Below are 55180 nucleotides of genomic sequence, written 5' to 3'. Positions count from 1 at the left end.
GCGGGCCGAAAGGCCGGGGAGCGAAGACGAGAAACAAGAGAACAAGCACTCGTAGCTTAACGGATAGAGCATCTGACTACGGATCAGAAGGTTGCAGGTTCGAATCCTGCCGAGTGCACACAGGTGAGAGGCCCCCGGAAAGATCCGGGGGCCTCTTGCGTTAGGTCCGTACAGCAGCGAAGTACAGCAACCGGGTCAGCCGTCACCGCCCATGGCGTCGGACAGCTTGCCGATCGCGGCGCGCACCTGTTCCTCGCTCGCCTCGGCGTACACCTCCATCGTCATCGTGATCTGAGAGTGCCGAAGGCCACATCAGGCCCAGGACCTCACCCCCGCGGAGCCCGAGGCACAGCACAAGCATCCAGGCCGCGAAGAGGTGATCGTCCCGGGCGACCCCGTCCGCGAGGAACCGACTCGCCGTCGGGGAGGCCTCGGACTATCGGCGGCCGTTCGCCGACCGGTGACAGTCGACATCCACAGCTGACGTCAACGACGGTGGATGAGGCCCCTGTGAACGTCGAGGTTGGAAGGGCGCCGGTGTAGCACAACATGACGTTGCCGATGGCCAGTTGAGGGCGCGGGCGGCCGAAAACCATCTTCCTCAATTCTTGCTCAGAAGAACACTCTTTTTCCCTTTTCCTCCGTGAACACGGTTACGGTCCTTCTGCGCGGCCACCTCACTGACCTGACAGGTGGCCTCACGACCAGCTTTAACGTGGGGGAACTATGCGTTTTACAGCACGAGGGACTGTCGTCCCGGTGTTCGCTCTGGCTCTGCTGAGCAGCTTGGCATCTCCGGCTAACGCCGCAATCGAGGCGCTGGAGCCCATATCCACTCCGGTGGAGGTAGTGGAGGAGGCTGCTCCCGAGGACGACTCGTTGGCGCAGTTGCCGGAGACAGCCACCAATGGGGAGGCCGGCTCGCAGGCGTGCGACAACCCTCGCCGCACCTGGATCGAAATCCCCTCAAAGACCAGCATTCACATGCCCGCCAATTGGGCAGGCGCGTCCTTCAAGGACGGGCCGGGAGGCACCATGGTGGTCAAGGTGGAGAAGTCGGGAAAGATCAATCGGGAGGTCAGTGTGGGCGGGGAGGTGGAAGTCAGTGGCATCGTCGCCAAGGCCAAGGTCTCGATTTCGGCCAAGGTCGGCACTGAGGTGGGCGTCTCTGTGGGGCACGAATACCGTAGGAACGTGACCAGCGGAAAGTACGGTCATCTCCAGTACGGGTCCTGGGGGTACTCCGTGAAGTGGGCCAAGTACGAGACCAGCGCGGATCGATGCGGCAAGAAGCTCATCAAGAGCGGAACCGCGAAGCTGCCCTCCTCGGAGGTCGGGTGGCGCTACTGGGAGACGAGCTCGTGACGGCGCTGCGTAAGCCACTGGCCGCGGGAACGACCCTCGTTCTCGTAACCCTCCTGGCGGCTGGCTGCACCGACAGTGCGACACCCTCGGGTACCCCGTCGGCATCGGCGAAGCCCACTGTGACGCGGTCACCCCACGGGGAGAGCGAGGAAGACCAGGGCAAGCGCGCCAAGGCTGCACTGGATACCGTCTCGCCGGATGACCCGGAATTCGTGGAATCCGGGCTGGAGCGGGTTCGGGAAGGCGTGCATAGTCTCTCCCCGCTCAAGAAGGGCAGGGCCTACAAGCTCTCCGTGGCTTGCGTCGGCACAGGGAGCGTGAAGGTCGTCATCGCAGACAAGCCGCCCCAGTCCGTGCCGTGTGACGGAGTACCGGCAGGCCAGCGTGTCGAGAATGCCCCGGCACAGTTGCCGATCGACATCAACGCGGCGGCTGGAGCCACAGGAATGGTCGCTTGGCGGATCATTTCCATTCCTTCCTGAAAGCGATAATTCGATGGGTCCTGTCCACCCGCAGAAGCGGTGGACGGGACCCATCCGCCGTCAATTCACGGCTCAGTGCCGCCTTCAAGTTTCCCTTGCGATGTCGAGGCCCATGACTGAATTCCTGTTCTCCAGCAGCTCTGGATTTGCTGCTTCAAGAAGGCGGACGGGTGGGCGAAGGCACGGCCGGACGTTCGCTTCGCGGGCTACAGAGTGACCGCACGCCGTGCCACAGGCGCGCTGGAAGGTGCGGCTACTCGCGGTCGATGTGGCCGGGGGCTCCTGGGTCAGGCCGGGACCCGGGTGGCGGTGTTCTGGTGGGGCTGGGGGTTCTGGATGTGGCGGCGGCGGGTGGGGAGGCCCAGGGTGGGGTTGGTGATGGTCCAGGCCGCGCTCTTGCAGACCAGTTCCTTGTAGGTGGCGGCGAGTCGGCCCGTCAGGGCCCTTTCCACGGCGCGGTCGTCGGCCGTGACGTACTGGATCAGGCCGTTCCTGCGGCCGAGCGAGACGCACTGGTTGAAGTAGCGGAGCGGGATGTTCGGGATCTTTCCGCCGGTCAGCCGTGCCGCGATGGCGTCGGCGGCCTGCCACGCCATGGGGCCGCCCGTGGCGCAGGCCATCCGCAGCGGCTTCCCGCCGGGGCCAAGCGCCATGGCGGCGTCGCCGATGGCGTACACGTCGGGGTGCGAGACCGAGCGCATGGTCGCGTCGACGACGATCTGGCCCGCGTCCGTGACCTGCAGGCCGGTGGCCCTGGCGAGGGGATGGGCCGCGAACCCGGTGGTCCAGACGGTGACCGCGGCCGGGAGGGAGGTGCCGTCGGCGGTCGTGACGTGGTCGGCCGCCACCGCGGTGACCGCGGTCCGTTCGTGCACGGTGACGCCGAGCTCGTCGACGACCTTCCGCAGGTGTCGGCGGCCCTTCGGGGAGAGCCAGTCGCCGAGGTCGCCGCGGACGGCGAGGGCGACGTCGAGGTCCGGGCGGGACTCGGCGATCTCGGTCACGGCCTCCACACCGGTGAGGCCGCCGCCGACCACGACCACGGGCTGTCCGGCGTCCAGCCGGGCCAGGCGCTCGCGCAGCCGGAGCGCCCCGGGGCGACCTGCGATGTCGTGGGCGTGCTCGGCGGTGCCGGGGACTCCCTGGCTGTTCCAGGCGCTGCCGAGGGCGTACACGAGGGTGTCGTAGGGGAGTTCCTCCGCGCCGTCGGCCTGCCCGGTTCGCCCGGCGCCGTCCGCATTCACGGCGGTGACGTGGCCGTTCGGGTCCACGGCGGTGACGGTGACGGTCTTGCGGTCGACGTCGACGCCGGTGACCTTCGCGAGCCTCAGTTCGACGCCGGTGCCCGCGAACACCTCGCTGAGGGGCCGGGGCCTGAGGTCCTGGCCGGCCGCAAGCTGGTGCATCCGGACGCGCTCGACGAAGTCGGGCTCGGCGTTCACGAGGGTGAGGGCGATGTCGTCGCGGTGCAGCCGCCTGGCGATGCGCCCGGCGGCGATGGCTCCGGCGTAGCCGGCTCCCAGAACGATGATGCGGTGCTGCATGTCCGTGCTCCTGTCTTCCGCGGGTTCGCCTCCTGAACCGGGCAGCCCGACGATTCCTGACAGGAGCCCGGTGTGAAGCAGCTCACACCGGGTTCAGAAGGCCGTGTACAGGGGTTCCCCGTGGTCGGCGGCGGCCCACCGGCCGGTCGCGCGGTGGAGCTTGTCGGGGTTGACCTGGCTACGGAAGGCGACGATGCCCTCGGCGGTGATCTCCAGGCACATCACGCCGACCACCCGCCCGTCGACGACCGCCACCACGGCGGGAGCGCCGTTCGCGGTGGTGACGTGGACGTCGGCGGAACCGCCGACGAGGGAGCGCTTCGCCGGGCTGGGCTTGAACAGGCCCCGCATGAACTTCGCGACCGCGAGGGCGCCCTCGAAAGCCTTGGCGCGGGCCGGGACCTTCCCGCCGCCGTCGCCGATCGCGACGGCGTCCTTCGTGAGCATCCGTACGAGCAGGTCGGTCTGTCCGCTGGTGGCGGCCGCGAGGAACTCCTCGACGATCCGTCGGGCGGCGGCCTCGTCGACCTCGGTGCGGGACCTGCCGTCCGCGACGTGCTTCTTGGCGCGGTGGAAGATCTGCTGGCTGGCGGACTCGGTGAGGTCGAGGATCTCGGCGATCTCCCGGTGCGCGTACGCGAAGGCCTCCCGCAGCACGTACACCGCCCGCTCGTTGGGCGTGAGGCGCTCAAGCAGGGTGAGGACCGCGTACGAGACCGATTCACGCTGTTCGGCCGTGCCGGCGGGACCGAGCATCGGGTCCCCGGCGAGCAGCGGCTCCGGGAGCCATTCGCCCACGTAGGTCTCGCGTCGCGCGCGGGCCGAGGTGAGCTGGTTGAGGCACAGGTTGGTGAGGACCTTCGTCAGCCAGGCCTCGGGGACCTCGATGCGGTCCACGTCGGCGGTCTGCCAGCGCAGGAACGTGTCCTGCACGGCGTCCTCGGCCTCGCTCGCGGAGCCGAGGAGGCGATAGGCGATGGCCTCGAGGCGAGGCCTGGAGGCGGTGAACCGGTCGACGTCGTTCACGGTCAGGGCCATGACGAGGATCGTAGCCCCGCTCCCGCTCGACGGGGCGCGCCGGTCGGGCGCCTTGCCTTGGAGGGTGGCCGGGCCGGATGATCGTTCTTTCACTTCACTCATGGGGGTTGGGGCATGGCGCTCTTCGGGAACGCGCACGCGATCGATCCGGCGCAGGCGCAGCAGGACTACGCGCGGCTGCTCGGGCAGGGGGAGCAGGTGCACGCCGCGTACCTGCTGATCCGCGACACGATCTTCTTCACCGACCGGCGGCTCGTGCTGGTCGACAAGCAGGGCATCACCGGCAAGAAGGTCGAGTACCACTCGATCCCGTACCGGAGCATCACGCACTTCGCCGTCGAGACCGCCGGCACCTTCGATCTGGACGCCGAGCTGAAGATCTGGATCTCGGGCAGCCCTGTGCCCGTGCAGAAGACCTTCACCAAGGGTGTCGACATCTACGAGGTGCAGGCGATCCTGACGCAGTTCGTCGCGAAGTAGGCGCACGCACACTGCCAGGTGGAAGGCCCCCGGAATCCCCGGGGGCCTTCCCCTTTTGGGTGAACCTGTCTGATTTGCATGTCAGTTGAATATGCCTTCGGCCTAGCTTGCGTGGCGGAGGTGATGATCGATGGAAGCGATCGACATCGATGACTTGGTGTACGCCGCCACCGGCGCGCCCTTACGGCGGCTGACCGCGCCCGACGGAGGGCACTGGTTCCCGGTGGTGGATGTGGCGAGACGCCTGGGGTACGGGGGGACCAGGGAGGCGCTGCGGACGGTGGCGCTGCCCGAGGCGTGCCTGGCGTCCGCGCGGGAGCTTGCCGGAAGTGAGGAGGCCCCCGGCCGGAACGGGATCAGGGCGTCGACGCGGATGGTGAGCCTCCAGGGGCTCGTCCAGCTCGTCGGGGCGTGCCGCAGGCCGGAGGCCGGGCCGTTCCTGGCGTGGGCGGCCGAGGTCGTGGCGGCGGTCCAGCGGTACGGCGGCTACGGGCTCGAACCCTCCCCGGTGCACGCCGGGTTCGTCCTGCCCCCGGAGCTGGTCGACGTCCTCGTACGGCTGGAGGGGCGGTTCGACGAGCGGTCCCCCGCGTACGACGAGCACACCGAGTACGCGGAGCTGCTCCGCGAGACCCGGCGGAGCCTCTCAAGGGTCGCCGACTCCCTTGAGCGGCTCTCCCTGCCCCGTCAGCGCACCCGCGATGCGGTCGCCCGCACCCCGCAGGAGCTCGTCGAGTCCTGGGCCGTCGCCGGGGACGTGCGGACGGTCGCCACCTGCCTCGCCCCCGCCCTGGTCCGGGGCGGCGTCCGTTACCGGACCCAGGACGTCACCCGGCGCACCGGTCTCTCCCGCGAGCGCGTCCGGGACTGCGTACGCCTCCTCATCGAACTCGGCTGCATACGGGAGGTCGGCGGGCCCGACGCGGGCGGGGCGCGGATCTACGTCCTGCCCTGAGACGCCGGCGGGGCCGGGGGTCCCACCGCCACCACCTGGTACGCGTCCTCGTACACGATCCTGCCCGGCCGGGCCGACTCCAGGCGTACGCAGGGCACGCCCTGGTCGCGCAGGATGCGCAGGTACGGGGCCACCCTGGCCAGTGCCTCGGTCGCCGTCGCGCGGAACCAGGCGGCGGCTCCCGGGTTCAGATGCGGGTCGTAGACCGTGGGGTCGACCGCGGAGGGGTTCGGGAAGTGGGCGTCGTACCAGTCGTTCGACGCCCGCCAGGTGGCGTACTCGGCGGGGGAGAGCCTGCCCTCCCGCGCCAGTGCGTTGGCCAGGCCGAAGACGCCGGGGTGATGGCCCCGGGGGCTCCTGGTCGGGGACTGGAAGCGGATGTGGCGGAGACTGGACGGCGGGGGCGGGGGCAGGGGAACTCGCACGGAGGCAGTTTGCACCGGGGCGGCCTGGGCCGGATCAGCTTGGGCTGCGGCAGCTTGCACCCAGGCAGCTTGCACCCAGGCAGCTTGCACCCAGGCAGCTTGCACCGGGGCAGCTTGCACCGGGGGTGTTCGAGGAGCCCTTCGGGGGTTCGAGGGCGGGATGCGGGTGAAGGAGGAGCGGCATGGAGTGGCGGTGTCGGGGGATCACCTGGAGCGGCGGGGTGCCCGGGCTGCGGTGGAGGGGCGGGAAGGTCAGCGCCCTCTCGTACGGTCAGCAGCTCGCCTTCCGCGCCGTGGGGGAGCGCCGGTGCCCCGGCGCCCGGGGGAACCCCTGTCCCCTGGACGCCGTCGTGTCCGGCCGGGCGACCGGTGGGCGGTGCCCGGAGTGCGCGCGGCTCGACCGGGCCCACTCGGTGGCCGCCGACACCTTCCTGGACGATCCGCAGCCGTACCGGGTGTACCTGGCCTGGTTCGGGCCCGGCATGACCAAGGTGGGGATCACCGCCGAGGCCCGGGGTGAGGCCCGGCTCCTCGAACAGGGCGCCGTCACGTTCAGCTGGCTGGGGCGGGGGCCGCTCATGGCCGCACGGCGGACCGAGGAGGTCCTGCGGCAGGCGCTGGGTGTCCCCGACCGGGTGGCGTACGAGCGGAAGCGCGCCGCCCGGCACGCCCTGCCGTCCGCGCCGGACCGGGCCGGGGAGGTCGAGGCGCTGCACCGGCGCGCGGGCGAGGTCGGCGGCTGGACGGAGACCCTGGAGCCGCTGGAGTTCGTCCCGCGCGACCACGTCGAAGCCTTCCATCTCGACGGGCTGCCGCCGCTCGCCGGGACCGTCTCCGAACTGGTCGACGGGGGTGTCGTCAGCGGGCGTCTCCTCGCCGCCGCAGGGCCCGATCTGCACCTGCTCGATCCCGGGGGGCGCTGTCTCGCCCTCGACACCCGGCTGATGGGCGGGTGGGTGCTCCAGAGTGCGGAGCAAGGGCACCCCTTCTCCGTGCCGGTCGCCGCCGCGGTATCCGTGCCCACCGTCGACCCGAGCACCCAGGGGGAGCTCTTCTGACAGGAGAGCCTCCAAGGGCGGTGGCGGGCGCTTCGTAAAGTCTTGGATCCCTTTGCCCTGGGGCCGTGGACAGGTCCGCCCGGCCCCCGCGAGGGTGATCGCATGACCCAGAAGCTGGTGGCGGGCCTGGAACCGCCCTACTACACCGCCCTGTTCACCTCGATCCGGCCCGAGGCCCCTGAGGGCTACGCCGAGACCGCCTCCCGCATGCAGCAGATCGTCAAGGAGATCCCCGGGTTCCTCGGCTACGAGTCCGCCCGCACCCCCGGCGGCATCGGCATCACCGTCGCCTACTTCCGCGACCTGGAGTCCCTCGACGCCTGGCGCCTCGACACCGAGCACCAGGCCGCCAAGGCGTACGGCCGGGAGCACTGGTACGAGAGCTACAGCGTCCACATCGGCAGGGTCGAGCGGAGCTATGGCTATGAGCGGGAGTGACACCCCGGCGGCGAGCGCCGGAGACATGGCAGGCACGGCGAGCACGACAGGCAGGGCGAACACGGCGAGTGCGGCGGGCAGGGTGAGCACGGCGAGTGCGGCGGGCAGGGTGAGCACGGCGAGTGCGGCGGGCAAGGTGAGCACGGCGAGTGCGGCAGGCAGGGTGAGCACCGCAGGCATGCCGGGGGTGGTGGACATCCCCGCGCTGCTCGCGCGCCTCGGGATTCCCGGGCTCGTCGACGTGCACACGCACTTCATGCCGAAGAACGTCCTCGACAAGGTCTGGGCCTACTTCGACGCCGTCGGCCCCCTGACCGGTATCGAGTGGCCCATCACCTACCGCGAGGAGGAGGACCGCCGGCTCGACCTCCTGCGCGGATTCGGGGCGATCGCCTTCACCGCGATGCTCTACCCGCACAAGCCCGGCATGGGCGCCTGGCTGAACTCCTGGGCCGCAGACTTCGCCGCCCGTACGCCCGACTGTCTGCACACCGCGACCTTCTTCCCCGAGCCGGGCGTCGACCGGTACGTCCGCCAGGCGCTCGACGCCGGTGCCCGTGTCTTCAAGGTGCACCTCCAGGTCGGCGGCTTCGACCCGAACGACGTCGAGTTGGACGCCGTGTGGGGGACCCTCGCAGACAGCCGCACACCCGTCGTCGTCCACTGCGGCTCCGGACCCGCGCCGGGGAACTTCACCGGTCCCGAGCCCATGGCGAGGCTGCTCGCCCGCCACCCCCGACTACGGGTGATCGTCGCCCACATGGGGATGCCCGAGTACGGCGACTTCCTCGACCTCGCCCAGCGGTACGAGGGTGTCCACCTCGACACCACCATGGCCTTCACGGACTTCAGCGATCGGCTTGCGCCCTTTCCCGAGGCGGAGTTGAAGCGGCTCGTCGACCTGGGCGACCGGATCCTCCTCGGATCCGACTTTCCGAACATCCCGTATCCGTACGCGCACCAACTCCATGCCCTCGAACGCCTCGGGCTCGGGGACGACTGGCTGCGGGGCGTCCTCTACGAGAACGGGGCCGCACTGTTTCACGTGAAACCGCCGCACTGTTTCACGTGAAACCGACCTTGGGTCGCTGAGGTTCTTTCTCAGGGAATTCACAGGAAAGGGAAAGAGGTCTCTCAGCGGCGGGGACGAGCGTGGGGCCCATGACCGTCACCACGCGCCGCCCCGGCACCCGCGCCGACATGCTCCGTGCCGACGGCACCGCCGTCCGCGTCCTCGTCGTCGACGACGAGGCCTCGCTCGCCGAACTCCTCTCCATGGCCCTCCGCTACGAGGGCTGGCAGGTACGGAGCGCCGGGGACGGCGCCGCCGCCCTGCGCGCCGTGCGTGAGTTCCGGCCCGACGCCGTACTCCTCGACGTGATGCTCCCCGACGCCGACGGGCTGAGCCTGCTGGGCTCGATCCGGCGCGAGCTGCCGGACGTCCCGGTGCTGTTCCTGACGGCGAAGGACGCCGTCGAGGACCGGATCGCCGGACTCACGGCCGGCGGCGACGACTACGTCACCAAACCCTTCAGCCTGGAGGAGGTCGTCGCCCGGCTGCGCGGCCTCATCCGACGTTCCGGTGCGGCGCAGGCGCGCAGTGAATCGCTGCTCACGGTCGGAGACCTCACCCTCGACGAGGACAGCCACGAGGTCACCCGGGGTGGGGAGTCGATCCGTCTCACGGCCACCGAGTTCGAGCTGCTGCGCTATCTGATGCGCAATCCGCGCCGGGTGCTGAGCAAGGCGCAGATCCTCGACCGGGTCTGGTCGTACGACTTCGGCGGCCAGGCCAACGTCGTCGAGCTCTACATCTCCTATCTGCGCCGGAAGATCGACCTCGGCCGTGCCCCGATGATCCACACCCGCCGCGGAGCCGGTTACCTCATCAAGCCGGGGGAGTAGCGTCCCGTGCGTGTACGGCGCGGGCGGCCGTGGTCGCTGCGTACCCGGCTCGTCGTGGCGGCGGTCGCGCTGATCGCGGTCGTCGCGGCCGTCATCGGCACGGTCACGACGATCGCGTTCCGTTCGTACCTGTACGACCAGGCCGACGAGCAGCTCCACAACGTCTCGGTACGGGCCTCGGGTCCACCGGCCGCCATGGTTCCGGGACCGGGGCTGCCCGACCCGGGCCGGGTGAAGGACCCGCTCTCGTTCCTCCTGGGCCCCGGAGCCCCGATCGGCACCCTGGGCGCGGTCCTGGTCGACGGCGAACCGGCCTCGGCCGGGTACTCGGCCGAGGTCGACGCCGGGACCGGAACCGGGACCGGGGACGGGACCGCGACCGGGGACGGGGACGGGGAGGGTGGCAGGTACGGGCGGAACGTCCGGACCACGGCGCTCGACGCGGCCCAGCGGGCCGCGCTGGCCGCCGTTCCCCGTGACGGCGAGCCGCACACCGTCGAGCTGCCCGGTGGCCTCGGCTCGTACCGGGTCGAGTACGCCGTCGGGGTCCATGGCGCGTTCCTCACCGGCATCCCGCTCGCCGGGGTCGAGAAGGCCCTGTCCACCCTCGTCCTCGTCGAGCTGAGCGTCACCGGCGCCGGACTCGTCGCGGCCTCGCTCGCCGGGACCGTGCTCGTCGGGGTGGCCCTGCGGCCGCTGCGACGGGTCGTCGCCACCGCCGGTCAGGTCGCCCAGCTACCGCTGCACAGCGGCGAGGTGGCGCTCCACCAGCGGGTCCCGGAGACGGAGGCCGATCCCCGGACCGAGGTCGGTCAGGTCGGCGCGGCGCTCAACCGGATGCTCGACCACGTCCACTCGGCCCTCGACGCCCGCCAGCAGAGTGAGACCCGGGTCCGGCAGTTCGTCGCGGACGCCAGCCATGAACTGCGCACCCCGCTGGCCTCGATCCGGGGGTACGCGGAGCTGACCCGGCGCGGCCGGGAGGGGTGCGGGCCCGACACCCGGCACGCGCTGGGCCGGATCGAGTCCGAGGCGACCCGGATGACGGGGCTCGTCGAAGACCTCCTGCTGCTCGCGCGGCTCGACGCCGGACGGCCCCTCGCGTACGAGAGCACCGACCTGGTGCCCCTCGTGGTGGACGCCGTGAGCGACGCCAGGGCCGCCGGGGCGGGGCACCACTGGCGCCTCGAACTGCCGGAGGGCGGCGGGTCGCCCGTACGGGCCGACGGAGCTCGGATCCAGCAGGTGCTCGTCAATCTCCTCGCCAACGCCCGTACCCACACCCCGTCCGGCACCGAGGTCACCGCCCGCGTCCGCGCGGAGGCCACGGCTGCGGTCGTCGAGATCGAGGACGACGGGCCCGGTATCCCGCCCGAGCTCCTGCCCTCTGTCTTCGAACGGTTCGCGCGCGGCGACGCCTCCCGTTCCAGGAACGCCGGATCCACCGGGCTCGGGCTCGCCATCGTGCGCGCGGTCGTCCTCGCGCACGGGGGTGACGTGGCCGTCGAGAGCACGCCCGGCCGGACCGTCTTCACCGTCCGACTGCCCGTCGACGAGACCCCCCGCACGCACTCACAGGCAGGGCACAGGCTCATCACACAGCCGTGACAGCGGCCCCGGCGAGGGTCTTCGGCATGCGAACCCCAACGATCGCGGGCCCCGCGTCCGGTACTCCCGGCGCCCTCCCCGCCCGGGAACACCTGCCGGTGAACATCGCGGGACGGCCCGTCCTGGACGTGGTCATCCCCGTCTACAACGAGGAGAAGGACCTGGAGCCGTGCGTCCGCCGGCTCCATGAGCACCTCCTGCGGACCTTCCCGTACGGCTTCCGCATCACCGTCGCCGACAACGCCTCCACCGACAGCACCCCCGCCGTCGCCGCCGGCCTCGCCGCCGAGGTGCCCGAAGTGCGCTCCGTACGGCTTGAACAGAAGGGGCGCGGCCGGGCGTTGCGGACGGTGTGGTCCGGTTCGGACGCGCCCGTCCTCGCCTATATGGACGTCGACCTCTCCACCGATCTGAACGCCCTGCTGCCGCTGGTCGCGCCCCTCATCTCGGGCCACTCCGACCTGGCGATCGGGTCGCGGCTCGCCCGCTCCTCGCGGGTGGTGCGCGGGCCGAAGCGGGAGTTCATCTCGCGGGCCTACAACCTGATCCTGCGCGGTTCGCTGGCCGCCCGGTTCTCCGACGCGCAGTGCGGGTTCAAGGCGATACGGCGGGAGGTCGCCGAGCGGCTGCTGCCGATGGTCGAGGACACCGGCTGGTTCTTCGACACCGAACTCCTCGTCCTCGCCGAGCGGGCCGGGCTGCGCATCCACGAGGTCCCGGTCGACTGGGTCGACGACCCCGAATCGACCGTGCACATCGTCAGGACGGCGACCGACGACCTGAAGGGCGTCTGGCGGGTCGGGCGGGCCCTCGCGACCGGTTCGCTGCCTCTCGACCGGCTGGCCAGGCCTTTCGGGGACGATCCCCGGGACCGCGAGATCAGCGGGGTGCCCGGTGGTCTCGCCCGGCAACTGGTGGGTTTCTGTGTGGTCGGGGTCCTGTCCACGCTCTTCTACCTCGCCCTGTACTCGGCCTTCCGCCTCGGTGTCGGCCCGCAGCTCGCCAACGCCGCCGCCCTCCTCCTCTCCGCCGTCGCCAACACGGCGGCCAACCGGCGGCTCACCTTCGGGGTACGGGGCCGGGACCGGGCCGTCCGCCACCAGGCGCAGGGGCTCGTGGTCTTCGCCATCGGTCTGGCCCTGACCAGCGGTTCGCTCGCCGCCCTCGGCGCGGCGACCGGCGACCCGGCGCACTCCACCGAGCTCGCCGTCCTGGTCGTCGCCAACCTCGCCGCGACCGTCCTGCGCTTCCTCCTCTTCCGGCTCTGGGTCTTCCCCGACCGGACCATCTCCCAGACCTCCGCACGCACCTCCTCGCAGACCTCCCCGAAGACCTCCCTGAGGAACCAACGATGACTCCCCCGACGACCGAGGCCCCTGCCGTCCCCCGCGACAGCCGTCCCGCCCGGCTCCTGCGCGGGCGCGCCGAGGACGCCCCCTGGGTCCGGCCCGCCTTCCTCGGCCTGCTCGCCGTGACCACCGTGCTCTACCTCTGGAACCTGAGCGCCTCCGGCTACGCCAACTCCTTCTACTCCGCTGCCGTCCAGGCGGGCGCCGAGAGCTGGAAGGCCTTCTTCTTCGGTTCGCTCGACGCGGCCAACGCCATCACCGTCGACAAGCCGCCGGCCGCCCTCTGGCCGATGGCGCTCTCCGTCCGTCTCTTCGGTCTCGGGTCCTGGCAGATCCTCGTGCCCGAGGTGCTCATGGGCGTGGCCACCGTCGCCGTGCTCCACGCGGCCGTGCGGCGCCGGTTCGGCGCGGGTGCGGGCCTGATCGCGGGCGGGGTGCTCGCGCTGACGCCCGTCGCCGCCCTGATGTTCCGCTTCAACAACCCGGACGCGCTGCTCGCGCTGCTCATGACGGTGGCCGTGTACTGCGTGCTGCGGGCCCTCGAGCAGGACGCGGGCGCGGCGAAGTGGCTGGTGTGGGCCGGGGTGGCCTTCGGGTTCGCGTTCCTCGCGAAGACCCTCCAGGCCTTCCTGATCCTGCCACCGCTCGCCCTCGTCTACGGGGCGTGCGCACCGGGTGCGATCGGGCGCCGGATCGGCCGCCTCGCCCTGGCCGGGCTCGCGATGGTCGTGTCGGCGGGCTGGTGGGTGGCCCTGGTCGAGCTGTGGCCGGCGTCCTCCCGCCCGTACGTCGGAGGCTCGCAGAACGACAGCTTCCTGGAGCTGACCTTCGGCTACAACGGACTCGGCCGTCTCAACGGCAACGAGACCGGCAGTGTCGGCGGCGGGGGCCGCGGCGGCGGCCAGGGTGGCGGCTGGGGCGAGACCGGGATCGGCCGGATGTTCAACGACTCGGTCGGCGGCCAGATCTCCTGGCTGCTGCCGGCCGCGCTGGTCCTCCTCGTCGCTGGTCTTGTCGTCACCTGGCGGGCGCCCCGGACGGACACGGCGCGGTCCGCGTTCCTGGTGTGGGGTGGTTCACTGCTGATCACCCTTGCCGTGTTCAGCTTCATGGCCGGCATCTTCCACGAGTACTACACGGTGGCCCTTGCGCCCTACGTCGCCGCGCTGGTCGGCATGGGCGCGACCGTGCTGTGGGAGGAACGCACCCGTCTTGTCGCCTCGGCGGCCCTCGCGGTGACGACGGCGGTGACGGCCGTCTGGGCCTGGAGCCTGCTCGGCCGTACGCCGGACTGGTTGCCGTGGCTGCGCTGGGCGCTCCTGGTGGCGGGTGCGGTGGCGGCTCTCGGCCTGCTGTGCGCGGGCCGGGTGGACCGGCGGCTCGGGCGAGGACTCGCGGGTCTCGGGCTGGCGGCGGGGCTCGCGGGGCCGTGCGCGTACACCCTGGCGACGGTGGACTCCGGGCACCAGGGCTCGATCGTGACGGCGGGCCCGGCGGGCGCCGGCTTCGGTGGGATGCGCGGCGGCCCCGGCGGCGGCCGGGACGGCGGCACGCGGATGGCGTACGGCTTCCCGGGCGGCGGGCAGACGGCCGGCCAGACCCCCGGAGGCCAGGGCCAGCAGGGCCAGGGCGGGGGCCGGCAGGGCCAAGGCCGGATGCAGCCCCCCGGACAAGGCGCCCAGACGCCGGGCGGAACCCCGCCCCAAGGCCAAGGCCAAGTCCCGGGCCAAGGCCAACTGCCCGACAACCCCGCCGGCGCCGAGCGCGGCAGCCCCGGCGGCGGCATGGGCGGGCTCCTCAACGGCGCGACCGTGGGTGCGGCGGCGAAGGCGGCCCTGCTCAAGGGCGCGGACGCCTACACCTGGGTCGCGGCGGCGGTCGGCGCCCAGAACGCGGCGGGCTACCAGCTCGCCACCGAGAAGCCGGTCATGGCGATCGGCGGGTTCAACGGCAGCGACCCGTCCCCGACGCTCGACGAGTTCAAGCGGTACGTCGCCGAGGGGAAGATCCACTACTTCATCGCGTCCGGTGGGGGCGGAGGCGGCGGCATGGGCGGGAACGGCACGAGCGCCCGGATCACCGCGTGGGTCCAGGACACCTTCGAGCAGACCACCGTCGGCACGTCCACCTTCTACGACCTCACGGCACCGAAGTAGCACCGGGAAATTACTCCCTATACAGCGTACGAGAGAGCCTTGTACGGTGTACGAGAACGAGTCCCGTACACCGTACAAGGAGTCCTGCCCATGACGGCGACAACCGCCGCGAACGAAACGACCGCCATCCCCGGTCATCCGCAGCGCTGGCTGATCCTCGGCGTCATCTGCCTGGCCCAGCTCACCGTGTTGCTCGACAACACCGTCCTCAGCGTCGCCATCCCCTCGCTGACCACGGAGCTCCACGCCTCCACCAGCGACATCCAGTGGATGATCAACGCCTACTCGCTCGTCCAGTCCGGCCTGCTCCTGACCGCGGGCAACGCCGCCGACCGCTACGGCCGCAAGAAGCTGCTGGCCGCCGGCCTCGCGCTCTTCGGCCTCGGCTCGCTCGCCGCCGGGCTCGCCGACTCCACGGGCCAGCTCATCGCCGCCCGCGCGGGCATGGGCGTCGGCGGTGCGCTCCTCATGACCACGACCCTCGCAGTCGTCATGCAGATCTTCGACGACTCCGAGCGGATCAAGGCCATCGCGCTGTGGGCGACCGTCAGCTCGCTCGGCTTCGCCGCCGGGCCGCTCGTCGGCGGTGTCGTCATCGAGCACTTCTGGTGGGGAATGATCTTCCTCATCAACATCCCGGTGGCGCTGATCGGCCTGATCGCGGTCATCAAGCTCGTGCCGGAGTCGAAAAACCCCCAGGGCGACCGCCCCGACCTGGTCGGCGCGTTGCTTTCCACCATCGGCATGACCGCCGCCGTGTACGCGATCATCACGGGACCCGAGCACGGCTGGACCTCCGCGGACGTGCTCGTCCCGGCCGCGATCGGGGCCGCCGTCCTCGCCGCGTTCGCGCTGTGGGAGCTGCGCGTCCCGTACCCGATGCTCGACATGCACTTCTTCCGCAACCAGAAGTTCGTGGGCGCCGTCGCCGGCGCGATCCTGGTCATGTTCGGCATGGGCGGCTCGCTCTTCCTCCTCACCCAGCACCTGCAGTTCGTCCTCGGCTACGAGCCGCTCGAAGCCGGTCTGCGGATGGCACCGCTCGCGCTGACGGTCGTCGTGCTCAACCTCAGCGGCGTCGGCCCGCGGATCGTGACGAAGCTCGGCACCCCGCCGACCGTGGCCGTCGGCATGACCCTGGTCGCGGCCGGGCTCGGCTCGATCGCCCTGATCGGCGGCGGCACGGACGGCACCTACTGGGGCATGCTCCTCGGCCTGGTCCTGATGGGCGTCGGCCTCGCCGTCTCCAACCCGGCCATGGCCAACGCGATCATGAGCGCGATCCCGCCGGAGAAGGCCGGGGTGGGCGCCGGTGTCAACGGCACCCTCGCCGAGTTCGGCAACGGCCTCGGCGTCGCCGTCCTCGGCGCCGTGCTCAACGCACGCTTCGCCGCGCTCGTCACCGTCACCGCGACCTCCCTGCCCGCCGCACTCGCGGCGGCCGGGAGCGAGGCCGAACGGGCGGAGATCTCCGACGCCTTCGCCTCCGGTCTCCAGACCAGCCAGCTGGTCGGCGCCATCGCCGTCTTCGCCGGCGGTCTCCTGGCCGCGGCTCTGCTGAAGCGGGCCGAACGGACGGAGAAGGCGCGGGCGGCCGCCGAGCGGCCGGTCGCTGCCTAGCATGGTCACACGACGGACAGACGGAGGAACGCGATGGTCAAGGCAGCCGATCGGGCCAGGAACCCGGCGCGTTCCAGCGTCTGGCTGGAGAACCGGGCCGCCCGCGGCGGCGGCGGCCCGGCCGGGCTCGACCGGGACCGGATCGTCGCCGCCGCGATCCGGATGCTCGACGAGGAGGGCCTGGCCGGACTGTCGATGCGCAAGCTCGCGACCGAGCTGGGCGTCACCGCGATGTCCCTGTACTGGTACGTGGACACCAAGGACGACATCATCGAGTACGCGATCGACAGCGCGTACGGCGAGATCGACCTCGCGGCGGTCGACGCGGCCGGCGGCTGGCGGGAGCGGACCCGGGTGCTCGCCCTGGACTACCGCCGCATGCTGGTGGCCCACCCGTGGATGTCGCCGTGCGCCGGTCAGTACCTGAACATCGGCCCGCACGCGATCGCCGTCGGCGGCAAGATCCAGGAGGCGATCAAGGACACCGGGCTGCCGACGGACCGTCAGCCCAGTGCGATGTCGGCGGTCTTCCAGTTCGTGTACGGCTACGGGACGATCCAGTCCCAGTTCCAGCGCCGTGCGGCGGAGGCCGGCATGACCCAGGACGACTTCTACGTGGAGTCGGTCAAGGCCTTCCGCGACGACCCGGCGTTCCGGGAGTCCCTCGAACCCATGGCCGAGGTCCTCGACGAACGGGCCTCGCACGGCAGCGTCAGCCAGATCTGGGACCGCGACTTCGACTACGCGCTTGACGTCCTGATCGCCGGCATCGACGCGATGGTCGCACGCGACTCGACGAGCGGCGGCGGCTCCGGAACATGACGGAGCGGCGGGCCGTCCCCTGCCCGCCGCTCCGTACTCGACCCGGCCGCGCCTCCGCTCGAAGCGCGCCCGGGAGCTTGTCTCAGCTCTCCTTCGACGAACCGCTCTCCTTCGACGAACCGCTCTCCTTCGACGAGCTGCTCTTCAGGGCGACCTCCTTGATGAACAGCGTCACCACGAAGGCCAGCAGCGCGAAGGGCGCCGAGTAGAGGAAGACGTCCGCGACACCGTGTCCGTACGCGTCCTCCATGACCGTACGGATCGGGGCCGGCAGCTTGTCCATGTCGGGGATGCCGCCGCCCGAGCCGCCCTGGCCCATGGCGCCCGCGGCCTTCGGACCGAGCTCGGCCAGGCCGTCCTTGACGTAGCCGGTGACCCGGTGGGCCATGACCGCGCCGAGCGCCGAGACACCGATCGCACCGCCCAGGGAGCGGAAGAAGGTGACCACGGAGGAGGCGGCACCGAGGTCGGCCGGGGCCACCTGGTTCTGGGTGCAGAGCACCAGGTTCTGCATCATCATGCCGAGGCCGAGGCCGAGGACCGCCATGAAGAGGGCGATGTGCCAGTACGCCGTGTCGTAACGCATCGTGCCGAGCAGGCCGAGCCCGGCGGCGGCGAGGGCGCCGCCGCTGACCAGCCACGCCTTCCACTTCCCGGACTTGGTGATGACCAGGCCGGAGACGGTGGAGGAGACGAACAGGCCCGCGATCATCGGGATGGTGAGGACGCCGGACATCGTCGGCGACTCGTTCCGCGCCAGCTGGAAGTACTGGCTGAAGAAGACCGTGCCGGCGAACATCGCGACACCCACGAACAGCGAGGCCAGCGAGGCCAGGGTGATCGTGCGGTTCCGGAAGAGGCGGAGCGGGATGATCGGCTCGTTCGCCTTCGACTCGACGAGGACGAAGATCCCGCCGAGGGCGATCGCGCCGAGCACCATGGCGGCCGTCTGCCAGGACATCCAGTCGTACTTGTCGCCGGCGAAGGTGACCCAGACGAGGAGCAGGGAGACGGCGGCGCTGATGAAGAAGGCACCGGCCCAGTCGACCTTCACCTGACGCTTCACGACCGGCAGCTTGAGGGTCTTCTGCAGGACGACGAGCGCGATGAAGGCGAACGGCACGCCCACGTAGAAGCACCAGCGCCAGCCGAGCCAGTCGGTGTCGGTGATGACACCGCCGAGCAGCGGGCCGCCGACGGTGGCGACGGCGAAGGTCGCGCCGAGGTAGCCGCTGTACCGGCCGCGCTCACGCGGGGCGATCATTGCCGCCAGGATGATCTGGGAGAGGGCGGTCAGACCGCCGACGCCGATGCCCTGCACGACACGGCAGGCGATGAGCATGCCGGTGCTCTGCGAGAGACCGGCGACGACCGAGCCCGCGACGTAGACGATCAGGGCTATCTGGACGAGCAGCTTCTTGGAGAAGAGGTCCGCGAGCTTGCCCCACAGCGGGGTCGTCGCGGTCATGGAGAGCAGCGCGGCGGTGACCACCCAGGTGTAGGCGGACTGGCCGCCGCCCAGGTCGGTGATGATCTGGGGGAGGGCGTTGGAGACGATCGTCGACGACAGGATGGCGACGAACATGCCGAGCAGCAGCCCGGACAGCGCCTCCATGATCTGTTTGTGCGTCATCGGGGCGCCGCCGGAGGCGAGGTCCCCCTCCGTGGCGCTCCCGCCGCGCACACCGGTCTCTGGTGTGGTCGTCGTAGCCATCAACTTCCTTCGTTCTCAAGCGTGGTGCGCCCGGCAGTTCCCGAAGGAATCGCGGAGCCGGGCGAGCAGGGTGGTGAGCAGGGCGACGTCGTCGTCGGACCACTCCACGAGGGTGCGGGCGAGCATGTCGGTCAGCCGTCGGTCGAGGACGGTGAGCATGTCTTCGCCCGCCCGGGTCAGGTGCAGGATGCGGGAGCGCCTGTCGGCCGGGTCGGGCAGTCGCTCGACCCATCCGCGGTCCACGGTGTGGGCCACGTGACGGCTGCTGACGGACATGTCGACGGCCATCAGCTCGGCCACGCGGCTCATGCGCATGTCGCCGTGGTGGTTGAGCAGGGCGAGGACGATCGCGGATCCGCTGGGGCACTCGGCCGGCAGGGTCCGCGCGAGTCCGCGCTTCACCGCTCCGATGGCGCTCACCTGGCGGGCGAGGTTCTCGTACCGATTGCCACGGTCCATCGGACCCTCCCAGCATGTTGTTGCTTAGGGCAACCATAGAGATGGATGGTTGCTCCAGGCAAACTAAATCGGTCAAACGGCGCTAAAGAATCGGCAAAGGCGGGCGGGGAGGGCGGTGGGACGGGATCTGGGGCCGGAAGCGGACCGCGGGCTTGGGCCCCCCACCCCGACTTCGCTAGGGTCCTGGCCCATGGCACACAACCCCCAAGCACCGTACGGCCAGGGCCAGGGCCCCCAGGGGCAGAGCCCCGAGGGTTACGACCCCGCCGGCAACACGCAGATGTTCCGCGCCTTCGTCGACGAGGGCGCTCCGCAGCAGCGGCAGCCGCAGGCCGCGGCGACCTCGGGCGGCCCGCGGGTCGGTCTGATCGTCGGCGTGGTCGCGGTGATCGTCGTCCTGGCGGCGGTCGCCTGGCTGGCGCTTGGCTGACCGCTCCACACGCTCCGGGTGGGCCGGGTCCGCGCCACGCGGACCCGGCCCACCCTTCTTCGACGGGGGGGGGCGCCGGACCCGGCCCACCCTTCTTCGACGGGGGGGCGCCGGACCCGGCCCACCCTTCTCCTGCGAATCTCAGAGGACCGTCACCGCCGGCTGAAGGGTGATCTGCCGGGCGTCGATCCGTATGCCGAGCGGCTTCCGCCAGGAGTCCACGCGGGCGGTGTACGTCCGGGACCGCGCCGCTCCGGCCGCGACCGGCGCGGGCAGCGGAAGGCGCCGACCGCCGCGTACCCCTCGCCGTGCCCTCCGCCGCCACAGGCGGTCGGCGCCCCGCCGAGGCAGAGCGCCGCCGTCACGAGTCCCGGCTTCCTTCGCCTCATTCCACCGGTGTGACTGGCGGCACGCAGAAGCGGGGTCGTCCGACGGAGGCCGTCGGCGGGGTCACTCCCCGATGAGCCCCTCGCGCAGCTGGGCGAGCGTGCGGGTGAGCAGCCGCGAGACATGCATCTGGGAGATGCCGACCTCTTCGCCGATCTGCGACTGGGTCATGTTGGCGAAGAAGCGCAGCATGATGATCTGCCGCTCCCTGGGCGGCAGTTTGGCGAGCAGCGGCTTGAGCGACTCGCGGTACTCGACGCCTTCCAGGGCCGTGTCCTCGTAGCCGAGGCGGTCCGCGAGCGAGCCCTCGCCGCCGTCGTCCTCGGGCGAGGGGGAGTCGAGCGAGGAGGCCGTGTAGGCGTTGCCGACGGCGAGGCCGTCGACGACGTCCTCCTCCGACACGCCGAGCACGGCGGCGAGTTCGGGCACGGTGGGCGAGCGGTCGAGCTTCTGCGCGAGGTCGTCGCTGGCCTTGGTGAGGGCGAGACGCAGCTCCTGGAGGCGGCGCGGGACCCGCACCGACCAGGAGGTGTCGCGGAAGAAGCGCTTGATCTCACCGACGACCGTCGGCATCGCGAACGTCGGGAACTCCACGCCCCGTTCGCAGTCGAAGCGGTCGATCGCCTTGATCAGGCCGATGGTGCCGACCTGGACGATGTCCTCCATCGGCTCGTTCCGCGAGCGGAAGCGGGCCGCCGCGTACCGCACGAGGGGGAGGTTGAGCTCGATGAGGGTGTCGCGGACGTAGGTCCGCTCCGGGCTGTCGGTGGCGGCGCCTTCGGTGTCGAGGGCGCGCAGCCGCAGGAAGAGGGAGCGGGAGAGGGTGCGGGTGTCGAGGGCTCCCGACGTGACGACCATCGGCGGCGGCGCGGTCTCCGCGCTGTCGGCCGCGGTCGACGCCGTCGTCTGCGTGGGCACGGGAACGGGCGTGAGCGTGAGCACCTTCGAGCTGCCCAGTTCTGTGGACATGCCACCCCCTTGAGGTCGCGGACGGTCGCGGTGGCCGCGACCATCTGAGGAACGCAGCTTCCACCTGAATACCGGCGGCGGGGCTGCGGCAAACTCGGTTCCTGCAGAATGTCACATGTCGGCAACACGCTGTAGTGACTTGTCGACAAGTCGAAGGTGCATTTCCGCAGGAAAGAAGGGGTGTACGGCATTTGGGACGCGTGGGAACTGCTCCGAACCGGTCTACCCGTTCCAGCTACGCCTCGATCCTGTTTGCGGATCTCAAACGTGCGAAGCTGCGGGCGAGGAGCCTTGACACATGCATCTGGGAGACGCCGAGTTCCTGGCTGATCTGGGACTGCGTCAGATTGCTGTAGTAGCGCAGCATCAGGATCCGCTGCTCCCGTTCGGGCAGTTGTACGAGGAGATGCCGGACGAGATCGCGGTGCTCGACCCCGGCGAGGGCGGGATCCTCGTAACCGAGCCGGTCGAGCAGTCCGGGCAGCCCGTCGCCCTCCTGTGCGGCCTCGAGGGAGGTGGCGTGGTACGAGCGTCCCGCCTCGATGCAGGCGAGCACCTCGTCCTCGCCGATCCGCAGCCGTTCGGCGATCTCGGCGGTGGTGGGGGAGCGGCCGTGGGCGGTCGTCAGGTCCTCGGTGGCGCCGTTCACCTGGACCCAGAGTTCGTGCAGCCGGCGCGGGACGTGCACGGTGCGGACGTTGTCGCGGAAGTACCGCTTGATCTCCCCGACGACCGTCGGCATGGCGAAGGTGGGGAACTGCACGCCCCGGTCGGGGTCGAAACGGTCGATGGCGTTGATCAGACCGATCGTGCCGACCTGGACGACGTCCTCCATCGGCTCGTTCCGGGAGCGGAACCGGGCCGCCGCGTACCGCACGAGCGGCAGGTTGGCCTCGATGAGGGCGCCGCGCACCCGGTGGTGCTCCGGAGTGCCCGGTTCCAGGTTCTTGAGCTGCCCGAAGAGCACCTGGGTGAGGGCGCGGGTGTCGGCGCCACGGGTGCTCTGGGGGCGGGTGCGCGGGGTCTCCGCGCCGCCTGCCTCGTGCTGGGGCGGGACTTGAGGTGCTGTACTGGCCGGCACGTTCACGCCACCCCTTTGGCTGGTCTTGCTGGTCGACTGGGTCAACTACGGTCAACTCATCCGTCAAAAGCGGTCATAGCATCACAAGACATGTCCACTGTGTGCAAGCACCGCATAATGACGTGTTGAGGGCATGAGGGTGGAAAAAGGGGAGGTCACGCACCGGAAAGGGCACCGAAAAAGCCCCCCGCCTCGACGACAGGGGGCTCCGGACGAAGCCGACTAGAAGGCGTAGTCCGCGATCACCCAGGTCGCGAACTCGCGCCACTGGGCGACACCCGCCTGGTGCGCCGGGTGCTCCAGGTACCGCTGGAGCGCGTCCGTGTCCTCGACGGCCGAGTTGATCGCGAAGTCGTACGCGATCGGACGGTCCGTGATGTTCCAGTCGCACTCCCAGAACGCCAGCTCCGGGATCTGCCCGCCGAGCGCGCGGAACGCCTCGACACCCGCGACGACACGCGGCTCGTCACGGGTCACGCCCTCGTTGAGCTTGAAGAGGACCAGGTGGCGGATCACGCGGGACTCCTAATTGATGAGTTCGGTCATGAACTGGCCGACTCCCTGGGCGGCCCCGGCAATGCCCTCGAACCCTACCTGCACGAGATCGGCGGCCCTCTCCGGAGACGTGACGATCGTGTACAGCACAAACACGGAGACCGCGTACAGCACGACCTTCTTCGCTTGCACCACTGCCCAGCCCTCCCCAGTTCCCCCGCCGTACGACCGCGCCACTCTAACCGAGCCCTTATGGACCAAGGGCCCGGAGATCGAGGCCTTTTGCCGCCCCCCGGAAGGGTGGGGGGCGAGCAGTATGGATGTCGAGCCCGGGAGGATCTGGCAGGAATCCGAAGGGCTCGAGGAACCGGCCCGCACTGCGGGGTCCGCGCCGCGAGCTTCCCCCCGAACGCGGCGCAGGACTGGAGGACCGGTTCTCATCGGGGGGAGCGGCTTGTCCCCCCGGTGCCGCTCCCCCCGTCCTACGGAGAAGGCCCCGTCCGCGCCACGCGCGCGTAACGGGGCCTTTGGCGTACGGGACATCCCTTGCGGGTCCGGGATACGCCGAAGGGCCCGGTGCTGACGCACCGGGCCTTCGATCGAAGCGGTAGCGGAGGGATTTGAACCCTCGGTGACTTGCGCCACACTCGCTTTCGAGGCGAGCTCCTTCGGCCGCTCGGACACGCTACCGAGAGAGAGCTTAGCCGAAACTGCGGCTGCGATGAAATCCGTATCCAGGCGCAGGTCGGAGCCGGGGTCAGCGGCCGCGGAAGAAGGCCGTCAACTGCTCCGCACACTCCTCGCCGAGCACGCCGTGGATCACCTCGGGGCGGTGGTTGAGCCTGCGGTCCCGTACGAGGTCCCAGAGCGAGCCGGCGGCGCCCGCCTTCTCGTCCAGGGCGCCGAACACCACCCGCTCGACCCGCGACTGGACGAGCGCGCCCGCGCACATCACACACGGCTCCAGGGTCACGACCAGCGTGCACCCCGTCAGGCGCCACGCGCCGGTCGCCCCTGCGGCCCTGCGCAGGGCGAGCACCTCGGCGTGCGCGGTGGGGTCACCGGTCGCCTCCCGCTCGTTGTGCGCGCGGGAGAGCACCGAGCCGTCGGGGGCGAGCACGACCGCGCCGACCGGTACGTCACCGGCCGGCGTGGCCGCGTCGGCCTCGGCGAGGGCGATCCGCATGGCGTCTCGCCACGGGTCCCGCACGGGATGGGGAACAGGTACCGCGGATGTCACTAGCGGACGGCCTCCAGGACCTCGGCCGCGCCCAGGGCGTCCGCGATCTCCGCGAGGGCGTCGCTCTCCAGCGCCATCAGGTCGGCCGGCGGCATGCCGAGGTCGGCCAGGATCAGCCGGTCGCCCACCGGGGCGGCCGGCACGACCTCCGCGGCGACTCCGGTGTCCTCGATGTCGTCCGGGATGTCGTCGAGCGGCTCCCCGTCCTCCGTACCGTCCAGGTCCAGCGACTCGAGCTCGTCGACGATGTCGTCCAGGTCGTCGTCACCGAGGATCTCCCGGGTGAGGATCTCCCCGTACGAGGAACGGGCGGCGGCGGCGCCGTCGGAGACGTAGATACGAGGGTCTTCCTCACCCTCGATCCGTACGATCCCGAACCACGCGTCCTCCTGCTCGATGAAGACGATCACCGTGTCGTCGTCCGAGGCCTCGCGGGCCAGCTCGGTCAGATCCGACAGGGTCTCCACGTCGTCGAGCTCCGTGTCGCTCGCTTCCCACCCGTTTTCGGTGCGCGCGAGCAGTGCGGCGAAGTACACCTGACTCTCTCCCACTGATCAGAGGTGTGACGATCCGGCGGCGCCCTGCTGCTGCCCCGCCCAATCGGCATCGTGACAGAAACGACGCCCACAGGAGAGGTCTTCGGCTCTTGCGTCGTGCATCAGTCTGAACGACCCCGCGATCGGGCGGGCGTACGACCCCGGCGCGCGTGGGGGGCGCACAGCGGAACACGCCGGGGGTGTCGTCCGTGCCGGGGCCGGATGCTCGCCGGGCTTCGGGGGCCTCACCAGCGGAAGGTGCGCATCCGCATGGCCTGGCGCATCCGGGCGGCCCGCGCCCGTCTCGGCTGGACGCGCTCGCGCAGCGCCTTGGCCTCGTTCAGCTCGCGAAGGAACTGGGCGCGGCGCCTGCGGCGCTCCGCGTCCGTCTCGTGCGCCGGCTTCCTGGGCGCCCTCTCGGCGGCCCGCTCGGCCGGTCCTTCCAGGTCGGGCATCGGCACTCCACCCCGTCGCTGGGACCCCGTGTCTCCCCCCGTGTCACCACCTTCCCCCGGTGACGTGGGTCGATGCCAGTGCGGGGCGGGCTACTGTTGAGTCATGCGTCTCCACGTCGTCGATCACCCGCTGGTCGCCCACAAACTCACCACGCTGCGCGACAGGCGCACGGACTCCGCGACCTTCCGTCGGCTCGCCGACGAGCTGGTCACCCTGCTCGCCTACGAGGCCACCAGGGACGTCCGGACCGAGCGGGTCGACATCGAGACCCCCGTCACGCCCACGACCGGCGTCAAGCTGTCGTACCCGCGTCCGCTGGTGGTGCCGATCCTGCGCGCCGGGCTCGGCATGCTCGACGGCATGGTCCGGCTGCTCCCGACGGCCGAGGTCGGCTTCCTCGGCATGATCCGCAACGAGGAGACGCTGGAGGCGTCGACCTACGCCACGCGGATGCCGGAGGACCTCTCGGGCCGCCAGGTGTACGTCCTGGACCCGATGCTGGCGACCGGCGGCACGCTGGTCGCGGCGATCCAGGAACTCATCAAGCGTGGCGCGGACGACGTGACCGCGGTCGTGCTCCTCGCCGCCCCGGAGGGCGTCGAGGTCATGGAGCGGGAGCTCGCGGGCACGCCGGTCACCGTCGTGACGGCCTCGGTCGACGAGCGCCTCAACGAGCACGGCTACATCGTCCCGGGCCTGGGTGACGCGGGCGACCGCATGTACGGCTCGGCCGAGTAGTTCCTCAGCACTTCCCGACCGGTACGGGCGCGGGCTTGGTCAGGGCGACCAGGGCCGCGTCCGCCGTCGCTTTCGGGGACAGCGTCTTGAACGCGGTCCCGATGATCAGGTCCACGTCCGCCGTGGCCCGGGTGTCCGTCCTGGTCGTGGCGCCCTTGAGCTGGGTGCCGAGGACGGGGAAGGCGCCCTTGGCGGCGGTCGTGGCGCCGAGCAGCAGGCCGGCTCCGGGGACCTTCTTGTCGTAGGCGGTGGGCGCGTTCCCCACCTTGCCGATCTTGAAGCCGCGCTTCTTGAGCTCGTCCGCGGTCGTCTTGGCGAGACCGCTGCGCGGGGTCGCGTTGTAGACGTTGACCGTGATCTGGGCGGGCTTGGGAAGGGCGACGGCGGGTGGGGCGGTCGCCCTGACGACGGGTTTGCAGTCGGTCTGCTTTCCGGCGGTCGTCTTCTTGGTGCCGTCGCCGGAGAAGACGTCGACGAGCTGGAGCGTGCCCCAGCCGGCCGCGCCCAGCACGACCACGGCGGCGGCGGACGCGAGGACGATCCTGCGTCGGCGGTGGGGGCGGCGCATGCGCGGGTAGACATCCCCCGTGATGCGGTACTTTCCGCCCATTCCTGGGGGAGTGAGCATGCTCATGAACGCAGCGTAATGCCGCCCGTCGGCGATGCCTACTTGATGATCATGTGATCGCGTCCGGATGGGGGTGAACTGACTCCGAAAGGGTCAGTGGGAGGGGGGCCGGTCGGCCGCCGGGTCAGTCCATTTCCAGGACGCGGGCGTGCAGCACCTGGCGCTGCTGGAGCGCCGCGCGGACGGCGCGGTGCAGTCCGTCCTCGAGGTAGAGATCGCCCTGCCACTTCACGACGTGCGCGAAGAGGTCGCCGTAGAACGTGGAGTCCTCGGCGAGCAGCGTCTCCAGGTCCAGCTGGCCCTTGGTGGTGACCAGCTGATCGAGGCGGACCGGGCGCGGGGCGACGTCCGCCCACTGCCGGGTGCTTTCCCGGCCGTGGTCGGGATACGGCTTTCCGTTTCCGATGCGCTTGAAGATCACACGGAAAGCCTACCGGGCGAGCGGCTCCCGGCGCAGCCAGGCGAGGACGGTGGGATGCTGGTGCGAACCGTGACATAAGCGAAATCGGGGTGCCGTCATGAGCGTGAGCGAGCAGAACGAGCCGCCATCCCGGAGCACCCCGACCGCCTCCGCGGCCCCGGCCACTCCGCCCGGCCTCGCCGCCCCGACCGCCCCCGCGGCCCCGACCACCCCGGCAGCCCCGCCCGCCCTCACCGGGCCGGCCGCCGAGATCGCCGCCGGGTACGCCTTCGAGGGAGCCGCACTCGATCTGGGGGCCCTGCTCTGGGACGGCGTCTGTCACCCGGACGCGCCGATCCGCATCCCGCTGCCCGTCCTCAACCGCCACGGCCTGGTGGCCGGCGCGACGGGCACCGGCAAGACGAAGACGCTCCAGTTGATCGCCGAGCAACTGTCCTCGCACGGGGTGCCGGTCTTCCTCGCCGACATCAAGGGCGACGTCTCCGGCATCTCGGCACCCGGCGACGCACTCGGCGACGCACCCGGCGGGGCCACCGGCTCCGGCGCGAAGGTGAGGGAGCGGGCCGCCCAGGTCGGGCAGAGCTGGGTGGCCAAGGGCTTCCCCTGCGAGTTCTACGGGCTCGGAGGCGCCGGCCCCGGCATCCCGGTCCGCGCGACCGTGACCAGCTTCGGCCCCGTGCTGCTGTCCAAGGTGCTCCAGCTCAACCGGACGCAGGAGCAGTCGCTCGGCCTGATCTTCCACTACGCCGACGCCAAGGGTCTGGAGCTGGTCGACCTCAAGGACCTGCGGGCGGTGGTGGCCTTCCTCGTCTCGGACACCGGGAAGGCCGAGCTCAAGGGGATCGGCGGGCTCTCGACGGTGACGGCCGGGGTGATCCTGCGGGCGCTGACGGCCTTCGAGCAGCAGGGCGCGGCCGGGTTCTTCGGGGAGCCGGAGTTCGACACGGCCGAGTTGCTTCGGACGGCGGCGGACGGGCGCGGGATCGTCTCGGTCCTGGAGCTGCCGTCGGTGCAGGACAAACCGCAGCTCTTCTCGACGTTCCTGATGTGGCTGCTGGCGGACCTCTTCCACGACCTGCCGGAGGTCGGCGACCTGGAGAAGCCGAAGCTGGTCTTCTTCTTCGACGAGGCGCATCTGCTCTTCGACGGGGCGTCGAAGGCGTTCCTGGAGTCGATCACCCGGACCGTGCGGCTGATCCGCTCGAAGGGGGTGGGGGTCTTCTTCGTGACGCAGACGCCGAAGGACGTCCCCTCGGACGTGCTCGCCCAGCTCGGCAACCGGGTGCAGCACGCGCTGCGCGCCTTCACCCCGGACGACGCGAAGGCCCTGAAGGCGACCGTACGGACCTTTCCGAACTCGCCGTACGACCTGGAGGAGGTCCTCACGGGCCTCGGTACGGGCGAGGCGGTGGTGACCGTACTGAGCGAGAGGGGCGCCCCGACGCCGGTGGCGGCGACGCGGCTGCGGGCGCCGGAGTCGCTGATGGGCCCCGTCGACGCGGCGGTCCTGGACGCGGCCGCGCAGGCCTCGCCGCTCCACGGCCGATACGCGGAGGCGGTGGACCGGGAGTCGGCGTACGAGAGGCTGACGGCCGAGCAGCGGGCGGCGGAGGCGGCGGCGCTGGAGGCCGCGGCGGCGAAGGAGGCTGCCGGGTCCGGGCAGGCGGCGAGGGCTCCTCGAAGGAAGGAGGAGCCCTCGCCGGTCGAACAGGTGGCGGGCAGCGGGATCTTCACGTCCCTGGCCCGGTCGATCGGCACCCAGCTGGGCCGGGAGATCAGCCGCTCGATCTTCGGGACCGCCCGCCGGCGGAGGTGACTACTCGGTCACCTCGTGGTGGTCGTCGTGCAGGCCGCCGCCGCTGCCCGCGTCGCCCTCGGTCGGGACGGAGACGACCGGCTTGCGCAGCGAGGAGATGTCGTGGGCGTAGGTGCCCACGGCGTTGGCGATGACGTCGGTGTTGACGTCGAAGGCCGTCATGTTGATGTTGTTGATGTCGTCGCCCTTGGCGTGGTAGTTCACGTCGTACGCGACGCCCGCCGTGCCGCCGAACTTGGCGGCCTGGCCGGCTGTCTTGATGCCCTCGGCGCCGGTGAAGGTGCCGCCGGAGGGGATGCCGACCTCGATGAACGGGCCGTAGTCGGAGCGGCCGGTGAAGTCGGTGCCCTCGTGCGGGACTCCGCGCCTGTCCATGAAGTCGGTGATGTCCCGCTCCAGCTGGGCGGAGCCCTCGGGGCCCGCGCCCTCGCCGACGTTGTCCGAGTTGTCGCCGTCGTAGACGAACAGGCCGTAGTTCGGCGAGGCGATCATGTCGAAGTTGAGGTAGAGCTTGATCTCGCTCTTGTCGAGCGCGGTGAGGTTCTTGACGTAGTGCTCGGAGCCGAGGAGGCCGTTCTCCTCGGCCGACCACCAGGCGAAGCGGACCTTGTTGCGGACCTTGTCCTTCGTCTTGGCGAGCTCCAGGGCGGTCTGGAGGAGACCGGCGGAGCCGGAGCCGTTGTCGTTGATGCCGGGGCCGGCGGTGACGGAGTCGAGGTGCGAGCCGAGCATCACGGTGTTGGCGGCGTTGCCGCCCTTGGTCTCCGCGATGACGTTGTTGGTGGAGCGGATCTGCTGGAGCTGGCGGATCTCCACGGAGAGCGTGACCGGGCCCTTGGCGAGGTCGGCGGCGAGCTTCTCGCCCTCGGCCAGGGTGATGCCGCCGGTCGGTATCCTGCCGGCGGTGGCGTCGCCGAGGGTGCCGGAGAGGACGCCGGCGGCGTTGTTGTAGATGACGGCGGCGGCGGCGCCGGCCGTGGCGGCGTTCTGCTGCTTGACCGCGAAGGCGCAGCCGCCGCGCTTGATCAGCGCGATCTTGCCGGTGAAGGTGCCGGAGGCGAAGTCGCCCGGCTCGCAGCCGGTGGTGCCGTCGGCGTCCACGGGCACGGCCACGAGGCCCGCGGTGAGGCCGCCGACCGGGGTGGACTTGGTGTACGTCATCGCCTTGATGTCGAAGGCCCGGGGCGCGGGCGAGACGACGGAAGCCTTCTCGGCGAGGGTCTCCGTGTACTCGAAGTCGAACCGCTGGTACGAGACGTTGTAGCCGGCCTTCTTGAGCTGCGTGTACACGTACGCGGCCGAGGCGTCGTGGCCGAGCGAACCGGCGGCGCGGTGGCCGCCGGCCGAGTCGGCTATCGCCTGGAACTTCTGCAGGTGCTTGTAGGCGTCCTGCGCGGAGGTTTCGCGGACCAGCTTCTTCGCCAGCTTGGCGGCATCGCGGGCGGGTGCGGCCGTGGGGTCCTGCCCCGCGGTGGCGGGGGAGGCGAGGACCATCGGGGTGGCGAGGGCGGCGGCGGCCAGAATGGCCGCGGCTCGGCGCTGGGTAGCGTTCACAGAAGTCCTTCCCGTTACGGACGAGGTTGAGGGGAAGTTAGCGATCTGCGGTGCCTTCTGTGAACACCTTCTCCACAATTCCTGTCACATTAAGCAGGATTGCAATCTGGAGTTGCTAATTCTCGGTGCTTTTGGGCTCCTTGGCGGCTTTCGCGGCCTTCGCCGCCGCCTTCATCTCCTGCTTGTGGGCCCGCACCTTCGCGAGGGACTCCGGCCCCGTGATGTCGGCGGCCGAGCGGTACGCGCCCTGCTCGCCGTACGGCCCCGCCGCCTCCCGCCAGCCCGTGGGCCGCACCCCGTACCGCTTCCCGAGCAGCGCCAGGAAGATCTGCGCCTTCTGCTTGCCGAAGCCGGGCAGCGCCTGGAGCCGCGCCAGCAGCTCCCGCCCGGTCGCCGCGTCCGCCCAGACGGCCTCGGCGTCGCCCCCGTACTCCTCGACGAGGAACCGGCACAGCTGCTGCACCCGCTGCGCCATCGACCCCGGGTAGCGGTGCACGGCGGGCTTCTCGGAGAGCAGCGCGGCGAACTCCTCCGGGTCCCGGGCGGCGATGGCGTGCGCGTCGAGGTCGTCCGCGCCGAGCCGGGTGGCGATGGTGTACGGGCCGGAGAAGGCCCACTCCATCGGGACCTGCTGGTCGAGGAGCATGCCGACGAGCGCGGCGAGCGGGGACCGGCCGAGCAGCGCGTCGGCCTCCGGGTGCTGGGCGAGATGGATCTCGGGGCTCATCCCCCGATCATCCCGCCGCCGCGAGCCGCCCGCCCGGTGGGTTCACCCCTTCGCGAAGCGGTCGACGGCGTCCAGGAGGTGCTCGCGGGTCCCGATCCCCGGGGTGCCCCGCGCGCCCTACCGGCCCTTGATCCGTACCGCGGGGTCCTCGCACCACTCCAGGAGCGACGCCCACTCCCCGTACCCCCAGTCGGGATTGAGGTGCCCGCCCCCGGGCACGTGGTCCACGTCGAGGCCGAGCGGGACGCCGTAGTGCAGGTCGGCGCCCTCGGGGCAGTACGGGTCGTCGTCCGCGTACACGAGCCGGGCCCCGAGGCCCGTCTCCGTCAGGTCGAGCCCGTCGGCGAAGGCGGCGATCCCGGGGATCGAAGCCGTCACCGGCGGCGACGGCGGCGCGACGAGCAGCACCCGGTCGGCGGCCGGCCTGCGCGCACCGGCCCGCAGCCACAGCAGCACGGACAGGCTGTGCGCGAGGACGACGAACTCCCCCTCGGCCGGACGGTCCGCGTGCTCCCCGAGGGCCGCGAGCCACTCCTCCAGGACGGGCGCGTCGGGCGCGGGCAGCTGCGGATACCGCACCTCGTGCCCCCGCGCCCGCAGCTCCCCGGCGAGCCAGTGCTGCCAGTGACCGGGCGGGCGGTGGTTCTGGTAGCCGTGCAGGATCAGATACGTGGTCATGGCACGATCCTGCGGGCGGTCACCGGCTCCGTCCACCGGCGTCCGAAGGGCGGTCAGCCGCCCACGTACTCCCGCAGATGACGTGCCGTCAGCGTGTCACTCTTCTCGACCAGTTCGGCCGGGGTGCCCTCGAAGACGATGTGCCCGCCGTCGTGGCCGGCGCCGGGGCCGAGGTCGATCAGCCAGTCGGCGTGGGCCATGACGGCCTGGTGGTGCTCGATGACGACGACCGTGTTGCCCGCCTCGACGAGACGGTCGAGGAGGGCGAGGAGCTTGTCGACGTCGGCGAGGTGGAGGCCGGTGGTCGGCTCGTCGAGGACGTAGACGGCGCCCTTCTCCGCCATGTGGATGGCGAGCTTGAGGCGTTGGCGCTCGCCGCCGGAGAGGGTGTTGAGGGGCTGGCCGAGACGGAGGTAGCCGAGGCCGACGTCCTGGAGGCGGCCGAGGATCGTGCGGGCCTGGCTCTTCGTCGTGAAGAAGTCGTACGCCTCCTCGATCGACAGGGACAGGACCTCGTGGATGTTCTTGCCGTTCAGCCGGTAGGTGAGGACCTCGGGGGTGAACCGCTTGCCCTCGCACTCCTCGCAGACCGAGGCCACCCCGGCCGCGATGGCCAGGTCGGTGTAGACGAGCCCGAGACCGCTGCAGCGCGGGCAGGCGCCTTCCGAGTTGGCGCTGAAGAGGGCCGGCTTGACGCCGTTGGCCTTGGCGAAGGCCGTACGGATCGGTCCGAGGAGCCCGGTGTACGTCGCCGGGTTCGAGCGGCGCGAACCGCGGATGGGGGACTGGTCGGCGACGACGACCCCGTCGCGGCCCGGCAGGTTGCCGTGGATGAGGGAGGACTTGCCGGAGCCGGCCACGCCCGTGACCACGGTGAGGACGCCGGTCGGGATGTCGACGCTCACGTCCTTGAGGTTGTGCTGGGTGGCGCCGGTGATCGCGAGGGCGCCGGTGGGGGTCCGTACCTCCGTCCGGAGTTTCGCCCGGTGCGCGAGGTGGTCGCCGGTGAGGGTGCCGGAGGTGCGGAGCCCCGGCACGTTCCCGCTGTAGCAGATCTCGCCGCCGGCGGCCCCGGCCCTGGGCCCGAGGTCCACGACGTGGTCGGCGATCTCGATGACCTCGGGCTTGTGCTCGACGACGAGGACGGTGTTGCCCTTGTCGCGCAGCCGCAGGAGGAGGTCGTTCATTCGCCGGACGTCGTGCGGGTGCAGTCCGGTGGTCGGCTCGTCGAAGACGTACGTGACGTCGGTGAGCGGAGAGCCGAGATGGCGGACCATCTTCACGCGCTGGGCCTCGCCGCCGGAGAGCGTGCCGGAGGACCGGTCGAGGGAGAGGTAGCCGAGGCCGATCTCGACGAGCGAGTCGAGCAGCTCGCGCAGACCGGCGAGGAGCGGGGCGACGGAGGGGTCGTCGATCCGGCGGACGAACGCGGCGAGGTCGCTGATCTGCATCGCGGAGCACTCGGCGATGTTCACCCCGTCGATACGGGAGGACAGCGCGGCCCGGGTGAGCCGGGCGCCCTCGCACTCGGGGCAGGTGCGGAAGCCGACCGCCCGGTCGACGAAGGCCTTGATGTGGGCCTGGAGCGACTCCCGGTCCTTGGCGAGGAAGAGCCGCTGGACCTTCGGAACCAGGCCTTCGTAGGTGAAGGTGTTGCTGCCGACCTTCACCTTGCAGGACGGCTTGTGGAGGAAGTCCTCCCACTCCTGCTCGGTGAAGTCCGCGAGCTTCTTGTCGGCGTCGTAGAAGCCGGACTCGGCCATGATCCGCCAGTACCAGGAGTCCACGGCGAAGTTGGGGACGGTGATCGCGCCCTCGTTGAGGGACTTCGACCGGTCGACGAGCTCGTCGATGTCGATGTCCGAGATCTCGCCCGCGCCCTCGCAGCGCGGGCACATGCCCTCGGGCAGGTTGAAGCTGAAGGCGCCGGAGGTGCCGACGTGCGGGGTGCCGAGGCGGCTGAAGACGATCCGCAGCATCGTGTACGCGTCGGTGGCGGTGCCGACGGTGGAGCGGGAGTTGGCGCCCATCCGCTCCTGGTCGACGACGATCGCCGCGCTCAGGTTGTGCAGTCCGTCCACGTCGGGGCGGGCGAGGGAGGGCATGAAGGACTGGAGGAAGGCGCTGTAGGTCTCGTTGATGAGGCGCTGCGACTCGGCGGCGATGGTGCCGAAGACGAGGGAGGACTTCCCGGAGCCGGAGACTCCGGTGAAGACGGTGAGGCGGCGCTTGGGGAGGTCGACGTCGACGTTCCTGAGGTTGTTCTCACGGGCCCCGCGGACCTGGATGACGTGGTGGCTGTCCGCTGCGACGGGGTGGTTCATGCGTGCGCCCTCCGATGGTCTGCCTGCTTGCCCGGGAAGGGTACTCTATACAACGTATAAAATAAGTGGGATCGGCTCTGACCTGCGGCGATCAGGGAATTCAAACGGAACGGAACAGAACGACATGGCGGCGGCGAAGGGGAAGAACAGCAGCGGCGCGGGCGATCCGGCGCGCACCCTGGAACTCCTGTGGCGCGACGGCTCGGCCGCCCCCGCGGGGCGCCGGGGCCCCCGGCAGGGCCTCACCGTCGACGCGGTCGTCGACGCCGCCCTCGCCCTCGCGGACGACGGCGGACTCGACGCGCTGACCATGCGGGCGGTGGCGCAGCACCTGGGTGTGACCCCGATGACGCTCTACACCTACGTCCCCGGCAAGGCCGAGCTCCTCGACCTCATGCTCGACGCCGTCTTCCTGCGCATGGACCGGCCGCCGTTCCGCCCCGGAGAACCCTGGCGCACCCGGCTCACGGCGGTCGCCGACGCGAACCGGGCACTGCACCTGCGCCACCCCTGGCTGGTCGAACTCCGCATCGTACGGGCTCCGTTGGGGCCCGGAGTGATGACCAAGTACGAATACGAACTCGGCGCCTTCGAGGGGCTCGGGCTCGACGACGTGTCCCGGGACTCGGCCCTGACGTACGTCCTCGGCTTCGTGCAGTCCGGGGCGCGGGCGGAACTGGACGCGCGGGCCGTGGCGCGCGAGAGCGCGATGTCCGACGGGGAGTGGTGGGACGCCCACGAGCCCCTGCTCACCCGGGTCCTCGACGGGACCCGGTTCCCGCTGGCGGCGCGGGTGGGGGAGGCGGCGGCGGTCGCGTACGACGGCCTGTACGACGCGGAACACGCGTACCGCTTCGGGCTTGAGAGGGTGCTGGACGGGCTGGAGGCGCTGGGGGAGCGGTAGCCCGTCCCGTAGGGAGCGGTAGCCCGTCCCGCCGGGGCGGTAGCCCGTCCCGTATCCCCCTGTCTTCGGGTCTGGCTCAGGCGCGCAGCCGGACTGTCTTCGGGTCCGGCTTCAGGCGCGCAGCCGGAGCAGCTCCCGTACGCCCGCCTTCAGGCGATCCGCCGACAGCTCCTGGTCGACCGACAGGTGGTGCATGAGGTCCGGGGAGAACGGCGCGAGCGCCAGATGGGCGAGGAGCGCGCTGTCGGACCCGGGCAGGAGCCGTCCGATGAGCAGGGCCACATGCGTGTGCATCACCCGGTACGCGCCGCTGAGGTAACGCCCGCGCGGCGCGGCGGAGTGCGCGGCGAGCAGGATCTCGCGCTGCTCGCCGACCCGGTCGACGAGGGCGTCGAGGAAGGCGTCGAGCCGCTCGGCGGCCGGCGCGCCGGGGCCCAGGGGCGGCGGCCCGCTCATGTACGCCTCCTGGAACCGGCGCTCGCGGTCGTCGAGGAGCGCCCACAGGAGCTGGGACACATCGCCGAAGCGGCGGTAGACGGTGCCGACGCCGATGCCGCTTGCGTGGGCGACCTGGTTCATGGTGACGGCGTCGGGGCCGTCCTCGGCGACGATCCGGGCGGCGGCGTCGAGGATCTTGCGCCGGTTGCGGGCCGCGTCGGCGCGCTCGGGGACGGGGGCGCCGACGGTGGGCAGCAGGCCGAAGGGCGGCGCCGTCGCGTCGGCGGCCTGCGGGTTCTCCGTGCTCATCTGTCGGCTCCTCTGCCGTTCGTACGGGTCGGCCCGTATCCCCCGCTCCGGTCGCCACCGGTCATTCCCGGTCATTCCCGGTCATTCCCGGTCGTTCGTCGTACTGAGCATACCGGCTCCTCTCGTTAAACGGATATCGATCCGTTTAAGCTCGTGGCATCGAAACGGAGAGCCATCCCGACCTCGGCCCGGCTGCGTTCAGGGCGCGGGGGCGTAGCGGCGGAGGAACATCTCCACCCCGTCGACGACCAGCCGCTCGCTCAGCTCCTCGGTGAGCTCCGTCCCGTACTGCTCGAAGACCATGTGCGGGAAGACCAGCAGCGAGTAGAGCTGGAGGACGGCGATTTCCAGGTCTGGGATGTCGAGGCGGCCCCGGTCGGCGAGGGCGCGCAGGGCGTCCGCGACGTCGGGGTGGTGGCCGACGGGGCCGTGCGCCCGCCAGGCGTGGCCCAGCTCGGGGAAGCGGGGGAGTTCGGTGGCGACGAGGGTGCGCAGCGCGCGGCCTTCGGCGTCGGCGCGTACGGCCCCGCCCCAGGCGCGGCCGGCGTCCATCAGGGCGGCCTTGAGTCCGTCGGGCCCCTCGGCCTCGACGAGCCGCGCGAGGTCGGGCCCGCCCCCCGCCCCACCGCGCGCCCCGCCGTCCGTCCCGCCGCCGGTCAGGGGCTCGTCGATCGCGCCCGCGACCACGGCGGTGAAAAGGGCTTCCTTGCTGCCGAAGTGGTTGTAGACGGTCACCTTGGAGACGCCGGCCTCGGCGGCGATGGCGTCCATGCCCACGCCGAATCCCTCGCGGAGGAAGAGGTCGCGGGCGGCCCGCATGACGGCCTGCCGTTTGCGGGCGGCGCGGGCACCGGTGGGGGCGGGCTTGGCGGGCTGGTCGTCCATACCCGCAGCCTACCCATGGAACTGTACTCTTGAGTTCAACTGAACTGGACCGTACAGTTCAGATATGCCCACTCCCGAGCCCACCACAGAACCCACCACCGCACCCCGTCCCGACGTCCCGCCACCCCGCGACCCGCGCCGCTGGACCGCCCTCGCCCTGATCTGCGCGGCCCAGTTCATGCTGGTCCTGGACGTGACCGTCGTGAACGTCGCCCTGCCCGCCCTCGCGAACGACCTCGACCTCGACCGCACTGCCCTGACCTGGGTCGTCACCGCGTACACCCTCTGCTTCGGCGGGCTCATGCTGCTCGGCGGCCGGCTCGCCGACGCCCTCGGCGCACGCCGCGTCCTCCTCACCGGCCTCGCCCTGTTCACCGCCGCGTCTTTGGCCTGCGGCCTGGCGCCGAACGCCACCGTCCTTCTCGGCGGCCGCGTCGCGCAGGGCGTCGGCGCCGCACTCCTCTCCCCGGCGGCGCTCGCCCTGGTCACCACCCTGTTCCACGGGAGCGAGCGGCCCAAGGCCCTGGGCGCCTGGGCGGCCATCGGCGGCACGGGCTCTGCGGTCGGGGTCCTCCTCGGCGGCGCCCTCACGGCGGGACCGGGCTGGCCGTGGATCTTCTACGTGAACGTCCCCGTGGGTGTCGCGCTGCTGCTCGCACTGCCGGAGGCCGTAGCCCCGGCACCCGCGTCACCCCCGGCACACCTGGCACCCGCGTCACCCCTGGCGTCGGCGTCACCCCCGGCACCCGCGACAAGGGCGAAGCGGGGCACGGGCGGACTCGACGTCCCGGGGGCCCTCCTCGTCACGGCCGCGACCGGCGCACTTGTCTACGGCCTCGTCCGGGCGGGCGGCTCCGGCTGGACGTCCGCCGCGTCCCTCACGCCCCTGTTCGGCGCGTTCGCCCTCTACGGAGTCTTCGCGGCGGTCGAGCGGAGGAGCCGTACCCCGCTGATGGACCTACGGATGCTCACCCGGCGACCGGTCGTCGCGGGCTCGTTCCTCATGCTGGTGGCGACGGCGCTCCTGATCTCGTTCTTCTTCCTGGGCTCGATGCGGCTCCAGCACGTCCACGGCTTCGACGCCCTCCGCACGGGTCTCCTGTTCCTCCCGGTGGCGCTCACCACGGCCGTCGGCGCCCACCTGGGCTCGCGCCTGGTGGCGACGGCCGGTCCACGCGCCTGCGCGACGGGAGGCATGGCGGTCGCGGCCCTCGGCTGTCTGCCGGTCGCGCTCCTGAGCCCGGACTCCGGCCCCTGGACCACACTCCTGCCGGCCCTCGCGACGGCGGCGCTCGGCCTCGGCGCGGTCTTCGTCACGGCGACGACGACGGCCCTCGGCCTGATCACGCCGCACGAGGCGGGTCGCGCGTCCGGCATCGTGAACACGTTCCACGAGCTGGGCGGCTCCGTCGGTGTGGCCGTCGTCTCCAGCGTCGCCCTGGGCGCCACGGCCCCCGCCCCGGACGGCCTCACGACCGCGTTCGCCCTCTGCACCGGGGCGGCGGCCGTCGCCGCCCTCGCGTCCCCGTTCCTCATCCCCCGGGGCCGCCCCCACCCGACGGGCGGCCCGCACGGGATGCACTGACGGACCGCTCCGCACCCGTCAGGGCGACCCGCTCCCACCTGTCGGGGACGCCCTGGCCCGACCCGTCAGGGGCGACCCGGTCCGACCCGTCAGTCCTGCCTCGGTCCCGTCTCGTCGATCGGGCGGATGACCACCGGGTACTCCGGTGCCCCGGCCGGCTGCGGGCAGCGGGCGACCCGGGCGGCGATCTCCGTCACGCGCTCGAGCGAGGCGCAGTCCAGGACCCAGTAGCCCGCGATGACCTCCTTGGTCTCCGCGTACGGGCCGTCCGTGACCAGCGGTTCGCCGTTCCCGTCGAGCGTCACGAACCGGGTCGTGGACGGGGCGGCGAGGCCCTGGCCGTCGATCATCTCGCCGGACGCCGACAGCTCCTCGTTGAGCGCGTTCATGTGGTCGAACATCGCCGTGAGGTCCGCCTTGCTCCAGGCCGGACTGCTCGGGGCGGGGCGGCCCACCATGGCCTCGTAGTCGGCCTCCGCGCCCTGCACCATCACCAGATACTTCATGACGTCCTCCTCTTGTGCGTCACTGCCTCTCGCAGGACAGTCGGAGCCGGGGGCCCGTTCTCGACACCGCGCGGGCGGCGACCGCAAAAACGGGAGAAATCACCCGACCGCACCATGATTCAGGAGTGAACGCCTTCACTCGCCATGACCGCCGCCGTACTCATCGAGGCGGCGGCCCGCGACTCCTTCAGCCGGCGCTTCACGGTCGTCGGCGCGTACGTGTCCGTCATCGCCCTCGACGTGTTCTGCGTGCTGCTCCTCACCCGGGTCCTGCGCCGCACCCACCACGCCACGATCGAGCTCCTCGGCCGCCTGCTGCTCGCGGCGGTCGGCGTCGACCTGGTCCTCGACGGCCTCTCGGACCTGGGCGTCCCGGGCCTGTACACCCGCCACTGAGGCGCCGGGGAGCGTCTACGGGCACGGCACACGGGGAACCGTGGAAGCGGCCCCGCCGGGAGGCAACGGAGGCGGCCCCTCCGGTGCGGAACCGCGCGCCTCACCCCGTCGCCCGCTCCTCCAGCGGCCGTCACCGCACCGCGAGGTCGGTGAGGGCCGGCGGGTGCCAGGCCCCGTCCGGCTGCTAGAGGTTCGTCCCCGGCGGCACGATCGCGTCGATCGATAGCGCACGGGCGCACTCCAAGAACTGGAGTGCGCTCCAGGGCAAGAGGAGAGGGGGGGAGTTCGCGGCCCCCTACGGGTTGAGCAGCTGGTCGGCGACGTGGGTACGGGCGTAGAGGACGGAACGCCCGCTGCGGTGGGCGGTCACCAGGCCGGCGTTCCGCAGGGCGATGAGGTGCTGGGAGACCCCGGCCGGGGACAGACCGCACTGCGCGGCGAGTCGGGTGGTGGAGGCGGGGGTGTCGAGTTCGGTGAGCAGCAGGGTCCGGGAGCGCCCGAGGACGGCGGCGACGGCCTCGGTCGCACCGGTGGTACGGGGTTCCCACACGGAGCCGAACCCGCGCGCCGGGTAGGCGAGTTGGGGAGGGTCCGGATGGACGGACCGGGTGAGGACCCGGGGCCACGCGAAGACGGACGGAACGAGCAGCAGCCCGGAGCCGGCCTGGTCGCGGCTGAGCGAACAGTGACGGCGTACGAGCCGCAGGGTGCCGTCGTCCCACCGTACGGTCTCGTGGAGTTCGCTCAGGACCCGTGCGGAACCGTGTTCGGCGACCTGACGGGCCCGGTGGAAGACATCCGCCTCCAGGACCTGCTGGATCCGGGCCCAGTAAGGGGCGAGGGCGAGTTCCCAGTAGGTCTCGATCTCGTCGGCGACCTTCGGGAGCGCGGCGGCGGGATCCTCGTGCAGCAGACGCGCCCTGGCCCCGGCCTCCGCTTCCCTCCCCAGCATGTCGAGGTCGTCCCGTACCTGACCGGCGGGGGTGCGGCGGATGGCGTCGAGTTCGGCTCCGAGGGCGGGGAAGGGGCCCGCGGGGGTGGGGTTGAGGAAGTCGGCGAGGTAGCCGTCGGCGGGCACGAGCACGGCGAGCCAGCCCCGGTCGAGCCCGGCCCGCGCGATCCGTGGCCGGACCTGGTCGGCCCAGCGCCGATGGGGCGCGGAGTCGGGGCGGCGGACGAGGAGCCGGTAGCTGGTCACGACCTCCCACATGGGGGAGACGGCGAAGCGGGTCTGGGCGAGATCGGCGGCGGAGAAGCTGAGCCCGGATTCCACAGGTTCCACGTCCTAGGTGCGGGGGCGGGGGCAGGGGCGGGGTGCGAGCGATCCGATGTCCGAGGGAGGGGATCCGCCCCCCCCGAGTTGGATTCGGTCTGAGCTTAATCAATGGAGGGCGACGGCGGGTTCCCGCAGTCTCCTCCCATGTCCGCACCCCTGGCGTCACGCATCCCGTCCTCCTTCCGCGACCTCCCGCCCGTCGTCTGGACGCTCTTCGCCGGAACGGTCGTCAACCGCCTCGGCTACCTCGTCACCCCGTTCCTCGTCTTCTTCCTCGCCTCGCGCGGAGTGACCGGCCCCGAGACCTCGTACGTCCTCGGCGCCCTCGGCGCGGGCAACCTCATCGGCCCCGCCGTCGGCGGCATCCTCGCCGACCGCATCGGGCGCCGCCCCACCATGCTCATCGGGCTGATCGGCGCGTCGGCCGCGCAGGGCGCGCTCTTCCTCGCGCCCGGGGTGTGGACGATGGCCGCGGCGGCGCTGCTGATCAGCGCGGCGGGCAGCACGGTCCCGCCGGCGGCGTACGCGCTCCTCGCGGACGCCGTCGACAGCGAGCGCCGGCAGCGCGCGTACGCCCTCTTCGGCTGGGGCGTGAACATCGGCACCGCCGTCGCGGGCATTCTGGGCGGCTACCTGGCGGCCCAGGGCTACTGGCTCCTGTTCGCCGTCGACGCGGGCGCGATGCTCGCGTACGCCCTGGTCGTCACGTTCCGCCTGCCGGAACCGAAGCGCACGACGACCGGGCACCACCCCGAGGGCGGGCCCGGGGAGAGGAAGGACGGCATCGGCTACGGAGTGGTCCTCCGCGACCGCCTCGCGGTGCTCCTGCTTCCGCTCTTCGGCGTCCAGCTCTTCGTGTACTCGCTCACCGAGGTCGCCCTGCCGCTCGCCATCCGGGACAGCGGCCTCTCACCGGCGGTGTACGGGGCGATGGCGGCGGTCAACGCCATCCTGGTCGTGGCCCTGCAGCCCTTCGCGACGTCCTGGCTGGCCCGGTTCCCGCAGCTGGCGGTGCAGGGCGCGGGCAGCACGCTGATCGCCCTGGGAGTGGCGCTCACCGGCCTGGCCGACGGCGTCGCCGGGTACGCGGTGTCGGTCGTCGTCTGGTCCCTGGGCGAGGTCACGGTCGCCGGAATCGCCGCCGGAGTCATCGCCAACCTGGCCCCGGCCCACGCCAGGGGTCGCTACCAGGGAGCGTTCAGCTGGACCTGGGGAACGGCCCGCTTCGCGGCCCTCACCCTGGGCGTCGCGACCTACACGACGCTGAGCCCGACAGTCCTGTGGTGGACCGCACTGGCGGCGGGAACCGTCACGGCGGCGGCGACGGTAGCCCTGAAGACCCGGGTCGAGACCCGCACGGCCCACGAACTGGCGGCGTGAACGCACGCGCTACTTCCCCTCGGCAAGGGTGTGGGCCACGAGCGCGTTGGCGTGCCCGTGGCCCAGTCCGTGCTCGGCCTTCAGCCAGGAGACGAGCTCCATGTGCTTGGTGAGCGGCGAGGAACGGATGAGCTCCTGCCACTCGGAGATCGGGCGCCCGTACTTCTTCTCGATGGAGGGGAAGTAACTTGCGGGACCCTTGACGACGTTCTCGGCCATGGAGCTCTCCTGGGCGGCGGGGCGGGCGGGGGCAGTGCGACGAAGGACAAGACTCCCACCCACCCGAGAACTCATCGCCGCTGAACTCAATCCCGTCGGATGTGCTCAGGATCGATGTGCCGCCGCACCATCGGCACGGAGGCGAGCGCGGCCACGCACAGCACCCCCAGCGCACAGGTGAACAACAACGGCAACCCCTCCCAGTCCCAGTGCACCGAACCACCCCCGGTGATCAGATAACTGGACTCGGCCAGCCACCCGGTGACGATGGCCGCCCCAAGCCCCACCCCCAGGGGCAGCACCACCTGCACCACCTGCACCACCCGCAACGTCCCAGCCCGAGCCCCCAACAACGCGAGCGCAGCCACCTGCCCCCGCCGCTCCAGCGCCCGATCAGCCACGGACACCACAAACGCAGCAACCCCGATGACAAGCCCGAGCACCATCCCGACGGCCAGAAGACTGCGGATGACGGTGAGCTGAGCCAACGAGTCGATGACGATACCGACGGGAGTGACGGTGGCGGTGGGCGCGACGGCCCCGATGCCGTCGAGAACGGAACGGATGGTGGCGGGGTCGGCGTCACTGACGAGAACGAGGTTGCCTTCCCGCAGAACCACTCCTGGAGGGAGGAACGACGGTGGAATGAGGAGGCTGGGTCCGGCGAACTCAGAGGGTTGATGGGCTCGAACCGAGACACTCCCCTGGGGGACCGTCACGTCCAACTTTCGACCATTGCTGAGCAGGAACGGAAAGCTTCTTCCCACCACGGCTTCGGCGTCGGTGGAGAAGTTCTGGTCCCGGATCCGTAGCACCTTGCTCTCGACACAACCCTCCGCCCTTTCGACAAAGACAGCCAGTTGGTGACAAGTGGCTACTACGGCATACGTTTGCGGAGTCTCGTCATTAGGTGACGCCTGCCATGAAGATGAAGACATCCCGTGGCCCCGCACGCCCGCAACCCGGGCAGTCTCAACACGCTGACGTTCATTCAGGTGGGCAAACGGAATGCTGTACTCCTGCACAGGACTTGTGCGACGGCTCACTTGGTCTACTTCAACGAGCACACCTTGCGTGAGCGATGCTCCGAATACCAGCAGTACGAGCCCAGTGGCCACGCGCAACGACGATCCGGGATCGATCTCCGTGCGCCGCATCGCCAGCGCCATCGATAGGGACCTGGAAACCCCCGCCAACCGTCGCGCCAGCCACGCGGTGATCGGTGCCAGGCCGAAAACGAGTCCCAGACCGGTCAATAGCACCGCACCAGGTACCAACACGGAATTGGCCGAACCCCCTGACGGATCCCGTCCCAACACACTGAGCACGCAGTATCCGCCGATGACCCCGATCCCCGGCACCAACAACAGCGCCCCCCACTTCCTCGGGGGCTTCCGTTCCCCGGTCCGCCGCACATTGATGGGTGTCAGAGCGGCCCGCCTCGCACTGACCTGCCCCACCATCCAAGCGAGCGCCGGGCACCCCAACAGGCAGACGGCAAGGGTCCATCCCGAGGGCCGGCCGTCCGCCGGATACCAGTGCAGCCCAGGCAGCCCTACCCGTGCCATGACCTCGTTGACGCCGAGGTACCCGAGGCTCCCGAGCAAGGCCCCAAACAAGGCGGCGGTGACGCTCTCTCCAGCGTTTACTCGCAGGGTGTCCTTCGCACTGAGTCCGACAAGCCGCAAAGCGGCAAGCCGACGGGCGCGGGACTCTCCGGAGAGCCGCGCGCACACGGAGAGGAAAATGACGAGGGGGAGCAGCACGATGCACCCGAGGGTGAATCGGAGAATGCTGAGGGTCGACGGCTCAACGACTGTCCGCCACGGTCGGCCGGCGCCGAAGCTGCCCAGTTCCTCTGCTTCGGTCAGCTCGTCCGGAGTGGTGCCGATGTAGGCATACAGATCTTCGGTGTCTCCCAACCCCTCCGGTGCGATGGTTCCCCTGACACGGCCGGGGACAAGAGCGGCCGTCCTCGGATTGGCAGCCAGAATCTCGGCGAGCTTGGGCGAGACGATCGCTTCGCCGGCTTCGGGGAGCTTCCCGATGCCCGGAGGCACAGGAGCATGCCCTGGGCCCGTCCGGGCGAGGAAAACACGATGGAGCGGCTGTGCCCCGTACGGATCGCGAAACTCTTGGTAGAGAAAACTACTTGTGCCTTGCCTCGGTTCACGGGCGGCTGTGCGCGCGTCATGAGCAGTGAGGATCGACGGGATGGTGAGGACTGCGGCAAGGCAGGCCACGCCGAGGGCCGAACCGAGCGTCATCAGGAGGAATCGTGCTCGTCCTCGGCGACCGCTGCCCCACAGCAGGCGCATGCCAAGGACGAACGCGTTCACACTGCCACCCGTTGGGTGATGACACCGTCCGCCATCGTGTACTGCGTATCGGCCTTGGCTGCCACCTCGGCATCGTGGGTGACGATGACCACGGCCGTCTTCTGCCGACGTGCCAGCTGAAGGAACTCGTCCAGCACAGCGGCGGCGTTGGCACTGTCGAGCGCCCCGGTCGGTTCGTCCGCGAACACCACGTCCGGTCGGTGGACCAGAGCGCGTGCCACAGCAACGCGCTGACTCTGGCCACCCGACAACTTGGAGGTCCTGCGCCGCAGCAGATCGCCCATCCCGAGCCGCCTCAGCACTTGGGCCGCCATCACGTGGGCATGGGCCTTGCTGATCCCGGCGAGCCGGAGGGGAAGCGCCGCGTTCTCCTCGACGGTCAGCTCCGGCAACAGCTCGCCGTACTGGAAGACGAAGCCGAGGCGCGTACGGCGCAGGGCGCTCAACTCACCGTCGGGGAGGGTGGAGAGTCGTACCCCGTCGAAGGTCACGAAGCCGCTGGTAGGGGGAAGAACCCCGGCGAGGCAGTACAACAGCGATGACTTCCCGGACCCGCTGCTGCCCATGATGGCGGCCACTTCGCCGCGCTTCAGTGTGAAATCGGCACTACTGACGGCTCGCTCGGTGCCGTAGAAGAGGTCCACGCCGTCCGCGCGGAGAATAACGTCCATCGTGGTCCGCACTCTCTATGAAGGGGGGAGCCACCGGTCGATGGCGGCTCCCCAACCGGCAACTGCTAGCGCGTGAAGGCTCGAATCGGCGAGCAGTTGTTCGGCCGAAGCGCGCCCCGGTCCCGGCACACACGCATGTCGGCTGAATTCGTGTAGCGAGTTGCGCCGTCGTGGACAGCGTCCTCCAGGTTCACGGTGCGCTTCTGAATCCCCTTGAATCGCTGCCATCCGTAGGAGTGCGCACGCACCTCCAGGTAGATGTTGTGACCGTCGTTGTGGTCGCCGTCCCGCAGCGCACCCTTGAAGCGGAACCCGCCGTGCTTCACCCCGGCGGGTTCCCACCTGTACTTCACCTTCTCGAAGTGGGCACCCCCGGTGGTGAGTGGGTCGGCGAGGGTATGCCACGAGTCCGCAACCGCCACCCCCATCCCCCCGAAGAACAGCCCCGCTGCCACCACTGCCGTAGCGAACTTCCTCATGGATAACCCTTGCTTGGTTGGATCAATGGTCATCACAGAAAGTATCGGCATCACTACACACCGGTGTACGCAGTAACGTCCCTCCGTCTCATCGCCCCCCGATCCGGTGAACGCGGCTTCCTCGGACCACAGCCGGCGCACCTTCCCGCTCCCGTGATCAGCCGGTGGGCCTGCGCTCTCTCCTCCAGTCGCCTGGTCGCGCCGACGTCAACCTGCGTCACGAACCGCTGCGGATCCGGCAGGGCCGGCGTCGCTGACGACGCGAGGCGGCTGTCCCCGGCAGGAGGGCGGGCGGAACGGGCGGCCTGCTCGAAAGCCGGCCGTCAGGTGGGGACGGCGCGCCCGGGTTCCCCGGAGGGGTGATCATCGGTGCGCTTGCGTGAGGCAAGGTGTCCCCGCCTTCAAAGATGCGCGCATGCGCTCTCTCTCCCCCGCCTCCCCGCTCAGCCGTGCCCTCGTCCCCTTCGCGGCCGCCGTCGCCCTGCTGGGTACGGCCGGGTCCTCCGTGGCCGGCGCGGTGGAGGCTTGTGGTTCGGTCATCACCGCCCCGCTCGCCCGGCCCGTGTCCGCCGACGACCCCTGTCCCAGTGCCGACCCGGTCGTATGCCGGATCCGCGTTCTCCCGATGGACGAGAAGGTCGAGGCGCAGCGCACCCGGATGCGCTACCACGGGCTCCTTGAGGACATGCGCCGTACGGGGGTCGCCATGCGCGAGGCGGGGGCCATGGACGAGGAGGTCGCTCGCGAGCTGGTCGACATGCGGAACCAGGCCACGGAGGTCACCCGCGCCGGTATGACTCCGCAGGAGGTACGGATCCTGGAGGAGCGGAACATCGCCAAGTACGGCAACCCCCTCGGCCCCACCGCCGACCAGCTCTACGCCAAGTACGGATCCTGGCACCAGGTGACCGACGCGTCGATGCGGACCAGTTACGCCGTCGACCGCGAGCTCAGCCTCGAATACCGCCCCTGCCCCGTGTAGGCGCATACGCCGGAGGGCCGGACCGCATCGAGCGGTTCGGCCCTCCGGCGTACAGCGGTCCACGCACGCACGCACGCGCGTACGGGTGCTACTCGGCGCTGTCAGGGGCCGCCGGGACGACCCACTCGACGAGCTGGATGACGACGCCGTTGGGGTCGGTCAGCTGGAAGAGGCGTTCGCCCCACGGCTCTTCGCGCAGCGGCATCGTGATCGGGGCGCCCGCCTCGCGCAGGCGGGCTTCCTCCGCCGCGAGGTCGGTGACGGTGAACGCCAGGATCAACCCGGCCGCCTGCTGGTCGCGCTGCTCGGGCGGCAGGACGTCGGTGCCGCGGCGGAGCAGCACGATGTCGACCGCGGCGTCGTCGCGGGTCAGCGAGGCGAAGCCGTCGGCGGCCATGGCCACCTGGTAGCCGAGGTGGGTGGTGAGGAACTCCCGGGAGGCGTCCACGTCGGCGACGGTGAGGGAGAGGGTGGAGGTAGAGACGTTCAAGGCTGCGGCTCCTCGACGGGTGGACCTACGGGCGGCTGGTGCTGGCGCGGCTGGGACGCACTGCGTGCGGGGCGTGCGGTGCCTGAAATGCCGTGCGGTGCGGTACTGCGCGGTACTGGGGGGGGCGGCGCGCGTCAGTACGTGCGGCGCGGCGCGTGGAACCTGGTGCGGGTGGGCGCCTGGCGGTGGCCGGTGCGCGGCAGCTCGCGGGACGGGCGCGGGGTGGCGGGCACCGGACCGGTCTCCTGGGTGGCGGTGAGCTTGACGGTGGGGAACGGGGTGCTGGGGGAGGTGAAGGAGTGGTTCTGGCTTCGCATACGCGGTCTCCGAGGCTCGTCCTACGCGGCGATTTTTGCAACGGACGTAACTTTACGCCCGGCCCAGCGACGCGTCAAGGATAAATTTGCTATGAGTGTAAGATTCGCCCATGGGTATCGAGAGCATGGGACTCCGCGAGTCCAAGAAGCAGGAGACCAGGCAGCTGATCTCCGACCACGCCACCCGGCTCTTCATCGAGCAGGGCTTCGAGCAGACGACCATTGCCGAGATCGCCACGGCGGCCCGCGTCGCCAAGAAGACGGTCACCAACTACTTCCCGAGGAAGGAGGACCTGGCCCTCGACCACCACGAGGCGTTCACCGCCGGCCTGGCCGCCGCGGTCGCCGACCGGCCCGCCGGGGAGTCGGCGCTCACCGCGCTGCGGCGGGAGTTCGCCGCCGCGGTAGAGCAGTGCAACCCCGTCGCGGGGTTCGCCGGCCCGGCGTTCGCCCGCATGATCGCCGAGAGTCCGACCCTGACCGCCCGCCTGCGTGAACTGCACGACCAGCGTGAGGTGGCCCTCGCCGCAGCCCTCGCGGACATCACCCCCGCCGACGCGCCGCCCATCGCCCCCCGGGCCGCAGCCGCGCTCCTCGGGGCCGCGCACCGTCTGCTGTTCCAGCGCATCCAGGAACTCACCCTGGCCGGCGAGCCCGACGAACGGATCGCGGCCACCGTAGCCCAGGAGGCCACGTACGTCTTCGACCTCCTCGCCACCGGCCTCGAAGCCCACCCGCCCACGAAAGCCTGACGCGGCGAGAGTCCGGCAGGGCATCGGTCACGGCTCACTGGCCTGACGCCGGACTGTCCCGGACAACGCCGAAGGGCCCCACCGCGAACGGTGGGGCCCTTCAACGAATTGCCCGGTGAGAGCAATGGCGGAGGATACGAGATTCGAACTCGTGAGGGGTTGCCCCCAACACGCTTTCCAAGCGTGCGCCCTAGGCCTCTAGGCGAATCCTCCGACGCAGACATTACATGACCGGGGAGGGTGCTCGCGAACTCGATCCAGGTGGGGACCGGTGGAGGGTTCCCGGTGGGGGAGGGGGTCGGGGGCGGGTTCGGGATCGGGTACGCTGGGCGGAGCCCCTCACGCGGTGCTATCTGACTGAACTCCCCCAGGGCCGGAAGGCAGCAAGGGTAGGTCGGCTCTGGCAGGTGCGTGGGGGGCGCTTGCGTTCCCGGGTTGTCGGTGGGCGCCTATAACCTCGTACATGTGTCGTCTCTCGCGCTCTACCGCCGCTATCGCCCCGAGTCCTTCGCCGAGGTCATCGGGCAGGAGCATGTCACCGACCCGTTGCAGCAGGCCCTGCGGAACAACCGGGTCAATCACGCGTACCTGTTCAGCGGGCCCCGTGGGTGCGGCAAGACGACCAGTGCGCGGATTCTGGCGCGCTGTCTGAACTGCGAGCAGGGGCCCACCCCGACGCCGTGCGGGGAGTGCCAGTCCTGTCGTGACCTCGCGCGGAACGGGCCGGGGTCCATCGACGTCATCGAGATCGACGCCGCGTCGCACGGTGGCGTGGACGACGCCCGTGACCTGCGGGAGAAGGCCTTCTTCGGGCCCGCGTCCAGCCGGTACAAGATCTACATCATCGACGAGGCCCACATGGTCACCTCGGCGGGCTTCAACGCCCTCCTGAAGGTGGTCGAGGAGCCCCCGGAGCACCTCAAGTTCATTTTTGCCACGACCGAGCCCGAGAAGGTCATCGGGACGATCAGGTCGCGGACCCACCACTACCCCTTCCGGCTCGTGCCCCCCGGCACCCTCCGGGAGTACCTGGGCGAGGTCTGCGGGCGCGAGGGCATTCCCGTCGAGGACGGGGTGCTGCCGCTCGTGGTGCGTTCCGGCGCCGGGTCCGTGCGTGACTCGATGTCCGTGATGGACCAGCTCCTGGCCGGGGCCGCCGCCGACGGTGTGACGTATGCCATGGCGACCTCGCTGCTCGGTTATACGGACGGTTCGCTGCTCGACTCCGTCGTGGAGGCGTTCGCGGCCGGGGACGGCGCCGCCGCGTTCGAGGTCGTCGACCGGGTCGTCGAGGGCGGCAACGATCCGCGCCGGTTCGTCGCCGACCTCCTCGAGCGGCTGCGCGACCTGGTGATCCTGGCCGCCGTGCCGGACGCCGCCGAGAAGGGGCTCATCGACGCCCCGGTCGACGTGATCGAGCGCATGCAGGCCCAGGCGTCCGTGTTCGGTGCCGCCGAGCTCAGCAGGGCCGCCGACCTCGTCAACAGCGGGCTGACCGAGATGCGGGGCGCCACCTCGCCCCGGCTCCAGCTGGAGCTCATCTGCGCGCGCGTGCTGCTGCCCGCCGCCTTCGACGACGAGCGTTCGGTGCAGGCGCGGCTGGACCGGCTGGAGCGCGGGGCGGCCGCCGCGCCCGCGCCCGTCTTCACGCCCGGCCCTCCGGCGCCCGCCATGGGGTACGTGCCCGGGCCCGACGCCCACACCCCGATGGCCCCGCCCCCGCCGGCCCCCGCGCAGCCCGCGCCCGCCCCGGCCCCCGCTCCCGTACAGGCAGTACAGGCCCAGCCCGCCCCCGCCCCCGTACACCCGCAGCAATCCGAGCCCGCCCAGGCTCCCGCCGCTCCTCGCCCCGGTGCCTGGCCGGGTGCCGCGACGCCCGGCGGCGGGGGGCCCGGCGCCTGGCCCGGCGCGTCCGCCCCGGCGGCGCCCACAGCCCCGGCTCCCGCTCCCGTACAGGCGCAGCCCGCGCCGCAGGCCCCCGCCCCGGCGTCCACCGGGGGCGGCGGGGACGTGGCGCAGGTGCGGAACCTCTGGCCGCAGATCCTCGACGCCGTGAAGAACCGGCGCCGCTTCACCTGGATCCTGCTCAGCCAGAACGCCCAGGTGGCGGGCTTCGACGGCACGACGCTCCAGCTCGGCTTCCTCAACGCCGGGGCCCGGGACAACTTCGCGAGCAGCGGCAGCGAGGACGTCCTGAAGCAGGCACTCGCCGAGCAGTTCCACGTGAACTGGAAGATCGAAGCGATCATCGACCCCTCGGGCGGCGCCTCGCCCCCGCCCGCCGCCACCGGCTTCGGCGGGTCGGGCGGAACGGGGGGCTTCAGCGGTTCAGGCGGAAGCGGCTCAGGCGGTTCAGGCGGTACGGGGGGATCCGGCGGCTTCGGCGGCTCGGGTGGAGGTGGCGGCTTCGGCGGCCCGGGTGGGGGCGGCGGCTTCGGCGGTGGTCGGCCGCAGGCGCCCGACCAGGCCTTCCCGCAGTCCCCGCCGTCCGCCTCCGCACCTTCGCAGGCCTCATCCGTATCCTCTTCTTCCGCCTTCCCGCAGCCGTCCCGGCCCGCGTCGTCGGGGGCCTCCGCGCCCGCGTACACGCCGCCCGCGCCGCAGCCCGTGGCGCCCGAGGACGACGTACCGGAGGAGGACGATCCGGACCTCGTCGACTCCGCGCTCTCCGGGCACGACCTGATCGTGCGCGAGCTCGGAGCGACCGTTGTGGAGGAATACACGAACGAGTAGGGGCGTCTCGTTCAGTGGCCCCCACAAGGGGCATCCCGCCCCGCGGGCTACTCTGGCAGGCGTGAAGGTCCTCGTCATCGGCGGCGGCGCCCGCGAACACGCCCTGTGCCGCTCTCTCTCCCTCGATCCCGACGTCACCGCTCTGCACTGCGCGCCCGGCAACGCCGGAATCGCGGAGGTCGCCGAGCTGCACCCCGTCGACCAGCTGGACGGCGAAGCCGTCGCGCGCCTCGCCACCGAGCTCGGCGCCGAACTGGTCGTCGTCGGCCCGGAGGCCCCGCTCGTCGCCGGCGTCGCCGACGCCGTCCGCGCGGTCGGCATCCCCGTCTTCGGCCCGTCGCGGGAAGCCGCGCAGCTGGAAGGCTCCAAGGCGTTCGCCAAGGACGTCATGGCCGGTGCAGGGGTGCCCACCGCCCGCAGCTACGTCTGCACGACCCCGGAGGAGATCGACGAGGCGCTCGACGCCTTCGGCGCTCCGTACGTGGTCAAGGACGACGGTCTCGCCGCCGGCAAGGGAGTCGTCGTCACCGACGACCTCGCGCAGGCACGGGCCCACGCGCTCGCGTGCGACCGGGTGGTCATCGAGGAGTACCTGGACGGCCCCGAGGTCTCCCTCTTCGCGATCACCGACGGCGTCACCGTCCTCCCGCTCCGCCCCGCGCAGGACTTCAAGCGCGCGCTCGACGGCGACGAGGGTCCGAACACCGGCGGCATGGGCGCCTACTCGCCGCTGCCGTGGGCCGACCCGAAGCTGGTCGACGAGGTCCTCGTGACCGTCCTCCAGCCCACGGTCGACGAGCTGCGCCGCCGTGGCACGCCGTTCTCCGGTCTGCTGTACGCGGGTCTGGCGATCACCAGCCGTGGCGTACGGGTCATCGAGTTCAACGCCCGCTTCGGCGACCCCGAGACGCAGGTGGTCCTGGCCCGGCTCAGGACCCCGCTGGCCGGTGTCCTGCTGCGCTCCGCCAACGGCACCCTGGACGACCAGCCGCCGCTGAGCTGGAGCGACGACGCCGCCGTCACCGTGGTCATCGCCTCCCACAACTACCCGGACACCCCGCGCACCGGCGACCCGATCGAGGGCCTGGACGAGGTCGCCGAGAAGGACGCCCCGCACGCGTACGTGCTCCACGCCGGTACGAAGCGGGACGGCGACGCGATCGTCAGCGCGGGCGGCCGCGTCCTCTCCGTCACCGCCACCGGAACGGACCTGGCGCAGGCACGCGAGCGCGCGTACGCGGCGGTCGGCCGCATCCGCCTTGACGGCTCCCAGCACCGTACGGACATCGCGCGGAAGGCCGCCGAGGCCTGACGGCGCCGCCGTTCTCTCGCGCGGCCGTGCGGTGGACCGTACGGCCGCGCGAATGCCATCACCTTTACCCAAAGCCATTCCATCGAGTGACGGCTCGGCCATCCGGATGACGTCCGCCACCGCCCCAACTAGGGTGCGGCGAAGGCGTTCCGGCACTTGGCCCACCGGCATTGCGATGTCAGTGGCGGGTGCCACAGTGGGGGAGTGAGCAACACCGCCACAGGCAGTCCCGGCATGGACGGTCCAGAGATGGGCGGTCCCGACATGGACAGAAGGGGGTGATGTACGGCGTGTCCGGTACCGGTTCCGTTGTCGGCGACGAATGGGGCGTGCGCGCCGCGCGCTCCCGAGCCATCGGCGTCCTCCGGGTCCGCGGCAGGGCCCTGGGCCTCGCGGTCCTTCCCGCCGCCGTGGCCGTCGTCCTGTACGCGGGCGGGGTCACCAACCACTTCGCGGGCTCCGGCTGGGACGCGGCCCGCTGGGTGATGACCGTGCTCGCGGTCGTCGTCCTCCTCGCCGCCACGGCCGTCGCCCTCGTCGTCGCCCGGGCCCGTCCGGCCGCGACGCCGACGGTGGAGCTCTCCGAGACCGCCGCCCCCGACCTCTACCGGCTCGTCCGGGACCTGGCCGACCGGCTCGACGTGCCGGCACCCGCCGCGATAGCCCTGACGCCGGACTGCGACAGCTGGCTCGAGGACCGCACCCACCGGGCCCACCGCGCGCGGCGCACGTCCGCCGGCGGCGACGGGGACGGTGCGCCCGTCCTCGTCATAGGGTCGCCCTTCCTATGGTGGATGCGCGTCGGCGAACTGCGGGCGGTCCTCGCCCCCGTCGTCGCCGGCACCGGCCCCGCCGCCCACCCCGACATAGCCGCCGCCCGCCGCTTCGTCCGAGGCCTTGACGCGGCCGTCGCCGTGCCCCGGACCTCCGGCCTCGATCCGCTCCGCAGACTCGGCGCGCACGGCGTGGGGCAGGTCGCCCGTGTCCTGCTGCGCGCCTGCCGCGGGCACGCCGCCGAGATGGAGCGCGGGGTCGCCGTCGCCGGCTCGGAGCGCGCCCAGGCCGTGGACTACGGCGTGCGGATCGTCGCGCAGGAGCAGGTCGGCCTGGCCTACGCGGGCTGGGACCGCCTCCTCACCCGGGTCGCGCTGCCCGCCTGGCGCATGGGCCGCTGGCCCTCCCAGCTCGACGCGGGCGTGGTCTCCGCCCTGACCGAACTCTCCCGCCGGGACCGGCTCGCGGACGGCTTCTCGTCGCGTCTGGGCGAGCGCCCCGCGTGCGACCTCCTGGAGGAGCCGGGAGCGGTCGACGAGGCCACCTCGCTGCTCGCCGCCCGCCTCTTCCACGGCGGCCCGGCCGAACCCGGTCCCGACTGGTCCCCGGTGGAGTGGAGCCAGTACCCGGAGGAGGTCGTCGACCGGAAGTGGCGTACCGACGCGGCCCGACTGCACCAGGTCCTCGACGCCCTCGGCGCGCCCGGCGCCCGGGCCGGGACCGCGTCGACCGCCGACGCCCCGACCCTGACCCGTGTCATCGCCCACCTGTCGACGGCGCCTGTCCCCCTCCCTGAGCCCGGCGCAGCCGCCGACGCCGCTCACGCCGACGCCGAAGCCGAAGCTTCCACCGACACCGACACCGACACCGACACCGACACCGCCATCGACCCCGACCCCGACCCCGACCCCGACACCCTCGACATCCACGACGACGAGGACGACGAGGACGACGAGGAACCCGTCAACCCCGCCGCCGAGGCGCTCGCGGGGGCGCTCAGCGCGCTCCTCGCGCGCGAAGAGGCCGCGCGGGAGGCGCGGGTGGCCGCTGTCAGCGCTCGGACCGCCCAGACGGCGGCCCGGAGCGGCGGCAAGGACGACCTGCCCGGTGCCGCGCCCCCGGGCGCCGTCAGCGGCCCCGACGGGCCCCTGCCGCTGTTCCCGCTCCAGCCGCCCCGTTCCGGCCGGGATCTGCTCGCCGACCACGTCACCGCGATGGTCTGCTGCGCGGCCGTGGACACGGCCGAGGCCTCACCGGGCCTCGACTGGCTCGACGGTCCCGCCCTCCTGGTCGGCGGCGAGCGGGCGACGGACCTCGGCCCCCGTGTTCTCGCCCTCGTCGAGGACGGCGATCCGGAACCGTTGCGCGTCTGGCTGGCCCGCACGGGAGTGCGCCCGGAGAAGCCCGTACGCCTGGTCTGAGGCCTCCCGGGAGACCGTCCACGGCACGGTTTCCCGGAGCCAGAGGTTCCACTCTCGCCAATTCACGACGAACGGTGACGGAGTGCGTGCGTTATGTGATGTGCTGGAGACCGCCACTGACAAAAGCACGCACCTGCAGCACGCATCAACAGCACGCGCCGGAGGCGAACAGCCCCAGTGCGCATCAGAGGCACAGGCACAAGGACACATCAGAGGCACTGACCAGCCGACCCGGGGGAGTCGAGGGAGGGGCGCAGCATGGGGGCGGACCAGATCAGGCGGTGGGAGTCGGGCGCGCTCGCGCACGCCGTCACCGATCCCTTCGGCCAGGGCCCCCTGCCCTGGCTGCGCGGGTCCGAGAACTACTTCGACGACACCGGCCAGGTGGTCCCCTGGTACGCGGACGAGATCCTGGCCCGGGGCGGCAGCGGCGGCCCGCGTACGGCCGACGACGTGCGGCGCCAGATCAAGGGGTTCGCGTCCGACGGGGCGGTGGCGCCGGGCGAGTCGATCGACTTCCACATCACGGTGGACCCGCCGCAGCAGTTCTCGGTCGACGTCTACCGGATCGGGCACTACGGCGGCGACGGCGCCGCGAAGATCACCACGAGTCCGCGTCTCTCCGGGATCGTCCAACCGCCCCCGCTGACCGCCGACCGCACGGTCTCCTGTCACCACTGGTGGCAGTCGTGGCGGTTGCAGGTCCCCACGTACTGGTCGATCGGGGCGTACGTCGCCGTCCTCACCACCGTCGACGGCCACCGCTCGCACATCCCCTTCACCGTCCGCGACGACCAGCCGGCCGATCTGCTCCTCGTCCTCCCGGACGTGACCTGGCAGGCGTACAACCTGTACCCGGAGGACGGCCGCACCGGCGCGAGTCTCTACCACGCCTGGGACGAGGACGGCCGGCTGCTCGGGGAGCAGGATGCTGCCGTCACCGTCTCCTTCGACCGCCCGTACGCGGGCGCGGGCCTGCCGCTCCACGTCGGGCACGCCTACGACTTCATCCGCTGGGCCGAGCGCTACGGCTACGACCTGGCGTACGCGGAGACCCGCGACCTGCACGCGGGCCGGGTCGATCCGAGCCGCTACCGGGGCCTGGTCTTCCCGG

Annotated in this window: 54 protein-coding genes, 3 tRNA genes and 1 other RNA gene (1 of these 58 running past the window's edge); 28 read left to right on the top strand and 30 right to left on the bottom strand. The window is 71.2% G+C overall.

Annotation, left to right across the window (positions count from 1 at the left end; translation table 11 throughout):
• Window positions 1-45: 45 nt before the first annotated feature.
• The 3 genes from ABZ567_RS13015 (at window position 46) to ABZ567_RS13005 (ending at window position 1847) form a co-directional block, all read left to right on the top strand.
• Window positions 46-118, top strand: a tRNA-Arg gene (locus tag ABZ567_RS13015).
• A 641-nt stretch (window positions 119-759) separates the two neighbouring features.
• On the top strand, window positions 760-1365 hold the full coding sequence (locus ABZ567_RS13010) for a hypothetical protein (protein ID WP_360787915.1): 606 nt from the start codon (window positions 760-762) through the stop codon (window positions 1363-1365).
• The gene (locus tag ABZ567_RS13005) at window positions 1362-1847 is read left to right on the top strand and encodes a hypothetical protein (protein WP_360787912.1); all 486 of its coding nucleotides are present in this window, start codon (window positions 1362-1364) and stop codon (window positions 1845-1847) included. The genes ABZ567_RS13010 and ABZ567_RS13005 overlap by 4 nt, the downstream gene beginning before the upstream one ends.
• A gap of 287 nt (window positions 1848-2134) precedes the next feature.
• Here the strand turns inward: ABZ567_RS13005 and ABZ567_RS13000 are convergent, their stop codons facing one another.
• A complete protein-coding gene (locus tag ABZ567_RS13000) occupies window positions 2135-3391 on the bottom strand; it encodes an FAD-dependent oxidoreductase (RefSeq protein WP_360787909.1) in 1257 nt (418 codons plus the stop codon).
• Window positions 3392-3484: 93 nt separating this feature from the next.
• Window positions 3485-4429, bottom strand: coding sequence for an RNA polymerase sigma-70 factor (locus ABZ567_RS12995; protein ID WP_360787906.1), 945 nt, complete (start codon window positions 4427-4429; stop codon window positions 3485-3487).
• A gap of 114 nt (window positions 4430-4543) precedes the next feature.
• On the opposite strand from ABZ567_RS12995, the gene ABZ567_RS12990 reads away from it, so the two are divergent.
• Window positions 4544-4909 carry a PH domain-containing protein gene (locus ABZ567_RS12990; protein ID WP_360787903.1) on the top strand — a complete coding sequence of 122 codons (366 nt, stop codon included), beginning with the start codon at window positions 4544-4546 and terminating at the stop codon, window positions 4907-4909.
• Between the two features lie 130 nt (window positions 4910-5039).
• The gene (locus tag ABZ567_RS12985) at window positions 5040-5864 is read left to right on the top strand and encodes a BRO family protein (RefSeq protein ID WP_360787900.1); all 825 of its coding nucleotides are present in this window, start codon (window positions 5040-5042) and stop codon (window positions 5862-5864) included.
• On the opposite strand, the gene ABZ567_RS12980 is transcribed toward ABZ567_RS12985, so the two are convergent.
• Entirely contained in the window at window positions 5849-6289 is a 441-nt protein-coding gene (locus ABZ567_RS12980) for a hypothetical protein (protein WP_360787897.1), read from the bottom strand. The two genes, ABZ567_RS12985 and ABZ567_RS12980, sit on opposite strands and share 16 nt — an antisense overlap.
• 182 nt (window positions 6290-6471) lie before the next feature.
• Between ABZ567_RS12980 and ABZ567_RS12975 the strand changes: the two genes are divergently transcribed.
• The 9 genes from ABZ567_RS12975 to ABZ567_RS12935 all read left to right on the top strand — a co-directional run bounded on the left by ABZ567_RS12975 (window position 6472) and on the right by ABZ567_RS12935 (window position 17245).
• A complete protein-coding gene (locus ABZ567_RS12975; protein WP_360787894.1) occupies window positions 6472-7347 on the top strand; it encodes a DUF2797 domain-containing protein in 876 nt (291 codons plus the stop codon).
• Between the two features lie 102 nt (window positions 7348-7449).
• Complete coding sequence (locus ABZ567_RS12970; RefSeq protein WP_360787892.1) at window positions 7450-7785, top strand: antibiotic biosynthesis monooxygenase; 336 nt, start codon at window positions 7450-7452, stop codon at window positions 7783-7785.
• Window positions 7786-7963: 178 nt separating this feature from the next.
• On the top strand, window positions 7964-8857 hold the full coding sequence (locus ABZ567_RS12965) for an amidohydrolase family protein (protein ID WP_360788802.1): 894 nt from the start codon (window positions 7964-7966) through the stop codon (window positions 8855-8857).
• Between the two features lie 89 nt (window positions 8858-8946).
• Window positions 8947-9690 carry a response regulator transcription factor gene (locus ABZ567_RS12960; protein ID WP_360787889.1) on the top strand — a complete coding sequence of 248 codons (744 nt, stop codon included), beginning with the start codon at window positions 8947-8949 and terminating at the stop codon, window positions 9688-9690.
• A gap of 6 nt (window positions 9691-9696) precedes the next feature.
• Complete coding sequence (locus ABZ567_RS12955; protein ID WP_360787886.1) at window positions 9697-11298, top strand: HAMP domain-containing sensor histidine kinase; 1602 nt, start codon at window positions 9697-9699, stop codon at window positions 11296-11298.
• A gap of 26 nt (window positions 11299-11324) precedes the next feature.
• On the top strand, window positions 11325-12653 hold the full coding sequence (locus ABZ567_RS12950; RefSeq protein WP_360787883.1) for a bifunctional glycosyltransferase family 2/GtrA family protein: 1329 nt from the start codon (window positions 11325-11327) through the stop codon (window positions 12651-12653).
• Window positions 12650-14803 (top strand): glycosyltransferase family 39 protein, encoded by a 2154-nt coding sequence (locus ABZ567_RS12945; RefSeq protein ID WP_360787880.1) that lies wholly within the window; start codon window positions 12650-12652, stop codon window positions 14801-14803. The genes ABZ567_RS12950 and ABZ567_RS12945 overlap by 4 nt, the downstream gene beginning before the upstream one ends.
• Before the next feature lie 90 nt (window positions 14804-14893).
• Window positions 14894-16423, top strand: coding sequence for an MFS transporter (locus ABZ567_RS12940; protein ID WP_360787878.1), 1530 nt, complete (start codon window positions 14894-14896; stop codon window positions 16421-16423).
• 33 nt (window positions 16424-16456) lie between these two features.
• Window positions 16457-17245, top strand: coding sequence for a TetR/AcrR family transcriptional regulator C-terminal domain-containing protein (locus ABZ567_RS12935; RefSeq protein ID WP_360787875.1), 789 nt, complete (start codon window positions 16457-16459; stop codon window positions 17243-17245).
• A gap of 82 nt (window positions 17246-17327) precedes the next feature.
• On the opposite strand, the gene ABZ567_RS12930 is transcribed toward ABZ567_RS12935, so the two are convergent.
• Both ABZ567_RS12930 and ABZ567_RS12925 read right to left on the bottom strand, forming a co-directional pair.
• Window positions 17328-18959 carry an MDR family MFS transporter gene (locus tag ABZ567_RS12930; protein WP_360787873.1) on the bottom strand — a complete coding sequence of 544 codons (1632 nt, stop codon included), beginning with the start codon at window positions 18957-18959 and terminating at the stop codon, window positions 17328-17330.
• Between the two features lie 15 nt (window positions 18960-18974).
• Window positions 18975-19418, bottom strand: coding sequence for a MarR family winged helix-turn-helix transcriptional regulator (locus ABZ567_RS12925; protein ID WP_360787870.1), 444 nt, complete (start codon window positions 19416-19418; stop codon window positions 18975-18977).
• A gap of 190 nt (window positions 19419-19608) precedes the next feature.
• On the opposite strand from ABZ567_RS12925, the gene ABZ567_RS12920 reads away from it, so the two are divergent.
• Window positions 19609-19848 (top strand): hypothetical protein, encoded by a 240-nt coding sequence (locus ABZ567_RS12920; RefSeq protein ID WP_360787867.1) that lies wholly within the window; start codon window positions 19609-19611, stop codon window positions 19846-19848.
• Between the two features lie 450 nt (window positions 19849-20298).
• Here the strand turns inward: ABZ567_RS12920 and ABZ567_RS12915 are convergent, their stop codons facing one another.
• The 8 genes from ABZ567_RS12915 to ABZ567_RS12880 all read right to left on the bottom strand — a co-directional run bounded on the left by ABZ567_RS12915 (window position 20299) and on the right by ABZ567_RS12880 (window position 25011).
• On the bottom strand, window positions 20299-21204 hold the full coding sequence (locus ABZ567_RS12915; RefSeq protein WP_360787865.1) for an RNA polymerase sigma factor SigF: 906 nt from the start codon (window positions 21202-21204) through the stop codon (window positions 20299-20301).
• 235 nt (window positions 21205-21439) lie between these two features.
• Entirely contained in the window at window positions 21440-22285 is an 846-nt protein-coding gene (locus tag ABZ567_RS12910) for an RNA polymerase sigma factor SigF (RefSeq protein WP_266894342.1), read from the bottom strand.
• 222 nt (window positions 22286-22507) lie between these two features.
• On the bottom strand, window positions 22508-22801 hold the full coding sequence (locus tag ABZ567_RS12905) for a Dabb family protein (protein ID WP_360787862.1): 294 nt from the start codon (window positions 22799-22801) through the stop codon (window positions 22508-22510).
• Window positions 22802-22810: 9 nt separating this feature from the next.
• A complete protein-coding gene (locus ABZ567_RS12900) occupies window positions 22811-22975 on the bottom strand; it encodes a hypothetical protein (RefSeq protein WP_360787859.1) in 165 nt (54 codons plus the stop codon).
• A 410-nt stretch (window positions 22976-23385) separates the two neighbouring features.
• Window positions 23386-23470 (bottom strand) — tRNA-Ser (locus ABZ567_RS12895).
• Window positions 23471-23537: 67 nt separating this feature from the next.
• Window positions 23538-23966 carry a tRNA adenosine(34) deaminase TadA gene (gene tadA, locus ABZ567_RS12890; protein WP_360787857.1) on the bottom strand — a complete coding sequence of 143 codons (429 nt, stop codon included), beginning with the start codon at window positions 23964-23966 and terminating at the stop codon, window positions 23538-23540.
• A gap of 53 nt (window positions 23967-24019) precedes the next feature.
• The gene (locus ABZ567_RS12885; RefSeq protein WP_360787854.1) at window positions 24020-24556 is read right to left on the bottom strand and encodes a hypothetical protein; all 537 of its coding nucleotides are present in this window, start codon (window positions 24554-24556) and stop codon (window positions 24020-24022) included.
• Between the two features lie 245 nt (window positions 24557-24801).
• Window positions 24802-25011: a hypothetical protein gene (locus tag ABZ567_RS12880; protein ID WP_360787852.1), complete on the bottom strand. Its 210-nt coding sequence runs from the start codon at window positions 25009-25011 to the stop codon at window positions 24802-24804.
• A 103-nt stretch (window positions 25012-25114) separates the two neighbouring features.
• On the opposite strand from ABZ567_RS12880, the gene upp reads away from it, so the two are divergent.
• Window positions 25115-25750 (top strand): uracil phosphoribosyltransferase, encoded by a 636-nt coding sequence (gene upp / locus ABZ567_RS12875; protein WP_360787849.1) that lies wholly within the window; start codon window positions 25115-25117, stop codon window positions 25748-25750.
• Window positions 25751-25754: 4 nt separating this feature from the next.
• On the opposite strand, the gene ABZ567_RS12870 is transcribed toward upp, so the two are convergent.
• Together ABZ567_RS12870 and ABZ567_RS12865 are read right to left on the bottom strand one after the other, a co-directional pair.
• Entirely contained in the window at window positions 25755-26384 is a 630-nt protein-coding gene (locus tag ABZ567_RS12870) for a LytR C-terminal domain-containing protein (protein WP_360787846.1), read from the bottom strand.
• A gap of 118 nt (window positions 26385-26502) precedes the next feature.
• Window positions 26503-26799, bottom strand: a complete 297-nt coding sequence (locus tag ABZ567_RS12865; RefSeq protein WP_015034993.1) for a type II toxin-antitoxin system VapB family antitoxin — start codon at window positions 26797-26799, stop codon at window positions 26503-26505.
• Window positions 26800-26896: 97 nt separating this feature from the next.
• Here ABZ567_RS12865 and ABZ567_RS12860 point away from each other — a divergent pair, with 97 nt between their 5' ends.
• Entirely contained in the window at window positions 26897-28615 is a 1719-nt protein-coding gene (locus tag ABZ567_RS12860; RefSeq protein ID WP_360787842.1) for a helicase HerA-like domain-containing protein, read from the top strand.
• Here ABZ567_RS12860 and ABZ567_RS12855 read toward each other — a convergent pair whose 3' ends face one another.
• From ABZ567_RS12855 to ABZ567_RS12840, 4 genes are all read right to left on the bottom strand, one after another.
• Window positions 28616-30109: a M28 family metallopeptidase gene (locus ABZ567_RS12855; RefSeq protein ID WP_360788800.1), complete on the bottom strand. Its 1494-nt coding sequence runs from the start codon at window positions 30107-30109 to the stop codon at window positions 28616-28618.
• A 175-nt stretch (window positions 30110-30284) separates the two neighbouring features.
• The gene (locus ABZ567_RS12850) at window positions 30285-30896 is read right to left on the bottom strand and encodes an HhH-GPD-type base excision DNA repair protein (protein ID WP_360787839.1); all 612 of its coding nucleotides are present in this window, start codon (window positions 30894-30896) and stop codon (window positions 30285-30287) included.
• Window positions 30897-31013: 117 nt separating this feature from the next.
• Window positions 31014-31574, bottom strand: coding sequence for an alpha/beta hydrolase (locus ABZ567_RS12845; RefSeq protein ID WP_360787837.1), 561 nt, complete (start codon window positions 31572-31574; stop codon window positions 31014-31016).
• A 53-nt stretch (window positions 31575-31627) separates the two neighbouring features.
• Window positions 31628-33898 (bottom strand): excinuclease ABC subunit UvrA, encoded by a 2271-nt coding sequence (locus tag ABZ567_RS12840; protein ID WP_360787834.1) that lies wholly within the window; start codon window positions 33896-33898, stop codon window positions 31628-31630.
• A gap of 124 nt (window positions 33899-34022) precedes the next feature.
• On the opposite strand from ABZ567_RS12840, the gene ABZ567_RS12835 reads away from it, so the two are divergent.
• Window positions 34023-34802 carry a TetR/AcrR family transcriptional regulator C-terminal domain-containing protein gene (locus ABZ567_RS12835; protein ID WP_360787831.1) on the top strand — a complete coding sequence of 260 codons (780 nt, stop codon included), beginning with the start codon at window positions 34023-34025 and terminating at the stop codon, window positions 34800-34802.
• A 111-nt stretch (window positions 34803-34913) separates the two neighbouring features.
• On the opposite strand, the gene ABZ567_RS12830 is transcribed toward ABZ567_RS12835, so the two are convergent.
• Window positions 34914-35549, bottom strand: coding sequence for a TetR/AcrR family transcriptional regulator (locus ABZ567_RS12830; protein WP_360787828.1), 636 nt, complete (start codon window positions 35547-35549; stop codon window positions 34914-34916).
• 198 nt (window positions 35550-35747) lie between these two features.
• Entirely contained in the window at window positions 35748-36434 is a 687-nt protein-coding gene (locus ABZ567_RS12825) for a TetR/AcrR family transcriptional regulator (RefSeq protein WP_360787825.1), read from the bottom strand.
• 64 nt (window positions 36435-36498) lie between these two features.
• Between ABZ567_RS12825 and ABZ567_RS12820 the strand changes: the two genes are divergently transcribed.
• Window positions 36499-38019 (top strand): MFS transporter, encoded by a 1521-nt coding sequence (locus ABZ567_RS12820; protein ID WP_360787823.1) that lies wholly within the window; start codon window positions 36499-36501, stop codon window positions 38017-38019.
• 89 nt (window positions 38020-38108) lie between these two features.
• Here the strand turns inward: ABZ567_RS12820 and ABZ567_RS12815 are convergent, their stop codons facing one another.
• Window positions 38109-38525, bottom strand: coding sequence for a YciI family protein (locus ABZ567_RS12815; RefSeq protein WP_360787820.1), 417 nt, complete (start codon window positions 38523-38525; stop codon window positions 38109-38111).
• 144 nt (window positions 38526-38669) lie between these two features.
• On the opposite strand from ABZ567_RS12815, the gene ABZ567_RS12810 reads away from it, so the two are divergent.
• The gene (locus tag ABZ567_RS12810; RefSeq protein ID WP_360787817.1) at window positions 38670-38921 is read left to right on the top strand and encodes a hypothetical protein; all 252 of its coding nucleotides are present in this window, start codon (window positions 38670-38672) and stop codon (window positions 38919-38921) included.
• 295 nt (window positions 38922-39216) lie between these two features.
• Here ABZ567_RS12810 and ABZ567_RS12805 read toward each other — a convergent pair whose 3' ends face one another.
• A complete protein-coding gene (locus ABZ567_RS12805; protein WP_360787814.1) occupies window positions 39217-40194 on the bottom strand; it encodes a DUF5937 family protein in 978 nt (325 codons plus the stop codon).
• A 147-nt stretch (window positions 40195-40341) separates the two neighbouring features.
• On the opposite strand from ABZ567_RS12805, the gene ABZ567_RS12800 reads away from it, so the two are divergent.
• The gene (locus ABZ567_RS12800) at window positions 40342-41577 is read left to right on the top strand and encodes an MFS transporter (protein WP_360787812.1); all 1236 of its coding nucleotides are present in this window, start codon (window positions 40342-40344) and stop codon (window positions 41575-41577) included.
• A 9-nt stretch (window positions 41578-41586) separates the two neighbouring features.
• Here the strand turns inward: ABZ567_RS12800 and ABZ567_RS12795 are convergent, their stop codons facing one another.
• From ABZ567_RS12795 to ABZ567_RS12780, 4 genes are all read right to left on the bottom strand, one after another.
• A complete protein-coding gene (locus ABZ567_RS12795) occupies window positions 41587-41796 on the bottom strand; it encodes a DUF4287 domain-containing protein (protein ID WP_073909122.1) in 210 nt (69 codons plus the stop codon).
• An 86-nt stretch (window positions 41797-41882) separates the two neighbouring features.
• The gene (locus tag ABZ567_RS12790) at window positions 41883-44135 is read right to left on the bottom strand and encodes an FtsX-like permease family protein (RefSeq protein ID WP_360787809.1); all 2253 of its coding nucleotides are present in this window, start codon (window positions 44133-44135) and stop codon (window positions 41883-41885) included.
• On the bottom strand, window positions 44132-44806 hold the full coding sequence (locus ABZ567_RS12785) for an ABC transporter ATP-binding protein (RefSeq protein ID WP_360787806.1): 675 nt from the start codon (window positions 44804-44806) through the stop codon (window positions 44132-44134). The genes ABZ567_RS12790 and ABZ567_RS12785 overlap by 4 nt, the downstream gene beginning before the upstream one ends.
• A gap of 65 nt (window positions 44807-44871) precedes the next feature.
• Window positions 44872-45285, bottom strand: a complete 414-nt coding sequence (locus tag ABZ567_RS12780) for a hypothetical protein (RefSeq protein WP_360787803.1) — start codon at window positions 45283-45285, stop codon at window positions 44872-44874.
• Between the two features lie 415 nt (window positions 45286-45700).
• On the opposite strand from ABZ567_RS12780, the gene ABZ567_RS12775 reads away from it, so the two are divergent.
• The gene (locus ABZ567_RS12775) at window positions 45701-46267 is read left to right on the top strand and encodes a hypothetical protein (RefSeq protein ID WP_360787800.1); all 567 of its coding nucleotides are present in this window, start codon (window positions 45701-45703) and stop codon (window positions 46265-46267) included.
• 88 nt (window positions 46268-46355) lie between these two features.
• Here ABZ567_RS12775 and ABZ567_RS12770 read toward each other — a convergent pair whose 3' ends face one another.
• Both ABZ567_RS12770 and ABZ567_RS12765 read right to left on the bottom strand, forming a co-directional pair.
• On the bottom strand, window positions 46356-46757 hold the full coding sequence (locus ABZ567_RS12770; protein WP_360787797.1) for a VOC family protein: 402 nt from the start codon (window positions 46755-46757) through the stop codon (window positions 46356-46358).
• A gap of 134 nt (window positions 46758-46891) precedes the next feature.
• A complete protein-coding gene (locus ABZ567_RS12765) occupies window positions 46892-47074 on the bottom strand; it encodes a hypothetical protein (protein WP_360787794.1) in 183 nt (60 codons plus the stop codon).
• Between the two features lie 110 nt (window positions 47075-47184).
• Here ABZ567_RS12765 and ABZ567_RS12760 point away from each other — a divergent pair, with 110 nt between their 5' ends.
• Entirely contained in the window at window positions 47185-47826 is a 642-nt protein-coding gene (locus ABZ567_RS12760; protein WP_360787791.1) for a TetR family transcriptional regulator, read from the top strand.
• A gap of 125 nt (window positions 47827-47951) precedes the next feature.
• Here ABZ567_RS12760 and ABZ567_RS12755 read toward each other — a convergent pair.
• Window positions 47952-48039, bottom strand: a tRNA-Ser gene (locus ABZ567_RS12755).
• 117 nt (window positions 48040-48156) lie between these two features.
• Between ABZ567_RS12755 and ffs the strand changes: the two genes are divergently transcribed.
• The 5 genes from ffs to ABZ567_RS12730 all read left to right on the top strand — a co-directional run.
• Window positions 48157-48255, top strand: an RNA gene (gene ffs, locus ABZ567_RS12750) — signal recognition particle sRNA small type.
• Between the two features lie 36 nt (window positions 48256-48291).
• The gene (locus ABZ567_RS12745; RefSeq protein ID WP_360787788.1) at window positions 48292-50559 is read left to right on the top strand and encodes a DNA polymerase III subunit gamma and tau; all 2268 of its coding nucleotides are present in this window, start codon (window positions 48292-48294) and stop codon (window positions 50557-50559) included.
• 61 nt (window positions 50560-50620) lie between these two features.
• Window positions 50621-51871, top strand: coding sequence for a phosphoribosylamine--glycine ligase (gene purD / locus ABZ567_RS12740; RefSeq protein ID WP_360787785.1), 1251 nt, complete (start codon window positions 50621-50623; stop codon window positions 51869-51871).
• A 281-nt stretch (window positions 51872-52152) separates the two neighbouring features.
• Window positions 52153-54066: a hypothetical protein gene (locus ABZ567_RS12735; protein WP_360787783.1), complete on the top strand. Its 1914-nt coding sequence runs from the start codon at window positions 52153-52155 to the stop codon at window positions 54064-54066.
• A 258-nt stretch (window positions 54067-54324) separates the two neighbouring features.
• Window positions 54325-55180: the 5' portion of a N,N-dimethylformamidase beta subunit family domain-containing protein gene (locus ABZ567_RS12730; RefSeq protein ID WP_360787780.1), read on the top strand. 605 nt of this gene lie beyond the right edge of the window; the window shows 856 of its 1461 coding nt (coding positions 1-856); it begins with the start codon at window positions 54325-54327; its stop codon lies off the right edge, out of view.

It is taken from the genome of Streptomyces sp. NPDC016459 (assembly GCF_040632845.1).
Lineage (GTDB): Bacteria > Actinomycetota > Actinomycetes > Streptomycetales > Streptomycetaceae > Streptomyces.
Note: the sequence above shows the minus strand (reverse complement) of the source record. Positions and strands in the feature narration are given on the sequence as shown.

What these genes read in the sequence shown, in the direction of transcription:
- ABZ567_RS12880 (WP_360787852.1), bottom strand. Translation starts at nt 25,011, where the DNA reads ATGCCCGACCTGGAAGGACCGGCCGAGCGGGCCGCCGAGAGGGCGCCC.
- ABZ567_RS12935 (WP_360787875.1), top strand. Translation starts at nt 16,457, where the DNA reads ATGGTCAAGGCAGCCGATCGGGCCAGGAACCCGGCGCGTTCCAGCGTC.
- ABZ567_RS12920 (WP_360787867.1), top strand. Translation starts at nt 19,609, where the DNA reads ATGGCACACAACCCCCAAGCACCGTACGGCCAGGGCCAGGGCCCCCAG.
- ABZ567_RS12945 (WP_360787880.1), top strand. Translation starts at nt 12,650, where the DNA reads ATGACTCCCCCGACGACCGAGGCCCCTGCCGTCCCCCGCGACAGCCGT.
- ABZ567_RS12785 (WP_360787806.1), bottom strand. Translation starts at nt 44,806, where the DNA reads ATGGACGTTATTCTCCGCGCGGACGGCGTGGACCTCTTCTACGGCACC.
- ABZ567_RS12775 (WP_360787800.1), top strand. Translation starts at nt 45,701, where the DNA reads ATGCGCTCTCTCTCCCCCGCCTCCCCGCTCAGCCGTGCCCTCGTCCCC.
- ABZ567_RS12950 (WP_360787883.1), top strand. Translation starts at nt 11,325, where the DNA reads ATGCGAACCCCAACGATCGCGGGCCCCGCGTCCGGTACTCCCGGCGCC.
- ABZ567_RS13000 (WP_360787909.1), bottom strand. Translation starts at nt 3,391, where the DNA reads ATGCAGCACCGCATCATCGTTCTGGGAGCCGGCTACGCCGGAGCCATC.
- ABZ567_RS12915 (WP_360787865.1), bottom strand. Translation starts at nt 21,204, where the DNA reads ATGTCCACAGAACTGGGCAGCTCGAAGGTGCTCACGCTCACGCCCGTT.
- ABZ567_RS12835 (WP_360787831.1), top strand. Translation starts at nt 34,023, where the DNA reads ATGGCGGCGGCGAAGGGGAAGAACAGCAGCGGCGCGGGCGATCCGGCG.
- ABZ567_RS12800 (WP_360787812.1), top strand. Translation starts at nt 40,342, where the DNA reads ATGTCCGCACCCCTGGCGTCACGCATCCCGTCCTCCTTCCGCGACCTC.
- ABZ567_RS12940 (WP_360787878.1), top strand. Translation starts at nt 14,894, where the DNA reads ATGACGGCGACAACCGCCGCGAACGAAACGACCGCCATCCCCGGTCAT.
- ABZ567_RS12820 (WP_360787823.1), top strand. Translation starts at nt 36,499, where the DNA reads ATGCCCACTCCCGAGCCCACCACAGAACCCACCACCGCACCCCGTCCC.
- ABZ567_RS12780 (WP_360787803.1), bottom strand. Translation starts at nt 45,285, where the DNA reads ATGAGGAAGTTCGCTACGGCAGTGGTGGCAGCGGGGCTGTTCTTCGGG.
- ABZ567_RS12830 (WP_360787828.1), bottom strand. Translation starts at nt 35,549, where the DNA reads ATGAGCACGGAGAACCCGCAGGCCGCCGACGCGACGGCGCCGCCCTTC.
- ABZ567_RS12810 (WP_360787817.1), top strand. Translation starts at nt 38,670, where the DNA reads ATGACCGCCGCCGTACTCATCGAGGCGGCGGCCCGCGACTCCTTCAGC.
- upp (WP_360787849.1), top strand. Translation starts at nt 25,115, where the DNA reads ATGCGTCTCCACGTCGTCGATCACCCGCTGGTCGCCCACAAACTCACC.
- ABZ567_RS12855 (WP_360788800.1), bottom strand. Translation starts at nt 30,109, where the DNA reads ATGGTCCTCGCCTCCCCCGCCACCGCGGGGCAGGACCCCACGGCCGCA.
- ABZ567_RS12990 (WP_360787903.1), top strand. Translation starts at nt 4,544, where the DNA reads ATGGCGCTCTTCGGGAACGCGCACGCGATCGATCCGGCGCAGGCGCAG.
- ABZ567_RS12860 (WP_360787842.1), top strand. Translation starts at nt 26,897, where the DNA reads ATGAGCGTGAGCGAGCAGAACGAGCCGCCATCCCGGAGCACCCCGACC.
- ABZ567_RS12765 (WP_360787794.1), bottom strand. Translation starts at nt 47,074, where the DNA reads ATGCGAAGCCAGAACCACTCCTTCACCTCCCCCAGCACCCCGTTCCCC.
- ABZ567_RS12825 (WP_360787825.1), bottom strand. Translation starts at nt 36,434, where the DNA reads ATGGACGACCAGCCCGCCAAGCCCGCCCCCACCGGTGCCCGCGCCGCC.
- tadA (WP_360787857.1), bottom strand. Translation starts at nt 23,966, where the DNA reads ATGCGGATCGCCCTCGCCGAGGCCGACGCGGCCACGCCGGCCGGTGAC.
- ABZ567_RS12960 (WP_360787889.1), top strand. Translation starts at nt 8,947, where the DNA reads ATGACCGTCACCACGCGCCGCCCCGGCACCCGCGCCGACATGCTCCGT.
- ABZ567_RS12795 (WP_073909122.1), bottom strand. Translation starts at nt 41,796, where the DNA reads ATGGCCGAGAACGTCGTCAAGGGTCCCGCAAGTTACTTCCCCTCCATC.
- ABZ567_RS12985 (WP_360787900.1), top strand. Translation starts at nt 5,040, where the DNA reads ATGGAAGCGATCGACATCGATGACTTGGTGTACGCCGCCACCGGCGCG.
- ABZ567_RS12845 (WP_360787837.1), bottom strand. Translation starts at nt 31,574, where the DNA reads ATGACCACGTATCTGATCCTGCACGGCTACCAGAACCACCGCCCGCCC.
- ABZ567_RS12975 (WP_360787894.1), top strand. Translation starts at nt 6,472, where the DNA reads ATGGAGTGGCGGTGTCGGGGGATCACCTGGAGCGGCGGGGTGCCCGGG.
- ABZ567_RS12930 (WP_360787873.1), bottom strand. Translation starts at nt 18,959, where the DNA reads ATGGCTACGACGACCACACCAGAGACCGGTGTGCGCGGCGGGAGCGCC.
- ABZ567_RS12840 (WP_360787834.1), bottom strand. Translation starts at nt 33,898, where the DNA reads ATGAACCACCCCGTCGCAGCGGACAGCCACCACGTCATCCAGGTCCGC.
- ABZ567_RS12925 (WP_360787870.1), bottom strand. Translation starts at nt 19,418, where the DNA reads ATGGACCGTGGCAATCGGTACGAGAACCTCGCCCGCCAGGTGAGCGCC.
- ABZ567_RS12970 (WP_360787892.1), top strand. Translation starts at nt 7,450, where the DNA reads ATGACCCAGAAGCTGGTGGCGGGCCTGGAACCGCCCTACTACACCGCC.
- ABZ567_RS12815 (WP_360787820.1), bottom strand. Translation starts at nt 38,525, where the DNA reads ATGAAGTATCTGGTGATGGTGCAGGGCGCGGAGGCCGACTACGAGGCC.
- ABZ567_RS12760 (WP_360787791.1), top strand. Translation starts at nt 47,185, where the DNA reads ATGGGTATCGAGAGCATGGGACTCCGCGAGTCCAAGAAGCAGGAGACC.
- ABZ567_RS12735 (WP_360787783.1), top strand. Translation starts at nt 52,153, where the DNA reads ATGTACGGCGTGTCCGGTACCGGTTCCGTTGTCGGCGACGAATGGGGC.
- ABZ567_RS12870 (WP_360787846.1), bottom strand. Translation starts at nt 26,384, where the DNA reads ATGAGCATGCTCACTCCCCCAGGAATGGGCGGAAAGTACCGCATCACG.
- ABZ567_RS12995 (WP_360787906.1), bottom strand. Translation starts at nt 4,429, where the DNA reads ATGGCCCTGACCGTGAACGACGTCGACCGGTTCACCGCCTCCAGGCCT.
- ABZ567_RS12850 (WP_360787839.1), bottom strand. Translation starts at nt 30,896, where the DNA reads ATGAGCCCCGAGATCCATCTCGCCCAGCACCCGGAGGCCGACGCGCTG.
- ABZ567_RS12965 (WP_360788802.1), top strand. Translation starts at nt 7,964, where the DNA reads ATGCCGGGGGTGGTGGACATCCCCGCGCTGCTCGCGCGCCTCGGGATT.